This is a genomic window from Devosia honganensis (genome assembly GCF_042648785.1).
GTDB lineage: Bacteria > Pseudomonadota > Alphaproteobacteria > Rhizobiales > Devosiaceae > Devosia > Devosia honganensis.
In genome coordinates, this window is the sequence record NZ_JBHRYD010000005.1 from 1 (window position 1) to 57,671 (window position 57,671).

Annotated in this window: 45 protein-coding genes (1 of these 45 running past the window's edge); 25 read left to right on the plus strand and 20 right to left on the minus strand. The window is 66.1% G+C overall.

The annotated features are described in order from the left end of the window. Window positions 1–379 precede the first annotated feature (379 nt). Window positions 380–1,402 (minus strand): LacI family DNA-binding transcriptional regulator, encoded by a 1,023-nt coding sequence (locus ACFOOL_RS07000; protein WP_380096157.1) that lies wholly within the window; start codon window positions 1,400–1,402, stop codon window positions 380–382. Window positions 1,403–1,592: 190 nt separating this feature from the next. On the opposite strand from ACFOOL_RS07000, the gene ACFOOL_RS07005 reads away from it, so the two are divergent. The 5 genes from ACFOOL_RS07005 to ACFOOL_RS07025 all read left to right on the plus strand — a co-directional run bounded on the left by ACFOOL_RS07005 (window position 1,593) and on the right by ACFOOL_RS07025 (window position 8,727). Continuing rightward, window positions 1,593–4,376: a glycoside hydrolase family 2 protein gene (locus ACFOOL_RS07005; RefSeq protein WP_380096159.1), complete on the plus strand. Its 2,784-nt coding sequence runs from the start codon at window positions 1,593–1,595 to the stop codon at window positions 4,374–4,376. Between the two features lie 56 nt (window positions 4,377–4,432). Continuing rightward, on the plus strand, window positions 4,433–5,515 hold the full coding sequence (locus ACFOOL_RS07010) for an ABC transporter ATP-binding protein (protein WP_380096161.1): 1,083 nt from the start codon (window positions 4,433–4,435) through the stop codon (window positions 5,513–5,515). Window positions 5,516–5,598: 83 nt separating this feature from the next. Continuing rightward, on the plus strand, window positions 5,599–6,873 hold the full coding sequence (locus tag ACFOOL_RS07015; protein WP_380096163.1) for an extracellular solute-binding protein: 1,275 nt from the start codon (window positions 5,599–5,601) through the stop codon (window positions 6,871–6,873). 91 nt (window positions 6,874–6,964) lie between these two features. Continuing rightward, complete coding sequence (locus ACFOOL_RS07020) at window positions 6,965–7,846, plus strand: carbohydrate ABC transporter permease (protein ID WP_380096165.1); 882 nt, start codon at window positions 6,965–6,967, stop codon at window positions 7,844–7,846. After that, the gene (locus tag ACFOOL_RS07025; protein WP_380096167.1) at window positions 7,843–8,727 is read left to right on the plus strand and encodes a carbohydrate ABC transporter permease; all 885 of its coding nucleotides are present in this window, start codon (window positions 7,843–7,845) and stop codon (window positions 8,725–8,727) included. The genes ACFOOL_RS07020 and ACFOOL_RS07025 overlap by 4 nt, the downstream gene beginning before the upstream one ends. A 541-nt stretch (window positions 8,728–9,268) precedes the next feature. Here ACFOOL_RS07025 and ACFOOL_RS07030 read toward each other — a convergent pair. The 5 genes from ACFOOL_RS07030 to ACFOOL_RS07050 form a co-directional block, all read right to left on the minus strand. Further along, window positions 9,269–9,772, minus strand: coding sequence for a GAF domain-containing protein (locus ACFOOL_RS07030; RefSeq protein WP_380096169.1), 504 nt, complete (start codon window positions 9,770–9,772; stop codon window positions 9,269–9,271). 148 nt (window positions 9,773–9,920) lie between these two features. After that, window positions 9,921–10,655 carry an ABC transporter ATP-binding protein gene (locus tag ACFOOL_RS07035; RefSeq protein ID WP_380096171.1) on the minus strand — a complete coding sequence of 245 codons (735 nt, stop codon included), beginning with the start codon at window positions 10,653–10,655 and terminating at the stop codon, window positions 9,921–9,923. Continuing rightward, window positions 10,652–11,488 (minus strand): ABC transporter ATP-binding protein, encoded by an 837-nt coding sequence (locus ACFOOL_RS07040; protein ID WP_380096173.1) that lies wholly within the window; start codon window positions 11,486–11,488, stop codon window positions 10,652–10,654. Before ACFOOL_RS07040 ends, ACFOOL_RS07035 begins: the two co-directional genes overlap by 4 nt. Next, window positions 11,485–12,387, minus strand: coding sequence for an ABC transporter permease (locus ACFOOL_RS07045; RefSeq protein ID WP_380096175.1), 903 nt, complete (start codon window positions 12,385–12,387; stop codon window positions 11,485–11,487). Before ACFOOL_RS07045 ends, ACFOOL_RS07040 begins: the two co-directional genes overlap by 4 nt. Then, window positions 12,387–13,439 carry an ABC transporter permease gene (locus ACFOOL_RS07050; protein ID WP_380096588.1) on the minus strand — a complete coding sequence of 351 codons (1,053 nt, stop codon included), beginning with the start codon at window positions 13,437–13,439 and terminating at the stop codon, window positions 12,387–12,389. The genes ACFOOL_RS07045 and ACFOOL_RS07050 overlap by 1 nt, the downstream gene beginning before the upstream one ends. 163 nt (window positions 13,440–13,602) lie before the next feature. Between ACFOOL_RS07050 and ACFOOL_RS07055 the strand changes: the two genes are divergently transcribed. From ACFOOL_RS07055 to ACFOOL_RS07065, 3 genes are all read left to right on the plus strand, one after another. Next, window positions 13,603–14,259, plus strand: a complete 657-nt coding sequence (locus ACFOOL_RS07055; RefSeq protein ID WP_380096589.1) for a helix-turn-helix domain-containing protein — start codon at window positions 13,603–13,605, stop codon at window positions 14,257–14,259. Continuing rightward, window positions 14,256–15,842, plus strand: a complete 1,587-nt coding sequence (locus ACFOOL_RS07060; RefSeq protein WP_380096177.1) for an ABC transporter substrate-binding protein — start codon at window positions 14,256–14,258, stop codon at window positions 15,840–15,842. The genes ACFOOL_RS07055 and ACFOOL_RS07060 overlap by 4 nt, the downstream gene beginning before the upstream one ends. Window positions 15,843–15,948: 106 nt before the next feature. Further along, window positions 15,949–17,049, plus strand: coding sequence for a M24 family metallopeptidase (locus ACFOOL_RS07065; protein ID WP_380096179.1), 1,101 nt, complete (start codon window positions 15,949–15,951; stop codon window positions 17,047–17,049). 88 nt (window positions 17,050–17,137) lie between these two features. Here the strand turns inward: ACFOOL_RS07065 and ACFOOL_RS07070 are convergent, their stop codons facing one another. After that, a complete protein-coding gene (locus ACFOOL_RS07070; RefSeq protein WP_380096181.1) occupies window positions 17,138–17,809 on the minus strand; it encodes a GntR family transcriptional regulator in 672 nt (223 codons plus the stop codon). A gap of 230 nt (window positions 17,810–18,039) precedes the next feature. Here ACFOOL_RS07070 and ACFOOL_RS07075 point away from each other — a divergent pair, with 230 nt between their 5' ends. The 7 genes from ACFOOL_RS07075 (at window position 18,040) to dgoD (ending at window position 27,432) form a co-directional block, all read left to right on the plus strand. Continuing rightward, window positions 18,040–19,959 carry an ABC transporter substrate-binding protein gene (locus ACFOOL_RS07075; RefSeq protein WP_380096183.1) on the plus strand — a complete coding sequence of 640 codons (1,920 nt, stop codon included), beginning with the start codon at window positions 18,040–18,042 and terminating at the stop codon, window positions 19,957–19,959. 83 nt (window positions 19,960–20,042) lie between these two features. Next, window positions 20,043–21,029: an ABC transporter permease gene (locus ACFOOL_RS07080; RefSeq protein ID WP_380096185.1), complete on the plus strand. Its 987-nt coding sequence runs from the start codon at window positions 20,043–20,045 to the stop codon at window positions 21,027–21,029. Then, window positions 21,026–22,174, plus strand: a complete 1,149-nt coding sequence (locus tag ACFOOL_RS07085; RefSeq protein WP_380096187.1) for an ABC transporter permease — start codon at window positions 21,026–21,028, stop codon at window positions 22,172–22,174. The genes ACFOOL_RS07080 and ACFOOL_RS07085 overlap by 4 nt, the downstream gene beginning before the upstream one ends. Beyond that, complete coding sequence (locus tag ACFOOL_RS07090; protein ID WP_380096189.1) at window positions 22,174–23,868, plus strand: ABC transporter ATP-binding protein; 1,695 nt, start codon at window positions 22,174–22,176, stop codon at window positions 23,866–23,868. Before ACFOOL_RS07085 ends, ACFOOL_RS07090 begins: the two co-directional genes overlap by 1 nt. Further along, complete coding sequence (gene manD, locus ACFOOL_RS07095; protein ID WP_380096191.1) at window positions 23,865–25,073, plus strand: D-mannonate dehydratase ManD; 1,209 nt, start codon at window positions 23,865–23,867, stop codon at window positions 25,071–25,073. Before ACFOOL_RS07090 ends, manD begins: the two co-directional genes overlap by 4 nt. A gap of 28 nt (window positions 25,074–25,101) precedes the next feature. Further along, the gene (locus tag ACFOOL_RS07100; RefSeq protein ID WP_380096193.1) at window positions 25,102–26,256 is read left to right on the plus strand and encodes a mandelate racemase/muconate lactonizing enzyme family protein; all 1,155 of its coding nucleotides are present in this window, start codon (window positions 25,102–25,104) and stop codon (window positions 26,254–26,256) included. 42 nt (window positions 26,257–26,298) lie between these two features. Continuing rightward, entirely contained in the window at window positions 26,299–27,432 is a 1,134-nt protein-coding gene (gene dgoD / locus ACFOOL_RS07105; protein ID WP_380096195.1) for a galactonate dehydratase, read from the plus strand. A 9-nt stretch (window positions 27,433–27,441) separates the two neighbouring features. Here the strand turns inward: dgoD and ACFOOL_RS07110 are convergent, their stop codons facing one another. Next, on the minus strand, window positions 27,442–28,311 hold the full coding sequence (locus ACFOOL_RS07110; protein WP_380096197.1) for an AraC family transcriptional regulator: 870 nt from the start codon (window positions 28,309–28,311) through the stop codon (window positions 27,442–27,444). Window positions 28,312–28,454: 143 nt separating this feature from the next. On the opposite strand from ACFOOL_RS07110, the gene melA reads away from it, so the two are divergent. Next, window positions 28,455–29,909, plus strand: coding sequence for an alpha-glucosidase/alpha-galactosidase (gene melA, locus ACFOOL_RS07115; protein WP_380096199.1), 1,455 nt, complete (start codon window positions 28,455–28,457; stop codon window positions 29,907–29,909). A 187-nt stretch (window positions 29,910–30,096) separates the two neighbouring features. On the opposite strand, the gene ACFOOL_RS07120 is transcribed toward melA, so the two are convergent. Then, complete coding sequence (locus tag ACFOOL_RS07120; protein ID WP_380096201.1) at window positions 30,097–31,017, minus strand: helix-turn-helix domain-containing protein; 921 nt, start codon at window positions 31,015–31,017, stop codon at window positions 30,097–30,099. Window positions 31,018–31,231: 214 nt separating this feature from the next. Here ACFOOL_RS07120 and ACFOOL_RS07125 point away from each other — a divergent pair, with 214 nt between their 5' ends. From ACFOOL_RS07125 to ACFOOL_RS07140, 4 genes are all read left to right on the plus strand, one after another. Further along, the gene (locus ACFOOL_RS07125) at window positions 31,232–33,256 is read left to right on the plus strand and encodes an ABC transporter substrate-binding protein (protein WP_380096590.1); all 2,025 of its coding nucleotides are present in this window, start codon (window positions 31,232–31,234) and stop codon (window positions 33,254–33,256) included. Window positions 33,257–33,470: 214 nt separating this feature from the next. After that, the gene (locus ACFOOL_RS07130; RefSeq protein ID WP_380096203.1) at window positions 33,471–34,481 is read left to right on the plus strand and encodes an ABC transporter permease; all 1,011 of its coding nucleotides are present in this window, start codon (window positions 33,471–33,473) and stop codon (window positions 34,479–34,481) included. Continuing rightward, complete coding sequence (locus ACFOOL_RS07135) at window positions 34,478–35,665, plus strand: ABC transporter permease (protein WP_380096205.1); 1,188 nt, start codon at window positions 34,478–34,480, stop codon at window positions 35,663–35,665. Before ACFOOL_RS07130 ends, ACFOOL_RS07135 begins: the two co-directional genes overlap by 4 nt. Before the next feature lie 10 nt (window positions 35,666–35,675). Continuing rightward, window positions 35,676–37,340: an ABC transporter ATP-binding protein gene (locus tag ACFOOL_RS07140; RefSeq protein WP_380096207.1), complete on the plus strand. Its 1,665-nt coding sequence runs from the start codon at window positions 35,676–35,678 to the stop codon at window positions 37,338–37,340. A 9-nt stretch (window positions 37,341–37,349) separates the two neighbouring features. Here ACFOOL_RS07140 and ACFOOL_RS07145 read toward each other — a convergent pair whose 3' ends face one another. The 5 genes from ACFOOL_RS07145 to ACFOOL_RS07165 all read right to left on the minus strand — a co-directional run bounded on the left by ACFOOL_RS07145 (window position 37,350) and on the right by ACFOOL_RS07165 (window position 44,855). Next, window positions 37,350–38,405 carry an ABC transporter ATP-binding protein gene (locus tag ACFOOL_RS07145; RefSeq protein WP_380096209.1) on the minus strand — a complete coding sequence of 352 codons (1,056 nt, stop codon included), beginning with the start codon at window positions 38,403–38,405 and terminating at the stop codon, window positions 37,350–37,352. Window positions 38,406–38,415: 10 nt separating this feature from the next. Beyond that, the gene (locus tag ACFOOL_RS07150) at window positions 38,416–41,613 is read right to left on the minus strand and encodes an alpha-mannosidase (protein ID WP_380096211.1); all 3,198 of its coding nucleotides are present in this window, start codon (window positions 41,611–41,613) and stop codon (window positions 38,416–38,418) included. Continuing rightward, window positions 41,610–42,425, minus strand: a complete 816-nt coding sequence (locus ACFOOL_RS07155; protein ID WP_380096213.1) for a carbohydrate ABC transporter permease — start codon at window positions 42,423–42,425, stop codon at window positions 41,610–41,612. Before ACFOOL_RS07155 ends, ACFOOL_RS07150 begins: the two co-directional genes overlap by 4 nt. Further along, window positions 42,425–43,315, minus strand: a complete 891-nt coding sequence (locus tag ACFOOL_RS07160) for a carbohydrate ABC transporter permease (RefSeq protein ID WP_380096215.1) — start codon at window positions 43,313–43,315, stop codon at window positions 42,425–42,427. Before ACFOOL_RS07160 ends, ACFOOL_RS07155 begins: the two co-directional genes overlap by 1 nt. A 223-nt stretch (window positions 43,316–43,538) precedes the next feature. Beyond that, window positions 43,539–44,855: an extracellular solute-binding protein gene (locus tag ACFOOL_RS07165; protein ID WP_380096217.1), complete on the minus strand. Its 1,317-nt coding sequence runs from the start codon at window positions 44,853–44,855 to the stop codon at window positions 43,539–43,541. A 319-nt stretch (window positions 44,856–45,174) separates the two neighbouring features. Here ACFOOL_RS07165 and ACFOOL_RS07170 point away from each other — a divergent pair, with 319 nt between their 5' ends. Then, on the plus strand, window positions 45,175–46,149 hold the full coding sequence (locus ACFOOL_RS07170) for a LacI family transcriptional regulator (protein WP_380096219.1): 975 nt from the start codon (window positions 45,175–45,177) through the stop codon (window positions 46,147–46,149). A gap of 616 nt (window positions 46,150–46,765) precedes the next feature. Here the strand turns inward: ACFOOL_RS07170 and ACFOOL_RS07175 are convergent. Beyond that, window positions 46,766–47,791 (minus strand): LacI family DNA-binding transcriptional regulator, encoded by a 1,026-nt coding sequence (locus ACFOOL_RS07175; RefSeq protein WP_380096221.1) that lies wholly within the window; start codon window positions 47,789–47,791, stop codon window positions 46,766–46,768. Between the two features lie 198 nt (window positions 47,792–47,989). Here ACFOOL_RS07175 and ACFOOL_RS07180 point away from each other — a divergent pair, with 198 nt between their 5' ends. The 3 genes from ACFOOL_RS07180 to ACFOOL_RS07190 all read left to right on the plus strand — a co-directional run bounded on the left by ACFOOL_RS07180 (window position 47,990) and on the right by ACFOOL_RS07190 (window position 51,568). Then, window positions 47,990–49,537, plus strand: coding sequence for a sugar ABC transporter ATP-binding protein (locus tag ACFOOL_RS07180; protein WP_380096223.1), 1,548 nt, complete (start codon window positions 47,990–47,992; stop codon window positions 49,535–49,537). Further along, window positions 49,518–50,546: an ABC transporter permease gene (locus ACFOOL_RS07185; protein ID WP_380096225.1), complete on the plus strand. Its 1,029-nt coding sequence runs from the start codon at window positions 49,518–49,520 to the stop codon at window positions 50,544–50,546. Before ACFOOL_RS07180 ends, ACFOOL_RS07185 begins: the two co-directional genes overlap by 20 nt. 80 nt (window positions 50,547–50,626) lie before the next feature. Further along, entirely contained in the window at window positions 50,627–51,568 is a 942-nt protein-coding gene (locus ACFOOL_RS07190) for a substrate-binding domain-containing protein (protein ID WP_380096591.1), read from the plus strand. Window positions 51,569–51,834: 266 nt separating this feature from the next. Here ACFOOL_RS07190 and ACFOOL_RS07195 read toward each other — a convergent pair whose 3' ends face one another. From ACFOOL_RS07195 to ACFOOL_RS07205, 3 genes are read right to left on the minus strand one after another with little or no spacing between them, the layout of a single operon-like run. Further along, window positions 51,835–52,035 (minus strand): heavy-metal-associated domain-containing protein, encoded by a 201-nt coding sequence (locus ACFOOL_RS07195; RefSeq protein WP_380096227.1) that lies wholly within the window; start codon window positions 52,033–52,035, stop codon window positions 51,835–51,837. Window position 52,036: 1 nt separating this feature from the next. Beyond that, the gene (gene cueR / locus ACFOOL_RS07200; protein WP_380096229.1) at window positions 52,037–52,444 is read right to left on the minus strand and encodes a Cu(I)-responsive transcriptional regulator; all 408 of its coding nucleotides are present in this window, start codon (window positions 52,442–52,444) and stop codon (window positions 52,037–52,039) included. Next, entirely contained in the window at window positions 52,441–54,705 is a 2,265-nt protein-coding gene (locus ACFOOL_RS07205) for a heavy metal translocating P-type ATPase (RefSeq protein ID WP_380096231.1), read from the minus strand. Before ACFOOL_RS07205 ends, cueR begins: the two co-directional genes overlap by 4 nt. Window positions 54,706–54,863: 158 nt before the next feature. Between ACFOOL_RS07205 and ACFOOL_RS07210 the strand changes: the two genes are divergently transcribed. Next, window positions 54,864–55,580 (plus strand): Crp/Fnr family transcriptional regulator, encoded by a 717-nt coding sequence (locus tag ACFOOL_RS07210; protein ID WP_380096233.1) that lies wholly within the window; start codon window positions 54,864–54,866, stop codon window positions 55,578–55,580. A 113-nt stretch (window positions 55,581–55,693) separates the two neighbouring features. On the opposite strand, the gene cydC is transcribed toward ACFOOL_RS07210, so the two are convergent. Beyond that, window positions 55,694–57,346, minus strand: coding sequence for a thiol reductant ABC exporter subunit CydC (gene cydC, locus ACFOOL_RS07215; RefSeq protein WP_380096235.1), 1,653 nt, complete (start codon window positions 57,344–57,346; stop codon window positions 55,694–55,696). Further along, window positions 57,343–57,671 carry the end of a thiol reductant ABC exporter subunit CydD gene (cydD, locus tag ACFOOL_RS07220; RefSeq protein WP_380096237.1) on the minus strand. It continues 1,387 nt past the right edge of the window, so 329 of the gene's 1,716 nt are visible here — the last part of the coding sequence; its start codon lies off the right edge, out of view — the gene reads right to left on this strand; the stop codon is at window positions 57,343–57,345. Before cydD ends, cydC begins: the two co-directional genes overlap by 4 nt.

The following is a 57,671-nucleotide window of genomic DNA, read 5'->3' on the forward strand; positions in this document are numbered from 1 at the left end:
CCGCGATACCCGCCAAATGACCCTCCAGTTCTCACCAGATTAAACCGGACAGCAGTGGGCGTGACCCGAGGGCCGGGCTTCGCGGGTGCGGCGGTTCGGGGTGGGGCGCAGGGAGTGTCGCGAGAGGCCCTCGGGTCGGAGCCCGAGGGCAGCGGTGGGTGCTTTTCACAATTTCCTCTCTCTCGTCCAACCCTCCCCCGTCCTTCGTCATTGCCGGGTTTATCCCGGCAATCCAGCGCTGAACGAGTCCGGTGGTGACGACGGGGCAGGGGACGGAGGGGGTGGGTTTGTGAGCCATTGAAGAGGACCCCCACCCTCGATCCCTCCCCACAAGGGGGAGGGAGGCGAAGGCACCGATTCCGCCGGACGATGAAAGGCTTTAGCGGCGGGGGGCGGTGATGGAGCCTCGGTCCATGAGCTGGCATTCGATTTTGAGGCGTTGCAGGCGCATGTCGGCGTCGATGGTGCCGTATTCGTCCAGCAACTGGCCGACCGCCCAGCGCGCCATTTCGTCGTGGGGCAGGACCATGGTGGTCAGCGGCGGGGCCATGTTGGCGGCGATGTCCTCGTCGTCGAAGCCGACGATGGAGAGGTCCTGCGGGATGGCGAGGCCAAGGCTGCGGGCGACTTCGTAGCAGCCGATGGCCATGCGGTCGTTGAAGCAGAAGATCGCCGTGGGCGGATCGGGGCGCGAGAGCAGGGCAAGGGCGTGCTCGCGGCCGGCGCGGATGGTCCAGCCGCCCAGCACGACCAGGGTTTCATCCACCGGAACGTTCCATTTGGCCATGGCCTGCCGGAACCCCTTTTCCCGGTCCGGGCCCGCCTCGATCGTCTGCTCGCCGGCCAGATGGGCGATGCGGCGGTGGCCGGCGCGCAGCAGCGCCTCGGTGGCCATAAAGGCGCCGGCGACGTCGCCGGGAACGGCGGAGGGGTAGCGCGCCCGCTTTTCGTAGCAGTTGAGCAGCACCAGCGGCAGGGCGGAAAAGCCCTCGGCCACCGCCACCTCGCGGGTGATCAGCGTGCAATAGATGGCGCCGATGGCATTGCTGGCGGTGAGCAGGTCGAGGCCGGCCTGCTCCAGCGCCGGATTGTTGCCGGTGCAGAACGTGGCGACGGTGACGCCCTGCAAGGCCGCCTCGTCGCGCGCGCCTTCGATGAAGGGGGCCGCAAAGGGGGTGGTGGACACCTCGTCGATGAACAGGCCGATGACGCGGGTGCGGCCGACGGGGACCGCATGGGCGCGGCCGCGCCGGTATTCGAGCCGCTCGGCGGCGTCGAGCACGCGCTGGCGGGTGGTGCGGGAGATGCGCACATTGGGCACGCCGTTGAGAACCAGCGAAACCGTCGCCTGGGAAACCCCCGCCAGCTCGGCCACATCGTGCATGGTCGCGCGCTTTACCACTTGTCCTCCCATGGAGCCGCATCGCTCCTCCGCTTTTAGGGAAGCGGCCGGGGCAAGGCCAGCCCCGGCGGCGCTGAAAAACCGCGAGCTGCGCCATCCATCCTCGGTCCGCACACCCCCTCTTGCCACGGCCCTCGTTTCGAGCCTATGGTGATAATAATATAACTAATACAAATATGGGGTGGAGATGATGAATCCGGGTCGTGCCCTTGCCGCCGAGGCGGAAGACGCGCCGCGCAAGAGCCTGTCGCTGGACGGGGCCTGGCAGTTCCGGCACGAGGACGGACCCTGGCGCCAGGCGCAGGTGCCCCAACCCTGGCAGGCCGAATTCTCCGACCTGGTCGATACGTTCGGACGGGCGGTGTACAAGCGCAGCTTCACCCTGCCGCCGGGCTGGGAGGGGCGCGAGCTGGCGCTGCGCTTCGGCGCCGTCAGCTATCACTGCGAGGTGTTCTTCAACGGCGAAAGGCTGGGTGAGCACGAAGGCGCCTTCCTGCCGTTCGAATTCGCCGTGGATGCGGCGCTGCTGCGCCCGAGCAACGAGATCGAGGTGCGCGTCACCGTGCCCTCGGCCGACCAGCGCGCCTTCCCCGAATTCCCGTTTTCCGAAGTGCCGCACGGCAAGATCTCCTGGTATGGCCGCATCGGCGGGCTCTGGCAGTCGGTCTCGCTCCTGGCGCGCGATGCGCGGCGGCTCGACCGAGTGACCATCACGGCGGGCATGGATGGCCAGGTGAAGGCGGACCTCGCCTTCACCGCCGCCGCCGCCGGGCTGCCGGCACGGGTCGAGGTGCGCGACGGGGAGGGCGAAGTCGTCGCCCAGACCGAGATCGCCGCCGCCGGGGCGGTGGCGGTGGAACTGGCGGTCGCCGGCGCGAAGCTCTGGGATATCCTCCAGCCCAATCTCTATACGCTGGCGGTGACGCTGGACGACGGCATCGACGTGGTGGAGGAGAGCTTCGGCTTCCGCACCGTCGCCGCCGCGGACGGAAAGATCCTGCTCAACGGCAGGCCGGTCTATATGCGCGGTGCGCTCGACCAGGATTATTATCCGGACGGCATCTATACCCCGCCCTCGCTGGAATTCCTCGAGGACCAGGCGAGAAAGGCCATCGAGCTGGGGCTCAACACGCTGCGCTGCCACATCAAGGTGCCCGATCCGCGCTATTACGAGGTGGCGGACCGCTTCGGCCTGCTGGTGTGGACGGAAGTGCCCAATGTGGCCAGTTTCACCGCCGCCGCCGCCCGCCGCATGCGCCAGACCATGGAAGGCATTCTCGAGCGCGACCGCAACCATCCCTCGATCATCGCCTGGACGCTGATCAACGAGGACTGGGGCACGCGGCTGGTGGAGAATGCCGAGCACCGGCAATGGCTCAAGGACAGCTATGACTGGCTCAAGGCCGAGGACCCCACGCGCCTCGTCGTGGACAATTCGGCCTGCTTTCCCAATTTCCACGTCAAGACCGACATCAACGACTTCCATTATTACCGCTCGGTGCCGGAGCGGCGGCAGGAATGGGACGACCTCACCGCCCAGTTCGCCGCCGGGGCCGACTGGACCTTCTCGCCGCTGGGCGACGCCGAAAGGCGGGGCGACGAGCCGCTGATCGTCTCCGAATTCGGGGTCTGGGGCCTGCCTGACCCGAAAAAACTGCGGCGCGAGGACGGCAGCGAGCCAGACTGGTTCGAGACCGGCGCGCTCTGGGGCGACGGGGTGGCGCTGCCGCACGGCATCGAGGAGCGCTTCGCCGCGCTCGACCTCGACCGCAGCTTCGGCAGCTTCGAGGGGTTCATCGAGCAGGTGCAATGGTACCAGTTCATGAACCTGCGCTACCAGATCGAGGAAATGCGCCGCTACGACTCGATCGTGGGCTATGTCATCACCGAATTGACCGATGTGCACTGGGAGGCCAATGGCCTGCTCGACATCGAGCGCAATCCGCGCGTCTTCCACGACGTCTTCCACACCATCAACGCCGATATCGTCATCGTGCTGCGCCCGGAGCGGTACGCCGCGCAGGTCGGGAAGGCGCTGGAGGTCGAATTGCGCATCGCCACCGGCGGGCTCTCGATCCCCGATGGGGCGGTGCTGCGCTGGAGCGGCGCGGCCGAGGGCGCGCTGGCGGTTCCGGCCACCGGGCCGGTCTCGGTCGCCGATCTGGGCCGCCACGCCATCGCCATGCCGGAGGCGGCGGACAATGCCATGGTGCGGCTCGACTTCACGCTCGAGGCGGGCGGGACGGTGCTGGCGCGCAATAGCTGCGAGATCGCGCTGTTCGCCCCGCGCGGAACAAAGGGGCGGCCCTCCATCGCCGCCGCCGATGCGGACCTGGCCGACTATGCCAGGGGGCTGGGCTATGCGGTGGTGCCGGCGGACAAGGCCGATATCGTCCTCTGCCACGCCGTCGACGGCGACGACGTCGAGGCGATCAAGGCCGGCGCGCGCTATCTGATCCTTGCCGATGGCAGCGTCGAGACCAACCGCAATCTGCGCACCGACATGCCGCCGGGCGAGCTGCCGCACCGTTCCATCGTCGCGGACGGGAAGCAGTTCCGCCCCAGCCTCGACCAGCACCTGCCGGGCATTGGCCTCGTGGAGCGCGACGGCACCATCTGGCGCGGCGACTGGATCGCCGGCTTTTCCTGGCTGCGGCGCGAGGGGGCGTTCGCGGACATTCCGGGCGGGCCGATCTTCGACCTCGGTTTTTCCGGCGTGGTGCCGCATCACCTGCTCACCGGCTTCCGGCCCTGGGAATTCGGCAGCAACGTCATCGCCGGCATGGTCTGCGGCTGGGTGCACAAGCCGGCAGCGATCATCGGCCAGAAACGGGTCGGGCGCGGCGGGGTGGTGGCCACCACCTTGCGGTTGACGCGCGAGGCGCCGGGTGCCGATCCGCTGGCGGCGGCGCTGTTCGACGCCCTCGCCCGGACGACGGCGGACCTGCCGGTGGACGAGGGGGAATTTGGCTGAGGAGGCTTCCTTCTCCCCACAAGGGGAGAGGGGTGGGAAGAGGAAGGAGGAGCAGGATGGCCGATATCGTGCTGCGGGACGTCAGCAAGTCCTATGGCGCCGTGCAGGTGCTGGACGGCGTCAACATGCATATAAGATCGGGCGAGTTCATCGTCTTCCTCGGGCCCTCTGGCTGCGGGAAATCGACGCTGCTGCGCATGATCGCGGGGCTGGAGGCGGTCAATTCCGGCGAGATCCATATCGGCGAGCGCCGGGTCGACCAATTGCCGCCCAACCAGCGCGGCGTGGCCATGGTGTTCCAGAACTACGCGCTCTACCCGCATATGAGCGTAAGGCAGAACATGAGCTTCGGGCTCGAGAACGTGGGCACCGACAAGGCCGAGATCGCCCGGCGGGTGGAGGATGCGGCGCGCATGCTCGAGATCGGGCCCCTGCTCGACCGCCGCCCGGCCCAGCTTTCGGGCGGCCAGCGCCAGCGCGTCGCCATCGGCCGGGCCATCGTGCGCGAGCCCGAGGCGTTCCTGCTCGACGAGCCGCTGAGCAATCTCGATGCCGGGCTGCGCGTGCGCACCCGGGTGGAACTGGCGCAACTGCACCAGCGCATCGGCACCACCATGATCTTCGTGACCCATGACCAGACCGAGGCGATGACGCTGGCCAGCCGCATCGTGGTGCTCAACAATCGCCGGGTCGAGCAGATCGGCACGCCCATGGAGGTCTATTCACGGCCCGCCAGCCGGTTCGTCGCCGCCTTTGTCGGCTCGCCGGCGATGAATTTCCTGCCGGTGACCGGACTGAGCGAGGAAGGCGGGCTGGTGCGGGTCGAGGCGGGCGGGGGCAGCATCGCCACCACCATTCCCGCCGCCACTGCGCCGCTCATGGCGGAAGGGCTGACGCTGGGCGTCCGCCCCCAGGCGCTGCGGGTGGACGGAAACGGCACGCTCAAGGGCCGCATCGCGCTGGTGGAGCGGCTGGGAGACCGCACCCTGGTGCATGCGACGCTGGCCGACGGCACGCTGGCCATCGGCGAGGACGCGGACAAGAGCACGCTGGAGGCCGGGCAGGATATCGCCTTCGCGGTCGACGGCGCGGCCGCCCATCTCTTCGACGCCGAAGGCGCGGCCTATCACGGAGAGTGACGAATTCGGCCCGGCGGAAAAGCTCAATGCGCCGCCCCTGCCGATCGGATCAAGCATTGGGCATGTTTTGGGAGGAATACCAAATGAAGACGACCCTAAGGCGCCTGGCACTGGTGTCCACGGCCATTCTGAGCCTGACCGGAGCCGCTGCCGCCCAGCAGACCGTGGTCTGGTGGGATTTCCTGGCGGGCGGCGACGGCGTGCGCATGAAGGCCCTGATCGACGCCTTCAACCAGGAGCATCAAGGCGAGATCGCCATCGAGGGCACGACGCTGGAATGGGGCACCCCGTTCTACACCAAGCTGCAGACCTCCGCCGCCATCGGCGAAGGGCCCGATATCGCCACCTATCACCTCTCGCGCATGCCGCTGGCGGTCCAGAGCGGCACGCTGGCCGAAATCACCGATGAGGACCTCGCCGGGGTGGGCCTGTCGGACGACAGCTTCACCGCCGCCGCCGCCGAAGCCGCCAAGGTGGACGGCGTCCGCTACGGCGTGCCCTTCGACCAGCACGGGCTGATCCTCTACTACAACAAGGAACTGCTCGGCGATGCCGGCATGCTCGACGACAACGGCCTGCCCACCGGCCTCGACGGCATGGAGAATTTCGAGGCGGCGCTGGCCCAGTTCACCGGGGACGGCAGCTATGGCCTGTCCATGCCCACGGGCGACCGCTACCGCGCCGTCTATTCCTTCTTCGGCCAGCAGGGCGGCACCATGTTCGACGCGGCGGCCGGGGGCTTCTTCCCCACCGATGCGGACGTGGAAAAGCTCACCACCGCCACCGAGACGATGAAGCGCTGGGTCGACAATGGCTGGACCCCGGCCCAGATCGAGAGCCCGGCGGCGCTGGCGCTGTTCACCTCGGGACAGGCGGCGTTCTTCATCATGGGCAATTGGGAAGTGCCCACCTTCACCGACCTCGCCGCCAAGGGCGAGATGTTCGAGTGGGGCGCGGTGGAACTGCCGGTACTGTTCGATCATCAGGCCGCATGGTCGGATTCCCACGCCTTCGTGATCCCGGCCAATGCCGGCAAGGAAGCCGATCCGGCCAAGCGCGAAGCGGTGATGACGGTCATCGCCTGGATGGACGAGCACAGCCTCGACTGGGCCGGCGCCGGCCATATCCCGGCCTTCAACGCCGTGCGCGAGAGCGCCGAGTTCCAGGCCCTCAAGCCGCAGTCGGACTATGCCGGCTTCGCCGCCACGGCGGTCTTCGATCCTCGCACCGTGCTGGCCGGACCGGCGGCGCCGCTGGGCGATGCCTGGACCAACTATATCGTGCCCGCGACCACCGGCGAAATCGACCCGGCTGACGCCGCCGTCGAAATGCGCGACGATCTCAACGACCAGCTCTGAGCCGACGCGACCAAACGCCTGACCGTCCCCCTCCGCCGGAGGGGGGCGGCCCAGGGGCCTCAGGCAGGCAAACGCAAGGAGGGACACGGACATGATCCGCGACAAGCGCTCGGAATATCTGGCGGCCCTGATCCTGGTGGGCCCGTTCCTCGTGATCTATGGGCTGCTCTTCGTCTGGCCGACCATTCAGATGGTGATGCTCAGCTTCACCGACGCGCCGCTGATCGGGCCGGGCGAATGGGTCGGCTTCGACAATTACTTCAAGATCCTCAACCACCGCCTGTTCCGCGCCGCCTCCTGGAACACGGTCTATTTCGTGCTCCTCACCGTCATCCCCAACACGCTGGTCTCGCTGGCCATCGCCATGGCCGTCAACCGCCTGCGGGGCTGGCAGCAGGGCTTCGTCATGGCCTGCTTCTTCCTGCCCTATATCCTGCCGGTCTCGGTGGTCTATCTGATCTGGAACTGGATCATCGACGTGCAATACGGGCTGATCCAGTACTTCGTGCGCCCCTTCAACGGCGGCGAGCCGATGTCTCTGACCCGCACCATCCCCTTCTTCATGCCCACCGTGGCCGTGGTCACCATCTGGTGGACGCTGGGCTTCAACGTATTGCTGTTCATCGCCGGCCTGCGGAACATCTCGCCGGAAATCTACGAGGCCGCCTCGCTCGACAGCGCCGGGCGCTGGCGCCAGTTTACCCGCATCACCTGGCCGCTGATCTGGCCGGTGACGGCGCTGGTGCTGACCATCCAGCTCATCGCCCAGCTCAAGATCTTCGACCAGGTCTATCTGTTCTCGATCGGCGGGCGGCAGGACCCCACCATCGTGCTGGTGCAATATGTCTACAAGCTGGCCTTCCAGCAGAACAAGGGCGGGGAGGGCGCGGCGGCGGCTACCATCCTGTTCGCCATCATCATCATCCTCTCCGTCCTGCAATATCAGGCGCTGCGCGCCAGGGGGCAGAAATGAGCTCGGACGCGATATCCCGCCCGGCGGAACACCTCGCCGAGCGCGCCCGGGGCGACCGGCTGATCGACCTGGGCGGGCTGGCGCTCACCGCCATCACCTTCGCCTTCGCGCTGGCGGCGATCTTTCCCATCTACTGGGCGGTGGTCACCTCGTTCAAATCGGAAACCGAGGTCATCGCCTCGGGCGTCTCGCTCTGGCCGCAACGGCTCAATACCGACGCCTACGAGCATATCTGGCGCAACACCAATATCGGCTATTGGTATATCAACTCGCTGGTCACCTCGAGCCTGATCACCATCGGGGTGATCGTCAGCTCGGCCGGCTGCGCCTATGCGCTGAGCCAGCTCGATTTCCCCGGACGGCGGGTGATCTACGTGCTGATCCTGGCCTGTTTCATGATCCCCATGCAGGCGCTGATCATCAACCATTTCGTGCTGATGGCGCAGTTCCGGCTGCTCAACACCTGGGCCGGCATCATCCTGCCGCAGCTCATCGTGCCGGTGACCATTATCGTCTACAAGCAGTTCTTCGACCAGGTGCCGCGCGAGTTCCGCGAGGCGGCGCAGATGGACGGGGCCGGACACTTCAAGACCCTGTTCCGCATCTATTTGCCGATGAACTGGGGCGTGACCAGCGCGCTGGCCATCATCACCTTCATCGGTGCCTGGAACAGCTTCCTCTGGCCCTTCCTCGCCGCGACGGGCGAGGCCACCATGACCGTGCCGGTGGGCATCACCCAGGTCAAGGACGCCTATGGCATCGTCTATGCGCGGCTGATGGCCTCGGCGGTGATGGCGGGCCTGCCCGTGGCCATCATCTACCTGATCTTCCAGCGCCGCGTGACCCAGGCGATCATGCTCTCGGCGGGGGTGAAGGGGTAGGGGGCTTGCGGGCTTTCCACCTTCAATCGCTCCACCGGAGCGATTGACCCTAGCGGCTTTCATGTTTTGACGGAATCGGCGACCGGCGCTCCCTCCCCCTTGAGGGGGAGTGTTTACTTTGGACGCTTCTGGTTCGATCGTTATTGCCCACACCAACGCTGTGCTGCCCTCGGGCTCGACCCGAGGGCCGGCCTGGGAGCCCCGAAACCCGAGTTTCTTGCACGTGGACAAAGGCCCTCGGGTCACGCCCGAGGGCAGCCCGGTGTGGGGGATAAATTGTGCCAGCAGCCCATTGTAAACACTCCCCCCTTGAGGGGAGGGTTGGGGAGGGGGTGGGTTTGGCGGATCACCGAAGGACCCCCACCCCCGACCCCTCCCCTCAAGGGGGAGGGGAGCAAGAAGGCGCTGATCCGCTTGACAGTGAAAGGCTCCAGGGGTGGGGGGGCGCTCCATCGATATTCTCGATGAAGCAAGCGGACTCCCGGACAATCCCCAACCCCCACCCTCGATCCCTACCCGCAAGGGGGAGAGGGGTAGGGCTTCAGAGCCGGGCGGCCAGCACGGCCAGCTTGGCGGGGATGGTGAGGGTGGTGCGGATGGTTTCGAGACGCTCGGGGGTGTAGTGGCCCGCCACGTCGAGCAGGTTCATGGTGGCGACCAGCTCGTCCCCCAGGATCAGCGGCACGTTGACCACCGACTGGCACCCCAGCGCGTCGATCAGCTCGTGGTCGAACAGCACCTTGGCGATGTCCTCGATGGTGTTGGCGACGAAGAACTGGCGCTGCTTGTGCACGATGTCGAACCAGGGGCCGTAATTGATCGGCTTGGTGCCCGAGGCCGGGTAGTTTTCCGGGTCGCTGGTATAGGCGCGGCGGGCGACGTCGTTGGGCATGTCCACCAGCATGACGGTGAACAGCTTCGCCCCCACCGTGGCGCGGGCGAGGTCCTGCAGAGCCTTGAAGGCCGCATCCGCGCCCCTGGCCACGGAAATGGCGGCGTCGAAATCGGCGAGGGCGGCGGAATGGTCGGTGGAATGATCGGTCATGGGGGGAGGGTCCTTGTCTTCCAAGATCGTGTCCGCCTCTCGATCGCGTGGACCATCCGGACAAGCCGGATGACGACGGCGGGGAGGGGGCGGACGTCCCCCGCAGCCGTCATTGCCGGGCTGGTCCCGGCAATCCATGCCCCGGGGCTTATCCGCCGCCGGTCGCGGCGAGCAGTTCGCGCGAATAGGGCGCTTCGAGCGCGCCGGCGCGGAGCCGGGCGACATCGGCGATCTCGACGATCCGCCCCTGGCGCATGACGGCGAGCCGGTCGCAGAGGAAGCTGACCACCGGCAGATTGTGGGTGACCAGCAGATAGGTGAGCCCCTGCTCGCGCCGCAGGCCTTTCAGCAGGTTGAGGATTTCGGCCTGCACCGAGACGTCGAGCGCCGAGGTGGGCTCGTCCAGCAGCAGCACCTTGGGCTCCAGCATCAGCGCCCGGGCGATGGCGACGCGCTGGCGCTGGCCGCCCGAAAGCTGGTGGGGGAAACGGAAGCGGAAGCGCCGGTCGAGCCCCACCGCCTCGAGCATGGCCTCCACCCGCTCGCCGCGATTGCCGATGCCGTGGATGACCAGCGGCTCGGACAGCACCGCGTCGATGGTCTTGCGCGGATGCAGCGAGCCGTAGGGGTCCTGGAACACCATCTGCACCTGCCGCGACACGGCACGGTCGACGCCATGGCTGCGCGGCGCGCCCATGATGGAGATGGAGCCGGTCCAGTCCGGGGCGAGCCCGGCAATGGCGCGCAATATGGTGGATTTGCCCGAGCCCGATTCCCCCACCAGCGCAAAGCTCTCGCCTTCGGGAATGGCCAGGTCGATGCCGAACACCACCTTGGTGTCGCCATAGGAGATGTCGAGGTCGGAAAGGTCGATGGCGTTCATGTGCCGGCCCATTGCGTGCGGTCGAGCACGGGAAGTTCGTCGCGCGTCTCGTCGATGGTCGGCATGGCGGCGAGCAGGCCCCGCGTATAGGGATGTTGCGCCCGGTCGAGCTGGCCGGCGGCGCATTCCTCCACCACCCGTCCCGCATTCATCACCAGGATGCGGTCGCAATAGCGGCTGACCAGGTTGAGGTCGTGGCTGATGAGGATGAGGCCCATGCCCTTGCCGGTGACCAGATCGTCGATGATGTCGAGCACCTGCGCCTGCACCGAGACGTCGAGCGCCGAGGTCGGCTCGTCGGCGATCAGCAGCTCGGGCTCGGGGATCAGCATCATGGCGATCATGATGCGCTGGCCCATGCCGCCGGACACCTCGTGCGGATAGAGGCCGGCGACGCGCTCGGGATCGTTGATGCGCACGGCCTCCAGCATGTCGAGAATGCGCCGCCGCACGTCCCTTCGCGCCAGCTTCTCGTGCGTCACCAGCGCCTCGGCGATCTGCTCGCCGACCGTCATCACCGGATTGAGCGAGAATTTGGGGTCCTGCATGACCATGGAGATGCGGGCGCCGCGAATGGCGCGCATCTGTCTTTCGGACTGCTCGAGAATGTCGATGCCGTCGAACCGCAGCCTGTCGGCGGTGACCAGGCCCGGCTTGCGGATGAGCTTGAGGATGGAGCGGCCGGTCATCGACTTGCCCGAGCCGCTTTCGCCCACAATGCCGAGGCGCTCGCGCCCCAGCGTGAAGGAAATGCCCTTCACCACCTCGACGCGGCCCGAATGGGTGGGGAAGCTGACCCGGAGATTTTCGACCTCGAGCAGGGGAGCCGTCATGACTTGCCCTCGCTCTTGGGGTCGAGCACGTCGCGCAGCCCGTCGCCGAGGAAGCAGAAGCCCAGCGAGACGATGATGATGGCGAAGCCCGGCATGGTGGCGACCCACCACTGGTCGAGGATGAAGGTGCGGCCGCGCGAGATCATCGCGCCCCACTCGGGCAAGGGCGGCTGGGCGCCCAGCCCCAGAAAGCCAAGGCCCGCCGCGGTGAGGATGACCCCGGCCATGTCGAGCGTGACGCGCACGATCATCGAGGAGGTGCACAGCGGCAATATGTGCCGGACGATGATGCGCACCGGGCCGCCGCCGGCCAGTTGCACCGCCGAGATATATTCGGCATTGCGGATGGTCAGCGTCTCGGCGCGGGCGATGCGCGCATAGGCCGGCCAGGAGGTGATGGCGATGGCGATGATGGCGTTGTTGATGCCCGGCCCCAGCGCCGCGACGAAGGCCAGCGCCAGCACCAGCTTGGGCAGGGACAGGAAAATGTCGGTGAACCCCATCAGCACCCGGTCCACCCAGCCGCCGAAATAGCCCGAGACGGCGCCGATGACGAGGCCCAGAGGCGCCGAGATCAGCGCCACCAGAAGCACGATGGTGAGGGTGATCTGCGAGCCCCAGATGACGCGCGAATAGATGTCGCGGCCCAATTCGTCCGTGCCCATCCAGTGCTCGCCCGAGGGCGGCAGCAGCCGCTGGCCCAGATTCTGCCCGGTGGGCGAATAGGGCGCGATCCACGGCGCGAAGGCGGCGGTGACCAAGAGCGCCAGGATGATCAGCGCGCCCAGCACCGAGAGCGGATTGCGCAACAGCGCCGCCAGCACGCGATAGGCGCGCCCGGCGCCGGCCTGGAAACGCGAGGCGGGGGAATCGGCCAGAAGCCAGTCGCGGGTGCGCATCAGCGGGCCCTCGGGTCAAGGACGCGGTAGAGCACGTCCGACACCTTGTTGATGACGATGAAGACCGCCCCGATGACGAGGGTGGAGCCCAGAACCGCGTTCATGTCGGCATTGAGCAGGGCGGTGGTGAGGTAATTGCCGATGCCGGGCCAGGAGAACACCGTCTCGATCATCACCGAACCCTCGAGCAGGCCGGCATAGGACAGGCCGATGACGGTGATGAGCGGCACGCGGATGGGCTTGAAGGCATGGCGCCAGACGACGACCCGCTCGGGCACGCCCTTGACCCTTGCGGTGGTGACGAATTCCTGGCTGAGCTGGTCGAGCATGAAGCTTCGGGTCATGCGGGCGATATAGGCGAGGCTGAAAAAGCCCAGCACCGAGGCCGGCAGCACCAGATGGGACACCGCGTTCCAGAAAATGTCGATCTCGCCCTGCAACAGGCTGTCGATGAGGATGACCCCGGTGACGGGCGAGACCAGCCCGTCATAGAAGATGTCGAGCCGGCCCGGCCCGCCCACCCAGCGCAGCCGGGCGTAGAACACCGCCAGCCCCACGAGCCCGAGCCAGAAGGCGGGAACCGAATAGCCCAGAAGGCCCACGACCCGGATGATCTGATCGAGCCAGCTACCCTGCCGGGCGGCGGCGGTGACCCCCAGCGGCACGCCCAGCGCTATTCCGATCAATATGCCCAGCGTGGCCATTTCGAAGGTGGCGGGGAAGAAGCGGCTGAGATCGTCCACCACGGCGCGACCGGTCGAGACCGACATGCCCAGATCCCCGGTCAGCACCTTGCCCACATAGGTGACGAACTGCATCCAGAGCGGCTGGTCGAGCCCCATGGCGATCCGGGCGGTCTCGTATTGCGCCTGGGTCGCCCGGTCGCCCACCACCGCCAGCACCGGATCGATGGGAATCACCCGGCCGATGAAGAAGGTGATGGCCAAAAGCCCCAGAAAGGTGAGGAAGAGGGTGGCGACGAAGCCCGCCGCGCCGGCGAGGTCGCGGCCCAGGCGCCGGTTGCGAGCCCTCGGCGCCGGAGGCACCGCCATGGATTGCTGCTCGATCGCCACGGAAAATCCCTTTGGAACAAAAGCCTCCACGCGGATGGTACACACCGTCCACGGGAGACAGAAGCTGCATATTTCACTTCCACCATACAAGAAACTTTGCTTATATCAAAAAAATTTTGGTGAGGTCGACTTGTCCCAAGCGATGGCGAAGCAGGCGGAAGGCTATCCCCGTGTGGGGTCGCTGATCCGTGCGCGCCGCCGCCAGCAGCACATGACGCTGATGGCGCTGGGCGAGGCCGCCGAAGTGTCGGTGGGCTATCTCAGCCAGGTGGAGCGCGACCACGCCACCCCCTCGCTGGGGACGCTGGCGCAGATCGCGCGGGCGCTGGGCGTCACCATCGATTATTTCGTCGCCGCGCCCGCGACCCATACCGCCCTCTCCCGGGCCGGGGAGCGCAGCCGCTTCTCGCTGGACGGCTCTTCCATCATCTATGAGCGGCTGGGCGCCGATTTCCCCGGCAACCAGCTTTCCAGCTTCCTGATGACGGTGCCGCCCGGCTACAGTTCCGAAACCGTGGCGCATGAGGGCGAGGAAATCCTCTATGTGCTGGAGGGCGCCATCACCCAGCGCCTCGACGGCGAGGAGATGGTGATGCAGGCCGGCGACAGCCTGCATTTCCGCGGCAACCGCCCCCATTCCTGGTCCAACCACACCGACCAGCCCGCCCGGCTCCTCTGGACCGGCACGCTGGCGCTGTTTCGCTCCACGGCGCGGCCGCGTCCCGCCGTGGCGAAGTCCAAGGCCGGCGCCCACAAGCCGGCCACGAAGAAAACCAATCCCAAGGAGAAACAGACATGAAGCTCTTCCGCGCTGCCCTTCTGGCATCCGCGCTCACCCTGCCGCTGGCAGCGGGCGCGGCCCATGCCGCCACCCCCGCCGATGCGCTGGTCATCGCCCAGAACATCGACGACATCGTCGCGCTGGACCCGGCCCAGGCCTATGAATTCTCGGCCGGCGAGATCAACGCCAATCTCTACGACCATCTGGTCCAGTACGCCGCCGAGGACACCACCGTGCTGGCGCCGGGCCTGGCCACGGAGTGGGCCGCCGACGAAGCGGCCAAGACTCTCACCTTCACCATGCGCGAGGGCGCCAGCTTCGCCTCGGGCAATCCGGTGCGCGCCGAGGACGTGCATTATTCGTTCAAGCGCGTGGTGACCCTCAACCTCACCCCCGCCTTCATCCTGACCCAGCTCGGCTGGACCCCGGAAAACATCGACGAGATGGTGACCGTGGACGGCAACACCGTCACCGTGCGCTGGGACGGCGATTTCGCCTCGGCCTTCGTGCTCAACGTCCTGGCCTCGCGCCCGGGCGCCATCGTCGACGAGGTGCTGGTGCGCGAGCATGAGGTGGACGGGGACTGGGGCAATGCCTGGCTCAACACCAATTCGGCCGGCTCCGGCCCGTTCGTGCTGACCGATTACCGCCCCGCCGAACTGGTCCGCCTGACCGCCAACGAAAACTATTTCGAGGGCGCGCCGGCCATGAAGCAGGTGCTCATCCGCCACGTCGCCGAAGCCGCCACCCAGCAGTTGCTGCTGACCTCGGGCGACGTCGACATGGCCAAGAACCTCACCCCGGACCAGATCGCCGGGCTGGGCGACGACGTCAAGGTCGAGGCCTATCCGCAGGCCACGGTGCACTTCCTCTCGTTCAACCAGAAGACCGAGAGCCTGACCCCGCCGGCGGTGTGGGAAGCCTCGCGCTACCTGGTCGACTATGACGGGATGGTCGGCAGCTTCCTCAACGGGCAGATGGAAAAGCACCAGGCCTTCTGGCCCAAGGGCTTCCCCGGCTCCTATGACGAGACGCCCTACAGCTACGACGTGGACAAGGCCAAGCAGATCCTGGCCGATGCGGGCATCCAGACCCCGATCAACGTCACGCTCGACGTGATCAATTCGGCGCCCTTCACCGATATCGCCCAGTCGCTGCAGGCCGGCTTTGCCGAAGCGGGGATCAATTTCGACATCCTGCCCGGCACCGGCGCCCAGGTGATCACGAAATATCGCGACCGGACCCACGAAGCCATGCTGCTCTATTGGGGCCCGGACTTCATGGACCCCCATTCCAACGCCAAGGCCTTCGCCTATAACGCGGACAATTCGGACGACAACTACACCGCGACCACGACCTGGCGGAACGCCTGGGCCGTGCCGCAGGAGCTCAACGACGAAGTGACCGCGGCCCTGGCCGAAGCCGACCAGGACAAGCGCAACGAGATGTATGTCGACCTGCAGAAGAAGGTGCAGGAAGACAGCCCGATCATCATCATGTTCCAGGCCGAGCTGCAGATCGCCATGGCCCAGAACGTCGAGGGCTATGTCAACGGCTCCAACTCGGACTTCGTCTATTACCGCCTCGTGACCAAGCAGTAGGCTTGCGTTCACCATTGCGGCGGCCCGGCGGGCCGCCGCTCGCGGAGCCGGGCACTCCTCCTCCTCAGCCCGGCTCCGCCACTCTTTCTTTCGGGGACAAGCATTCATGAAACCCATTCTCGCCACCCGCATGGACAAGCTGCGCGCCCGCATGGAAGCGACCGGCACCGACCTCGTCGCCATCGGTCCCTCGAGCCATATGCGCTATCTGGCCGATCTCTCGCCCCATGGCGACGAGCGCCCGGTCATGCTGCTGGTGAGCAGGGATTTCGCCGGCCTGCTGATGCCGGCGCTCAATGTCGACAGCGCCCGCCAGCACACCGACCTGCCGTTCTTCGCCTGGGCCGATGCCGATGGCCCCGACGCGGCGCTGGCGGAACTGCTCGACGCGACCGGCATCGACCGGGCGGCGCCCTCCATCGTCCTCGACGAGACCATGCGCGCCGACTTCGCGCTGCTGGTGCTCGACGCGCTGCCCGGCGCGCGCCGGCGCTTCACCGCCGACACGGTGGGCTATCTGCGCTCGCGCAAGGATGCAGCGGAATATGAGCTGCTCAAGGCCTCGGCCCGGCTCAACGACCGCGCCATGCAGGCGGGTTTCGCCGCGCTGCGCCCCGGCGTCACCGAATTGGAGGTGGCGCAGGCCATCCGCGATTTCTACAAGGCCAATGGCGCCACCACCGAATTCTGCTCGGTCTGCTTCGGCCCCAATGGCGCCTTCCCGCACCACCATACCGGCACGACCCGGCTCAAGCCGGGCGACGCCGTGCTGATCGATACCGGCGGGCGCATCGGCGGCTATCCCTCCGACATGACGCGGGTGGGCTATTACGGCAGCGCTCCCGAGGGGTTTGCGGAGATCCACGCCATTCTCGACCGCGCCGTCGCGGCGGCCATCGAAGCTGCCGTTCCCGGGGCGAGGGCCAGCGCAGTGGACAAGGCCGCCCGCGACGTCATCGCGGCGGCCGGCTACGGGCCCAATTTCCTCCACCGCACCGGCCACGGGCTGGGCATCGACATCCACGAAGCGCCCTATATCACCGCCAGCAGCGACACGGTGCTGGACGAGGGCATGGTGTTCTCCATCGAGCCGGGCATCTATCTCGCCGGCCGCTTCGGCCTGCGGCTGGAGGAAATCGTCATCCTGCGCGACGGCAAGGCCGAAGTGCTGTCCGGCATGAAACGCGACGCGGTGGCGGCAGGATAGGGGCCTGCGGATCTATGCGCCCAGCGCTCCCTCCCCTCAAGGGGGGAGGGGAGCAAGAAGGCGCTGATCCGCTTGACAGTGAAAGCCTCTAGCTGCTGCGGCGGAGGGCGCGCATGTGTCCCACGATGTGGCGGCCCGAGCCCCGGACGTGATTGCCGATGATCTCGGCGGCACCGTCGGCGTCGCCCGCCTTCACCTTGTCGATGAGCAGGCGGTGCTCGGCGATGATGTCCTTGCGGCGGGGCCCCGAGAAGGGGAAGCGCCGGCCGATGGCGCGCAGAATCTCGCGGTGCTTCCACCACATTTCGACGGCATGGCGGTTGTAGTGCTTTTCGTACATGACCTCGTGGAAACGCGTGTCCAGCTCCGAATGCAGCGTCTGGTCACGGAAATTCAGCTCCTCGATCTCGTCCTGCACCGCTACGAGCCGGGCGATGTCCGCCTCATTGGCCATGGTCACGAACCAGGCGGTCAGATAGGGCTCGATCAGCGCTTCCATCTCGTAGATGTCGCGGGCGAAATCCTCGTCGATGGGCCGGACGCGCGCGCCCTTGTTGGGGGAGAACAGCACATAGCCCTCGCCCCGGAGCTGCTGCAGCGCCTCCCGGATCGGATTGGTGCTGGTGTTGTAATATTCGGCCAGAACCGAGGCCTTGAGGCGCTCATTGGCCTTGAGGCGCCCCTCGAGGATGTCGTCGCGGATCAGCTCGTAAAGACTGGCTTCGGCGCCCGGCGCGGGTTTCTCGGTCGATATCTGCATGTTTCGCAATGGGATAACCAATGAAGGGTCACATCTCGCATATTTTCCGAAACACGCCAAGCTGTGAAGAATGTGCCCTGTTGTTGACAGATAATGTATGATCTGTGACAGATAGTGTGTCGATGATATGGCGAAGCGCCAGCGTCGGCAAGCGGGCACATATTTCGCCCACCCGAATCTTGGGAGAAGTCCAGGCGCCTCAGGGTGCCGAAAGAGGAGGTCCTATGGACATGTTCAAACCAGGTCGCAGCCTTGCGGCCGGCGCCATCGCGCTCGCGCTGATGGCCACCACCACCCTGAGCTGGGCGCAGGAATACGGCCAGGCGCCGACGCTCGACGCGCGCGTGGAAGCCGGGGAACTGCCCCCGGTGGACGAGCGCCTGCCCGCCAATCCCTATGTGGAGACCATGGTGGACGGCGTGGGCAAATATGGCGGCACGCTGCGCACCACCATCCTGGCCAATGGCGACCACTACAATCTCACCCGCACCATCGCCAACGAGCTGCTGGTGCGCTGGAACCCCGAATGGACCGAAGTGGTCCCGTCGCTGGCCGAGGAAGTGATCGCCTCGGACGACGCCACCACCTTCACCTTCAAGCTCCGCGAGGGGCTGAAGTGGTCGGACGGCGAGCCGTTCACCGTCGACGACATCATGTTCTGGTATGAGGACGTCTTCCTCAACACCGCCCTGACGCCCGACAAGAACCCGATCTTCGTCGTCGGCGGCGAGCCGGTGGTGGTGACCAAGATCGACGAGGACACGGTCGAGTTCAAGTTCAACTCGCCCTATGGCCTGTTCCTGCAGCAACTGGCCTATGGACAGGGGCACCTGCCCGTCATCTATCCCAAGCATTATCTCAGCCAGTTCCACGAGAAGTACAATGCCGAGGGGATTCCGGACCTGCTGGCCCAGGACAGCACCGCCGCCGACTGGGTGGCGCTGTTCAACTCCAAGGTCTCGGTGACCTTCCAGCCGCCCTATTGGCAGAATCTCGACCTGCCCACGCTCAACCCCTATGTGCTGACCGTGCCCTATGCGGATTCGGACCGGGTCGAGGCGGTGCGCAACCCCTATTACTGGAAGGTCGACAGCGAGGGGAACCAGCTTCCCTATATCGATCGCGTCACCTGGGCCAAGCTCGACGATCCGCAGCTCATGCTGCTGCGCATGACCGGCGGCGAGCTCGACTTCGCCTTCCGCCACATCAACAACTCGACCTACAAGTCGGTGCTGTTCGATGGCCAGGAGACCGGCAATTACCGCTTCGTCGACGTCAAGGACCTGCCGGCCAACGACGCCACGCTGCTGCTGAACCTCAATGTTGAGGATCCGATCAAGAACGAGATCTTCAACAACAAGGACTTCCGCATCGCGCTCAGCCATGCGATCGACCGCCAGGAGATCATCGACCTGGTCTATGTCGGCCAGGGCGCGCCCTCGCAGGTGGCCCCGCAGCCCGAGCACGAACTCTACAACGAGGAAATGTCCACCCAGTACACGGAATACGATCCGGACCTGGCCAACAGCATGCTCGACGAGATCATGCCGGAAAAGGACGGCCAGGGCTTCCGCCTCGGACCCGACGGGCAGCGCTTCACCATCAACTTCATGGTGGCCGACGTGTTCGGCCTGTCCTACCCGGACATCATGCAGATGGTGCAGCAATATGCGGCCGATGTCGGCATCGACATCCAGATCCGCACCACGGATCGCGCGCGCCTCAACACCATGTGGTACGCCAACGAGCAGGACGCCTATATCTGGAACTGCGTCGGCGGTCTCTCGGAAGCCTATACCGACGTGCGCTGCTACATCCCGTTCCAGAAGGCCGACATCTTCATGGCCTCGAAATGGTCCGAATGGTACTCCGACCCCAATACGGGCGAAGAGCCGCCGCAGCGGGTCAAGGACGCCTATGACGCCTACGACGCCGTCAAGGCCGCCGTGACCGACGAGGACCGCCTGGCCAAGATGAAGGAATTCCTCGCCATCAGCGCGGATAACCTGTTCACCATCGGCATCTCGCGCCCCATGCCCAAATACATGCTGGTCAACAACGATATCAGGAATGTCGTCGAGGGCATCCCGATCACCGGCAATCTGTGGCACCCGGCGCCCACGCTCACCCAGTGGTATTTCGACCGCTGACGGGTTCCTCCCGGACGGGGGCGGCGCTCCGGCGCCGCTCCTCCTGACCGAATTCCTCCCCCCGAAACGCTGGAGACACCAGCTTGCTCAGCTTCATCGCCAAACGCATGCTGCTCGCCATCCCGACACTGATCGCAGTGTCGATCGTGGCCTTCATCATCATCCAGTTGCCGCCCGGCGACTATCTCACCACGCTGATGGCGGACTGGGCCAGCCAGGGCGGTGCGGTCGAGATGGGCACGGTCGCCGCCCTGCGCGAGCGCTACGGCCTCGACCAGCCCATGTATGTCCAATACTGGAAATGGGTGTCGGGCATCGTGCTGCGGGGCGATTTCGGCATCTCCTTCGAGCTCAACCGCCCGGTCACCGACATCATCTGGGGGCGTCTCGGCTTCTCGTTCCTGCTGGCCTTCCTGACCCTGTGCTTCGTCTGGGCGCTGGCCATCCCCATCGGCATCATCTCGGCGGTCCGCCAGTATTCGATCACCGATTACGGCGTCACCTTCATCGCCTTTTTCATGCTCGCCGTGCCCGATTTCCTCATGGCGCTGGTGGCCATGTACGTGCTCTCGACCTTTTTCGGCCAGAGCGTGGGCGGGCTGTTCTCGCCCGATTTCGTCGATGCGGCCTGGAGTTGGCCGCGCCTGCTCGATTTCGCCGCCCATGTCTGGCTGCCGGTCGTGGTGATCGGGCTGGGCAGCCTGGCGGCGCTGGTGCGGATCATGCGCGCCAATCTGCTCGACGAGCTGCACAAGCCCTATGTGACCACCGCCCGCGCCAAGGGCATGTCCGAGCTCGAACTGCTGCTGCGCTATCCGGTGCGCATGGCGCTCAACCCGCTGATCTCCACCCTGGGCTGGATCCTGCCGGCGGTGGTTTCGGGGGAAATCATCGTCTCGGTGGTGATGAGCCTGCCCACCGCCGGTCCGCTGCTGCTGCGCGCCCTGCTGGCCCAGGACATGTATCTGGCCGGCTCGCTCATCCTGCTCATCTCCGTTCTGACCATTATCGGCACGCTGATCTCCGACATGCTGCTGGCTCTCGCCGATCCCAGGATTCGCCTGCAATGACCGACACCACCCAATTGCCCGAAACCGATCCGGCGGCGCTCAACCCGCAAAGCGCGGAAATGGCCGTCGCCGGCCAGTGGAAGCTGTTCTGGCTGAAATTCGTCAAGCACCGCATCGCCGTGCTCAGCCTGTTCGTCGTGCTGTTCCTCTATCTGGTGGCGGCACTGGCCGATTTCATCGCCCCCTATGATCCCAACCAGACCAATTCGCGCTACACCTATGCTCCGCCGCAGGCGCTGGGCCTGTTCATCGACGGCAGCTTTTCGCCCCACGTCACCGGGCTCGACATGGAACTCAACACCGAGTCCATGCGGCGCGAATTCTTCCCCAATCCCGACGCGCCGGTGAAGGTGGGCTTCTTCGTGCCCTCCGAGCCCTATGCGCTGCTGGGCTTCATCCCCATGCAGCACAAGCTGATCGGCACCATCGACGCCCGGCCCACCGATTCCATGTATCTGTTCGGAGCCGACCGGCTGGGGCGGGACATCTTCTCGCGCGTCGTGCACGGCGCCCGCGTCTCGCTCTCGATCGGCCTGGTCGGGGTGTTCCTCAGCCTGATCCTGGGCGTGACCATCGGCGGCATCTCGGGCTTTTTCGGCGGCGTGGTGGATACGGTCATCCAGCGCATCATCGAATTCCTGCGCTCCATCCCCACCATCCCGCTGTGGATGGGCCTCGCCGCGGCCATTCCGCTGTCCTGGCCCCCGATCCAGACCTATTTCGTCATCACGCTGATCGTTTCGCTGATCGGCTGGACCTCGCTGGCCCGCGAGGTGCGCGGACGCTTCCTGTCGCTGCGCAACGAGGATTTCGTCATCGCCGCGCGTCTCGACGGGATGAGCGAGATCGGGATCATCTTCCACCATCTCGTCCCCTCCTTCATGAGCCACATCATCGCCACGCTGACGCTGGCCATCCCCACCATGATCCTTGCGGAGACGGCACTGTCCTTCCTCGGCATCGGCCTGCAACCGCCCATCGTCTCCTGGGGCGTGCTGTTGCAGGAGGCGCAGAACATCCGCGCCGTGTCGCAGGCGCCCTGGCTGCTGTTCACGCCCGCCGCCGCCATCGTCATCTCGGTCCTGTCGCTGAACTTCCTGGGCGACGGGCTGCGCGATGCCGCCGACCCCTACGAGGCCCATTGATGAGCGCCCCCCTTTCCACCGAACCGCTGCTCAGCGTGCGCAATCTCGCCGTGCAGTTTCCCACCCGCACCGGCCTCGTGAAGGCGGTGGACGATATCTCCTTCGACCTCTATCGCGGCCGCACCCTGTGCGTGGTGGGCGAGAGCGGCTCGGGCAAGTCGGTGACGGCGCGCTCGATCCTGCAGATCGTCGACCGGCCGGGAAGAATCGTCGGCGGCTCGATGGAATTCGCCCGCGCCGACGGCAGCACGGTCGATCTCGCCCGGCTCGACCCGCGCGGCCGGCAGATCCGCGCCATTCGCGGCGGCGAGATCGCCATGATCTTCCAGGAGCCGATGTCCTCGCTCTCGCCCATCCACCGGGTGGGCGAGCAGATCGGGGAAATGCTGCGCATCCATTTCGGCACGCCCAAGACGGAGCGGCGCGAGCGGGTGATCGACCTGCTCAAGCAGGTGGAAATCCCCCGGCCCGAGGAAGCGGTCGACCGCTATACGTTCGAATTTTCCGGCGGCATGCGCCAGCGCGTTATGATCGCCATGGCGCTGGCGTGCAATCCTTCCATGCTGATCGCCGACGAGCCGACCACGGCGCTCGACGTGACCACCCAGGCCGAGATCCTGGCGCTGATCAAGCGCCTGCAGGTGCAGCACGGCATGGCGGTGATGTTCATCACCCACGACATGGGCGTGGTGGCCGAGATCGCCGACGAAGTGCTGGTGATGTATCGCGGCAAGGTGATGGAGCGCGGGCCGGTCGACCAGATCTTCCATACGCCGGAAAACGACTACACCAAGATGCTCATCGGCTCGGTGCTCAAGCTGGAGAGCAAGTCGGAACTGCGCCTCAACCGCAGCGCTCCGGAGATGGCGCCCGAGACGCTGCTGGAGGTCAGGGATCTCAGCCTGACCTTCCCCACCGGCCTCAAGGCGCTGGATGGCGTGTCGCTGTCGGTGGTGCCGGGAGAAACGCTGGGCATCGTGGGCGAGAGCGGCTCGGGCAAGACCACGATGGGGCGGTGCCTCCTGCGCGTTTACGATCCCCAGAGCGGAGTGATGAATTTCCGCCGCGCCGACGGCTCCACCGTCGATCTGCGCATGGCGGGCGGCGAGACGCTGCGCGCCGCGCGGCGCGATATCCGCATGATCTTCCAGGACCCGGTGGGCTCGCTCAATCCGCGCAAGACCGTGGCCGACATCATCGGCGAGCCCCTGCGCCTCGCGCGCCTGGCCCGCGGCAAGGAGCTGGACGATCGCGTCGCCGCGCTGATGCAGCAGGTGGGGCTCGACCCGGCCTGGCGCGAGCGCTATCCGCACGCCTTTTCCGGCGGCCAGCGCCAGCGCATCGGCATCGCCCGGGCCATCGCCGTCAAGCCGCGCCTGATCGTGGCGGACGAAGCCACCTCGGCACTCGACGTGTCGCTGCGCAGCCAGATGCTCGACCTGATGATGCAGTTGCAGGACGAGATGAGCCTGTCCTTCATCTTCATCTCCCACGACATGTCGGTTATCCGCTACATGTGCGACCGGGTCGCGGTGATGTATCGCGGCCAGATCGTGGAGACCGGCACCACCGAGGCCGTCACCCAGAACCCGCAGCACGCCTATACCCAGGCGCTGCTGTCGGCGATCCCGCATCCCGATCCGCGCGACCGGCGCCTGCAGGACCGTTTCCGCTACCAAGAGACCTCCCCGTGAAGATCACCGATATCAAAGTCATCGTCTGCTCGCCCGGACGCAATTTCGTCACCGTCAAGATCATGACGGACCAGGGGCTCTACGGCGTGGGCGACGCCACCCTCAACGGCCGCGAGAAGGCCGTGGTGGCCTATCTCGAGGAGCATGTCATTCCGTGCCTGATCGGCCGGGACGCCAGCCGCATCGAGGAAATCTGGAACTATCTCTATCGCGGCGCCTATTGGCGGCGGGGCCCGGTGACCATGTGCGCCATTGCCGGCATCGACACGGCGCTGTGGGACATCAAGGCCAAGGCGGCCAATATGCCGCTCTACCAACTGCTCGGCGGCGCCTCGCGCGAGCACGTGCTGGCCTATACCCACGCCCAGGGCACCGACATCGCCGAATGCGTCGACGCAGTGGGGGCGCGGCTCGGTGAAGGCTTCAAGGCGGTGCGCTGCCAGACCGGCATTCCCGGCCTGCGCGACGTCTATGGCACCGGCAAATATTCGGTGACCACCAATGCCGCGCAGGACGCCATGCCGCGCGAGGAAAGCTGGTCCACCCCCAAATATCTCTCTTACGTGCCGGGCCTGTTCGATCGCGTCCGCGCCGAATTCGGCGAGGACGTGCACCTGCTGCACGACACCCATCACCGTCTCACCCCCATCGAGGCAGCGCGGCTCGGCAAGGACCTCGAGCCCTATCGCCTGTTCTGGCTCGAGGACAGTGTGGCGGCCGAGCATCAGGAAGGCTTCCGCCTTATCCGTCAGCACACCACCACTCCCCTGGCGGTGGGCGAGGTGTTCAACACCATCTGGGACGCCAGGCTGCTGATCGAGGAGCAGCTCATCGACTATATCCGCATGACCGTGGTGCATGCCGGGGGCGTTTCGGCGATGCGCCGGGTGATGGATTTCGCCGCCGTCTACAATGTGCGCACCGGCTGCCACGGCGCCATGGACATGTCGCCCATCTGCCTTGGGGCGAACCTGCATCTCGACCTGTGGGCGCCCAATTTCGGCATCCAGGAGTATTCCGGCTACCTGCCCGAGATCGAGGAAGTGTTCCCCCATGCCTGGAGCCTCAGCGAGGGCATGCTGCATCCGGGCGACGCCATCGGCCATGGCGTCGATATCGACGAGAAGCTGGCCAAAAAATATCCCTATCAGCGCGCCTATCTGCCGGTGAACCGTCTCGAAGACGGCACGCCCTGGCACTGGTGAGACCATTTTACTTTTTGCAGGCACAACGATGAAAATCACCGCCATTCGCTGCTATCCGGCCTGGATCGGCATCCGCAACCAGCTTCTCGTCAAGATCGAGACCGATGAAGGCGTTTTCGGCTGGGGCGAAAGCGGCCTGTCGGGCCGGGAAAAGGCCGTGGTCGGCGCCATCGAGCATTTCGCCCAGTTCCTCGTGGGGGCAGACCCCTTCCGCATCGGCGCGCTCTGGCAGGACATGTATCGCAGCCAGTATTTCGAGGGCGGGCGCGTCCTCCAGGCGGCGATCTCGGCCATCGACATCGCGCTTTACGACATCAAGGGCAAGGCGCTGGGCGTGCCGGTCTACGAACTGCTCGGCGGCAAGCAGCGCGATTTCATCCCCACCTTCGCCTCGACCTCCGCCGCGCCCGGCCCGGAAATGATCGAACAGGCGCAGATGCTGGTGGAGGCCGGCTGGACGGCGATGCGCCTTTCGCCATCGGGGCACGAGGCCACCGAAATCTACGAGCCGCGCGAACATCTGGCCACCACCGCCAAATGGTGCGTCAAGGCGCGCGAGGCGCTGGGCGAGGACGTCGTGCTGGGCATCGACTACCACCATCGGCTCAGCGTCGCCGAGACCGCCTCCTTCTGCCAGAAAATGCCCAGCGGCACGCTGGATTTCCTCGAGGAGCCGATCCGCGACGAGACGCCCGAGGCCTATGAGGCGCTGCGGCGCATGACCGACGTGCCCTTCGCCATCGGCGAGGAATTCGCCTCCAAATGGCAGTTTCTGCCCTTCATCGAGCGCGACATCCACCAGTACAACCGGCTCGACGTGTGCAATGTGGGGGGTCTCACCGAAGCCATGAAGGTCGCCGGCTGGAGCGAGGCGCATTATGTGGACATGATGCCCCACAATCCGCTGGGGCCCATCTGCACCGCCGCCACCGTGCATTTCGCCGCCGCCGTCGCCAATTTCTCCTGGCTCGAAACGCGGTCCTCCCCGGCCGAAACCCATCTGGGCTTCGACAGTTCGGAATTCTTCCCGGTGCAGCCGCGCCTCGAGGGCGCGCGCTATCCGGTGTCGGATGCCCCGGGCCTGGGCGTCGAGGTCAACGAGGAGCTGCTGGCCAAGCAGGAATTCCGCTATTGGCAGGCGCCGCGCCTTAAGCGCCGCGACGGCTCCGTGACCAATTGGTAGCCGGCTCCCGCCGGCTCCGTCCCTTTCTGTGAGACCCTAGAAATGAAGATCGTTTCCGTGACGCCCTACCTGGTCAAGGAGTGGCGCACCATGCTGTTCGTCAAGGTCGAGACCGACGAGGGCATCGTCGGCATCGGCGAAGGCGGGCTGACCTCGCGCGAGCAGGGCGTCGCCGGCATCGTCGAGGCGCTGGCGCCGCTGCTGGTCGGGGCCGACCCGATGCGCACCGAACATCTCTGGCAATTGATGTGGCGCAGCGGCTTCCACCCCTCCAACCAGGTGCTGACCGCCGCCATCGCCGCCATCGACATCGCCCTGTGGGACATCAAGGGCAAGGCGCTGGGCGTGCCGGTCTATCAATTGCTCGGCGGCAAGGTGCGCGACAAGGTGGATACCTATTGCCACATGGCGGCGTCCTCGCCCGAGGAACTGCTCGACATCGCCCGGCAGCGGGTGGCGGAGGGCTGGAACTGCCTGCGCTGGGACAGCGGCCCCTTCGGCGGCTCGCTCTACGAGCCGGTCAAGGCCGTGGACTGGACCATCGAGGCCTTCCGCCTGCTGCGCACCGAACTGGGGCCCGAGATCGAGCTGGCCTTCGACGCCCATACCCGCACCAGCGTGCCCGATGCGGTGCGGCTGTGCCGGGGCGTCGAGCCCTATCGGCCGATGTTCATCGAGGACCCGCTGCGCATCGAAAATCCCGAATCCTATCGAAGGCTGCGCGACCAGACCGCCGTTCCCATCGCGGCGGGCGAGCAGCTCGGCACCAAGTGGCAGTTCCGCGCGCTGATCGAGGAGGAACTGATGGACTATGCGCGCATCGACATGTGCATCGCCGCCGGCTTCACCGAATCCCGCAAGATCGCCGGCTGGTGCGAGACCCATTATATCGATATCGCCGTGCACAACCCCATCGGCCCCGTATCGACCGCAGCCTGCCTGCATCTCAACCTGGCGACGCCCAACATGCTGGTGCAGGAATTGCCGCGCCGGCCGGGCGAAAGCCTTGCCGACGTCATCGTCAGCAAGCACCGCTGGGAAGATGGCTGGCTCTATGCCTCCGACGAGCCCGGGCTGGGGCTGGAGGTGGATTGGGACGGGCTGGCCCGCTATCCCTTCCAGCACGAAAGCCTGCCGATTTTCTACCGTGAGGACGGCGCACTCACCAATTGGTGAGCGACACTTTTATTCCCCCGCCTCGAAGCGGGTGGCGCGGTAGGCGAGGGGGGTGGTGCCGCGGTGGCGGCGGAACACCTTGGCGAAATAATTGCCGTCGGCGAAGCCGGTGAGGGCGGCGATGTCGCCCACGGTCATCTCCGTCGCCAGCAGCAGGCGCTCCGCCCGGGCCAGGCGCCGGGCGAGCACGAAGCCGGAGGGCGGCTGGCCGGTGGCCGCGGTGAAGCTGCGCACGAAATGGGCCCGGCTCATCTCGGCGATCGCGGCGAGCCGCTCTACCTGCAGGGGGGCGGCCAGATCGTCCTCGATATGGGCGACCACCCGCCCGATGGAGCGGGGCAGGGCGTGCTCCGGCGGAGGACGGGAGCCGAAGACGCCGTCATGCAATGCCGCCATCGCCTCATAGGCGATGGTGGAGACCTGCCCCGGCGTCGGATCGCCAAGGGTCAGTGCCTTGAGCGCGGCTCCGGCGAGGCGATCGATCTGGCCCGCTTCCAGGCCCAGCACCGGGCCGGAGCGGTCGAGGATCTCCCGGGCCAGCCGCAAGGCCTCGCGCCCGTTGAGCAGCAGCCAGAAATACTCCCAATGCCCGCCGCGCTCGAGAAAATAGCGATGCGCATGCGGCATGGCGACCAGCATGGTTTTTCCCGGCGTCAGCCGGTACTGCGCCCCGGCGTGGTCGAGCCTTCCCTCGCCCAGCAGCGTGTGCTGGATGACCAGGAAGGGCGCGGTGCCGCGCTTGAGCCCGTCCCAGGAATAGACCTCGTTGCGGCGCTGCTCATAGCCGGCCGCAGCCAGCATGCAATGCAGCGGCGCGGCACTGCGCGGCAGCGCCGGGCGGACGATGTCGAAGCCATGGTCGAGAAGCAAGGAAAGCACAGAATTACCCGCTTTGGCACAAGCTTTCTCTACACGGACGGCGCCCGGGGCGCTAGCACTCTTATGGGGCAGGCCCGCGTCGCCGTGCCGCCCGGAAGGTTTGGAACGGGGCCGGCGCGCCTGCCGGACGGGGGAGGGAAACCATGGCATTCAAGGTAGCGGTCATCGGCGCCGGCTCGGTCGGCTTCACCAAGACGCTGATTTCGGACCTGCTCAAGGTGCCCGAATTCGCCGAATGCGAATTCGCCCTCACCGACATCAACCCGCACAATCTCGACATGGTGCGGCAGATCATCGAGACCATCGTTTCGGTCAACAGGCTGCCCGCCAGGGTGACCGCCACCACCGACCGCCGCGAGGCGCTGGCGGGCGCGCGCTACATCATGAGCTGCGTGCGGGTGGGCGGGCTTGAAGCCTTCGCCACCGATGTCAACATTCCGCTCAAATACGGCGTCGACCAGTGCGTGGGCGACACCATCTGCGCCGGCGGCATTCTCTACGGCCAGCGCAACATCCCGGTGATCCTCGATTTCTGCAAGGATATTAGGGAAGTGGCCGAGCCGGGCGCGCTGTTCCTCAACTATGCCAACCCCATGGCCATGAACACCTGGGCCGCCGACCTCTATGGCGGGGTCAATGTGGTGGGGCTGTGCCACGGCGTGCAGCACGGCGCCCACCAGATCGCCCAGGTGCTGGGCGTCGAGGACGGCGAGCTCGATTATGTCTGCTCGGGCATCAACCACCAGACCTGGTATATCGATATCCGCGCCAAGGGGCGGAAAATCGAAAAGGACGAGCTGATCGCCGCTTTCGAGCGCCACCCCGTCTATTCCAGGCAGGAAAAGGTGCGTATCGACGTGCTCAAGCGCTTCGGGGTCTATTCCACCGAAAGCAACGGACATCTGAGCGAATATCTGCCCTGGTATCGCAAGCGCCCCGAGGAGATCGGCCGCTGGATCGACATGAGCGACTGGATCCACGGCGAGACCGGCGGCTATCTGCGCTACTCGACCGAGCGCCGCAACTGGTTCGAAACCGATTTCCCGATGTTCAAGGAACAGGCCGGCAAGCCGCTCTCGGAATATAAGCGCACCAGCGAGCACGCCAGCTACATCATCGAGGCGATGGAAACCGGCCGCGTCTATCGCGGGCATTTCAACCGCCGCAACAATGGCATCATCACCAATCTGCCCGATGACGCCATCATCGAGAGCCCGGGCTATGTCGACCGCTTCGGCATCAACATGATCGAGGGCATCACCCTGCCCACGGCCTGCGCCGCCACCTGCTCGGTCTCGGTCTCGGTGCAGCGCCTGTCGGTGGAGGCGGCCATGAGCGGCGATATCGACACGCTCAAGCTCGCCGTGCTGCACGATCCGCTGGTCGGGGCCATCTGCACCCCGGACGAGGTCTGGGCCATGGTCGACGAAATGGTCGTGGCGCAGGCGCAATGGCTCCCCCAATATGCCCATGCCGTCCCGGCGGCGAAGGAGCGCATGGCCAAATCCACGGTGCGGACCCGCGACTGGGAAGGCGCCGCCCGCAAGCGCGTCCGCTCGGTGGAGGAATTGCGCGAGATGAGCGGGGCGCATCACTGAGCATGCTATCGCCTTGCGAAAGCAATCGCGCCGAGTTTGAATGGGTGGATTATCATTAGATCATTTCACCGTTTCTACTAAACGGTGAAATGATCTATGTAGCCCGCTATGGCTACGCCTCCGAACGGGGCGAGGTCTTCATCCTGCGCATCTGGCATCAGCGCGAGGCAGGCCTGCCATAGCCCCTTCAGCCGATTTCGTTGCGGCGCATCTGGCTGGGGGTCATGCCATAGGCCTTGCGGAAATGCTCGTAGAACTGGGTCTGGCTAGAAAAACCGGCATGGAAGGCGATGTTGGCGACGGCCAGATTGCTGTCGAACAGCAGGCTGCGGGCGCGGATGAGGCGCATGCGGGTGACGAATTTGCGGATGGAGATATGCATCACCTTGGTGAACAGATTGGTGGCGTAATTGGGATGCAGGCCCACCACCGCGGCGATCTCCTCCACCGATAATGGATCGGTGATGTTCTCGACGATGTGGCGCACCATGCGCACCACATAGCGCACCGGGCTGGCGGTGCGGCTGCGCAGGCCGGATTTCTCGACCCAGGCGGGCAGCAGCGTATCCCAGCCGGTGATGGCGGCGCGGCGGAACATGGTGCCGATCTCGGCCCGCACCAGATCGGAACGCAGCGAATTGCCGCTGCGGTAATCCATGTGCCAGCGCTCCAGCGTTTCGAGCCCGATGCATTCGGGCGCGAGCTGGATGACGCCGCCGCCCATCAGCGTCTCGGTGAGCCGGCCGAGCTGCGGCATTTCCAGAAACGCGTCCATGGGCAGGTAGATATTGAGCTGGCGCGCCGTTTCATCGGCGTCGAGCCGCACCGTCTGGTGCGGAATGCCGGCCCAGAAGGCGACGAGGCGGTGGGGACCGACGCGCACCGGCCCGCCATCGAACGCGTAATCCATGGAGCCGGCGGTCAGCCAGTTGAACTCGATATGGCCGTGGCTGTGGGGATGCGGCATGAGCTGGGGCGGGAACATCCTGATGCCGAACCGGCCGAACGCCTTGCCCGAGGCGTAAAAGCTCCGGTCGGGGCGGGGGGTGGGCCGAGGGGCCTTTTCACGCGGGCGCGCGGGGCGGGACGCGGTGGCCTCGAGGGTCATGGTTTTCGCTCGCACTTCTTAGAGAACCGGAAACAGTCACTATCATTCCGGATTGAAACACTATTCGCAAGGCGTAGGCTTGACCCATGCAGGAGGGGGCCGGGCAGGAGAGCCGGCCCGGGCGAAACTCGCCCATGCCTCGATGCGATGGGAGGTTCTATTGAGAAAGCATATTTATGCCCTTGGAGGGGCAGGACTTTTCCTGTCCGTGTCCATGCTGGCGCTGCCGGCGCAGGAATTGACGGGCGAGCTGCCCGATCCGCCCGAATTCGCCGCGCAGAGCGAGCCGATCTTCGTCAGCGTGACCGACATTCTCGAATACAAGGCGCTGCCCGAATATCACGAGCCGGAATGGGTCACCTCGAAATATGTCGATGCCGGCACCCTGCCGCCCGTAGCCGAGCGCCTGCCCAAGGAGCCGCTGGTCTACAAGGCCGCCAATATGCCCGACGGCATCGGCGTCTATGGCGACACCATGCGCCACGTCATCGGCGGCCGGCCCGAAGGCTGGAACTATGTCGGCGGCCAGAGCCAGGGCTGGGGCGGCATCGATATCGGCCTTTCCGAATGCCTGACGCGCACCGGGCCGCTGTTCACGGTCAAGGCCGACGAGATCGAGCCGCTGCCCAACCTGGCCAAGAGCTGGGAATGGTCCGAGGACGGCCATGAACTGACCATGCACCTCATCGAGGGCGCCAAATGGTCCGACGGCGATCCGTTCGACGCCGACGACATCATGTTCTACTGGGAGGACAACGTCCTCGATCCCAACGTCTCCCCGCTCAACGGCGCGACGCCCGAATCCTTCGGCGTGGGCACGACGCTGGAGGCCGTCGACGCCTATACGATCAAGTGGACCTTCCAGGAAGCGTTCCCCACGCAATATCTCTATACCATGGCCTATGGCACCTTCTGCCCCGGCCCCAGCCATATCCTCAAGCCCGAGCACCCGAACTATTCGGACAACACCTACGAGCAGTACAAGAACGCCTTCCCGCCCGAATATATGAACATTCCGGTGATGGGCGCCTGGGTGCCGGTCGAATATCGCCCCGACGACATCATCGTCATGCGGCGCAATCCCTATTACTGGAAGGTCGACGAGGCCGGAAACCAACTGCCCTATCTCAACGAGATGCATTACCGGCTCTCGACCTGGGCGGACCGCGACGTGCAGGCCGTGGCCGGCTCGGGCGACTTCTCCAACCTCGAACAGGCCGAAAGCTATGTCGAGGCGCTGCGCCGCTCGGCGGACGACACCGCTCCCGCCCGCCTGCAATTCGGCGCCCGCACCATCGGCTACGCCTTGCAGGTCAACATGTCCGGCAATGGCTGGGGCGAGCCCGATGCCCGTGCCCAGGCCATCCGCGAGCTGAACCGCGATCTCGATTTCCGCAAGGCCATCACCGTCGCCATCGACCGGCAGCGCCTGGGTGAATCGCTGGTGCGCGGTCCGTTCACCGCCATCTATCCGGGCGGCCTCTATGCCGGCACCGCCTATTACGACAAGGAGTCCACGGTCTATTACCCCTATGATCTGGAGGCGGCCAACGCGTTGCTCGACGGGCTGGGGCTGGTGGATACGGACGGCAATGGCGTGCGCAACTTCCCCGAAGGCACCGCCGGCGGCGCCGATGTGGAAATCACCCTGCTCGCCAATACCGACTACGCCACCGATACCAACCTGGCCGAGGGCGTGATGGCGATGATGGAGCCGCTGGGCCTGCGCGTCATCGCCAATTTCCAGCAGGGCAACTCCCGCGACGACATGGCCGCTTCGGGCCAGTTCGACTGGCAGGTGGTGCGCCAGGGGGCCGAAATGGTCTCTATCGTCCAGAACACGGCGGCGCTCGCCCCCACCGGCCCGCGCATCCACAGCTTCCACCGCGGCGGCTCGGACGGCACGCTCGACCTGCTGCCCTTCGAGGAGGAACTGGTGGCCCTGGTGAACAAGTTCGTCACCACCAGCGACAATGCCGAGCGCGCGGAGATCATGAAGGACTACCAGCGCGTCTTCACCGAGAACGTCTATTCGGTGGGGCTGACCCAGTATCCGGGCGCGCTGATCATCAACAAGCGCTTCGCCAACATCCCGGCCGGCGCCCCGATCTTCATGTTCAACTGGGCCGAGGACAACATCATCCGCGAGCGGGTCTATGTGCCCGCGGACGCCCAGGGCGATTACGAGCTGCACCCCGAAACCCTGCCGGGCGAGCCCGGCGGCGCCGGTGCGGTGTGACCACCAGCGCTTGAGCTCCTGCCTCCCTCCCCCTTGTGGGGAGGGAGAGCGAGATAGGACTTAGCCCTTCGCTAAGTCCGGGATCGAGCAGGGTGGGGGTATGGTTCCGCAAACGCGGTGCGCGTGGCCCGCCCCCACCCTTAATCCCTCCCCACAAGGGGGAGGGAGACGACTGAGACCCCGGTGCAAGTGCCGGACAGGTTAAGAGGCCCCGATGCTTCGTTTTCTGATCCTGCGCGTATTGGGCGCGATCCCGCTGCTGTTCCTGCTCAGCGTGGTGACCTTCGCCATCATCCAGGCGCCCCCCGGCGACTATGCCGACTATATCCGCTCCATGCTGATCAATCAGGGCGGCGTGCGGCCCGACCTCGCCGAAATCCAGGCCGAGGCCTACCGGCAGGCCAACGGGCTCAACGATCCGCTGATCGTGCAATATTTCCGCTGGCTGGTCGGCATCGTCACCCGCTTCGATTTCGGGCATTCGCTCTATTACAACAAGCCGGTGGGCAATGTGATCGCCGAGCGCCTGCCGCCCACCATCGCGCTGGCGCTGGTGTGCCATCTGCTGGCCTCGATCCTGGGCATCGGGCTCGGCATCGTCGCGGCCACCCGGCAATATTCCTGGACCGACACCATTCTGGGCATCATCTCCTTCATGGGCATGACCATCCCGCGCTTCCTGCTGGCCATCATCATCCTCTACGTGCTGGTGTTCCGCCTCAATGTGGGGGAGGTGGGCATGTTCTTCTCGGCCCGCTATGGCGGCGCGCCCTGGAGCTGGGACAAGTTCGTCAACCTCGTCCAGCATGTCTGGCCGGTGGTGTTCATCGCCACCTTCGGCGGGCTGGCCTACAATATGCGCGTCATGCGCGCCAACCTGCTCGACGTGCTCAATTCCCAATATGTCGAGACCGCCCGCGCCAAGGGCCTGCCCGAGGGCGCAGTGATCATGAAGCACGCCGTGCCCAATGCGCTGCACCCGCTGGTCGCCTATCAGGGCGTGGTGCTGCCCTATATGCTGACCGGCGAAATCGAGGTGGCCATCGTCTTCGGCCTCGCCACGGTCGGTCCGGCCATCGTCGGCTCCATGGCGGTCGGCGACGTCTTCGTCACCGCCAGCTTCATGCTGGTGCTCGCCACGACGCTCATCATCGGCAATATCATCGCCGACCTGCTGCTGGTCGCCCTCGATCCGCGCATCCGTCTGGGAGGGGGCCAGGAATGAGCCGCGACGACACCCAATCCTCCATTCCGCTGCCCGTCGAGCCGGGCGCCGGCCCGGCGCCGACCCCTGCCGAAGAAGCGGATACCCAGCCCGCGCTGTCCCGCTACGGCTCGGGCAACGAGACCTATGCCGCCCTGGTCTGGCGTCGCTTCCGCCGCTCGACCATGGGCATGATCGGGCTGGTGCTGGTCGTGCTGCTGCTGGTGGTGACGGTCTTTGCCGATTTCTTCGCGCCCATGGACCCCAAGGCCACCAACCTGCCCTTCGCGCCGCCGGACCTGGTCGCCTTCGAGGACCCGGAGGGCAATTTCAGCCTCATTCCCCATGTCTATCCCATCGGGGACACGGGCGAATTCGACCCCATCACCTTCCAGCCCCTGACCGGCGCGGTGAAGGACGATCCGACCCCCACCGGCTTCTTCGTCCGCGGCTACAGCTATCAGATCTTCTGGGTCATCCCCTCCGACATCCATTTCTTCGGCTCGACGGACGGCCGGCCGATCCAACTGCTGGGCACCGACAAGTTCGGGCGCGACATCCTTTCGCGCGGCATCATCGGCTCGCGCATCAGCCTGATGATCGCGCTGGCGGTGGTGACCATGACCACCGTGGTGGGCACCATGGTGGGCATCACCTCGGGCTATATCGGGGGCGCCTTCGACGCCTGGGTGCAGCGTTTCGTCGAATTCGTGCTCGCCTTCCCGCAATTGCCGCTCTATCTGGCGCTGACCTCGCTGATCCCGGTGACGGCGCCCTCCAATGTCTTCCTCACCTTCGTGATCTTCGTCATGGCGGCGCTGGGCTGGGCCCAGCTCAGCCGCGAGGTGCGCTCGAAAACCCTGTCGCTGGCGCGCATCGAATATGTGCGGGCGGCCATTGCCGTGGGCGCCTCGGACGGGCGCATCATCACCCGCCATATCCTGCCCAATGTGATGAGCCACATCATCGTGGCGGTGACCCTGGCCATTCCCACCGTGGTGCTGCTGGAAAGTTTTCTCGGCTTCCTGGGCTTTGCGGTGAAGCCGCCGCTGATTTCCTGGGGGCTGATGCTGCAGGATACCGGCACCTTCTCGGTGATCGGCTCCTATCCCTGGATCCTGTCGCCGGTCGCCTTCGTGCTGATCACCGTCTTCGCCTTCAACGCGCTGGGCGATGGCCTGCGCGATGCGGTCGACCCCTATTGAGGAACGCCGGATGACCCCGAACGACTTCGCCCCCGCCGAACGGCTCGATCTGGGCACCCATGGCCGGGAACTCATCCTCGACGCCCGCAATGTCGGCGTCGACTTCAAGGTGGAGGGCGGCGTGGTGCATGCGGTGCGCGACGTCTCCTTCCAGTTGCACAAGGGCGAGACCATCGCGCTGGTGGGCGAGAGCGGCTCGGGCAAGTCGGTCACCGCCCGCACGCTGATGAAGCTGCTGACCAAGCGGGCGCGCATCCTGCCCGAAACCCGCATCACGCTTTCGGGCAAGGACGTGGTGGCCATGGGCGACCGCGAGATGCGCAAGCTGCGCGGCAACGACATCGCCATGATCTTCCAGGAGCCGATGAGCTCGCTCAACCCGGTCTATACGATCGGCCAGCAGATCTGCGAGATCATCCACCTGCACAATCGCGTCTCGGCGCGCGAGGCCATGAGCCGCGCCGAAAAACTGCTCGAAGAAGTGCAGATCCCCGATCCGGGGGCGCGCCTCAAGCAATATCCCCACCAGCTCTCGGGCGGGCAGCGCCAGCGGGTGATGATCGCCATGGCCCTGGCCAACCGCCCCGACGTCCTCATCGCCGACGAGCCCACCACGGCGCTCGACGTGACGGTGCAGGCGCAGATCCTCAACCTGATCAAGGACCTCAAGGACAAATACGGCATGGCGGTGATCCTCATCACCCATGACCTCACCATCGTCCGGCAGTTCTCGGACTATGTCTATGTGATGCAGAACGGGCGGGTGCAGGAACACAATGCCACCGAGGCGCTGTTTTCGGAGCCCCGGCACCCCTACACCAGGCATCTTCTGGCCTCCGAGCCGCGCGGCACGGCGCTGCCACTGCCCGAGGGCAAGCATGAAACCGTGCTCGAGGGCCGGGAGGTCAGGGTCACCTACACGCTGCGGCGCGGCGGTTTCTTCCGCCCCGATTTCTTCGATCTCAAGGCCGTCGACAATCTCGATATCGAGCTGATGCGGCACGAAACGCTGGGGATCGTGGGGGAAAGCGGCTCGGGCAAGACCACGTTCGGCCAGGCGCTGATCCGGCTCATCGGCAATCAGGGCGGGCAGATCTGGTTCGATGGCGAGCGCATCGACACCAAGGACCGCGCCGCCATGCGACCGCTGCGCTCGCGCATGCAGATCGTCTTTCAGGACCCCTTTGCCAGCCTCAACCCGCGCATGTCGATCCGCCAGATCATCGAGGAGGGGCTGATCGTCAACGGGATCGGCGCCAATGCGCGGGAACGGGGCGACCGGGTCCGCCAGGCGCTGCGCGATTCCGGCCTGCCCGACACCATCCTGCAGCGCTTCCCGCACGAATTCTCCGGCGGCCAGCGCCAGCGCATCGCCATCGCCCGGGCCATTGCGCTCGAACCCGAGTTCATCCTGCTCGACGAGCCGACCTCGGCGCTGGACCTCTCCGTGCAGGCCCAGATCATCGACCTGTTGCGCAAGCTCCAGGACGAGCGGGGCCTGTCCTATCTGTTCATCTCCCACGATCTCAAAGTGGTGCGGGCCCTGTGCCACCGCGTCATGGTGATGCAGAACGGCCGCATCGTCGAAGAGGGACCGGTCAGCGAGGTGCTGACCAATCCCGGCACCGACTATACCGCCCGCCTGGTGCGCGCCGCCTTCGAAATCGCCGCCTGAGCCGGCGGGTCAGCGCAGCGCCCGTCCCTCCGCGTCGAACAGGTGAATGGCCTCCACCGGCACCCCGATATGGATGGTGTCGTGCAATTGCAGGTCCGGCGCGCCGTCGAGCTTGACGGTGACCGTCTCCCCGCCGGGCAGCTCCACATAGGCCAGCGCATATTCGCCGAACTGCTCGATCACCGCCAGCTTGCCGCTGAACTGCGCCGTTTCCGCGCTTGCCAGCTCCAGATGCTCGGGACGGACGCCCATGGTCGCGACCCTGGGCAATTGCGGATGGGCGAGGGGCAGGCGCCGGCCACCCGGCAGCAGCAGGCCGCCATCCTCCGGCTGCGCATCGATGAAATTCATGCGCTGGCTGGCGATGAAGCCGGCAACGAACGTGTTGACCGGCTCGCGATAGAGCTCGAGCGGGGTGCCGACCTGCTCGATGCGCCCGGCATTGAGCACCACGATGCGGTCGGCCAGCGTCATCGCCTCGACCTGGTCATGGGTGACGTAGATCATGGTGGCGTCGAGCGTGTCGTGCAGCTTGGCGATCTCCACCCGGGTCTGCGCCCGCAAGGCCGCGTCGAGATTGGACAGCGGCTCGTCGAACAGGAACACCTGCGGATTGCGCACGATGGCGCGGCCGATGGCGACGCGCTGGCGCTGGCCGCCCGACAGCGCCTTGGGCATGCGGTCGAGATAGGGCTCGATCTGCAAGATCCGCGCCGCCTCCCTGACCCTTTGCTCCACCTCGGCTTTCGGCGTCCGGGCGAGCTTGAGCCCGAAGGCCATGTTCTCGAAGACGCTCATATGCGGATAGAGCGCATAGGACTGGAACACCATGGCGATGCCGCGCTGGGGGGAGGGGATGTCGTTGACCACCCTGCCGCCGATGCTGACCTCGCCGGCGGTGATGGGTTCGAGCCCCGCGATCATGCGCAGCAGGGTCGATTTCCCGCAGCCCGAAGGCCCCACGAAGACGACGAACTCGCCCGAGCTTATGTCGAGATCGACCCCGTGCACCACCTCCAGCGCCCCATAGGATTTGCGGACTCCCCGCAGCGTGACATCGGCCATAGGCGTCTCCTCAGGTCTCGATCATCAGCGTGGCGATTTCGAAGGGGCGCAGCTCGAGCGTGACGGCATTGTCACGGATATCGAGGGGCCGGGCCTCGCCTTCTTCCATCAGGTTGACGATGCGCGCCGCTTTCACCGGCACGCCGAAGCCGATCCTGGCCGCGGCGCGGATATTGGCGTGCTCGAAGATGCGCAGCACCAGGGCATCGGATTTCTCCGCCTTCTTCACCGTCTCGATGGTGACATTGTCCACATCGACCGTGGCGAAGCTGAACCGACCCAATTCCCCCGCAGCGGCGGCGGCAGGCGAAAGATTGCCGATGACCGCGACGGGATTGTTGAAGCGCTCGGCGGCGCGATGCACCTGGGCGAGGTCCGCCACCCCCTCATGCACGAACAGGGCATAGCGGATGCGATGCTCGCTCAGATCGGCCTCGGGGTCGGGATGGGTGGAGCCGCGCACCAGGGTCAGGCGCACCGACTGCTCGTGGCAGTCATAGCCGTATTTGCAGTCATTGAGCAGGGCGACGCCGAAATCGGCCTCGCTGAGATCGACCCAGCGATGCATGGAGGCCTCGAAGCGGGCGCGGTCCCAACTGGTGTTGCGATGGGTCGGGCGCTTGACATGGCCGAACTGGATTTCCGAGCGGATTTCGGAGGTGTTGAGATCGAAGGGGAATTGCGCCTTGATGACCTGCGCCCGCTCCTGCCAGTCGATGAAAGTGTCGAACTCGAGCTGCCGCGCGCCGGCGGCAAGGGAGATGACCTGCACCACTTTCGATTTGCGATAGTTCCGCTCGACGCGGATGGCGGCGCGATGCGGCCCGGTCTCGACCACCGAAATGGCGGCCTTGCCGTCGGCAAGCGGCCAGAACTGCTCCTCGAAATAGCGGTCGATGTCCCAGGCGTCCCAGCTCATCGGCTTGTCTTCATAGGCGATGAGCCGATTGGCGGTGGCGCCTGGCGCCAGCGTCTCGCGGTTGCGGGTCTTGTCGAAGATCGAGGTGATCTCGCCCTCCGCGTCGAAGGCGACGCGCAGGAGGGCGTTTTCGAGCTGGGACGGAGAGACCGACAGCTCGGATTGTCCGGCATCGGCGGCGGCGACGAGCTGCGCCCCGGTCCAGCCCAAGGCGGCGATATCGGCGACCGGGGCCACGGTGTCGGCCGAACCATCGGCGCGCACGATCTTCTGCACGCTTCCCGTGCCGGAAGCGGTGGCAAGGCCCGTCCCCTCGGCGACGTCCGGACCCAGATGAACGAGGCCGGACCGCGCCTGGCTGGTGAAATTGATCAGCCGCAACTGGTCGGCGCCCGGATCGGTGGCGGCCCTGGCGGCGGCGTGCCAGGGGCCATTGGCCGAATTCAGCGTCGAGAAGATGCGGGCATAATCGTCGTCGCTGTCGACATAGACTTCCGGGATCGAGGTGCCCGGCAGGATGTCGTGGAACTGGTTGATCAGCAGCAATTCCCAGAATTCGGCCAGCGTCTCGGCGGGATAGGCATGGCCGGCCCCGGCCAGCGCCAGCGCGCCGAGGAATTCCAGCTCGCGCAGCCGCCGCTCGGCCATGCGGTTATTGGCCTTGTTCTTGGCCACCGAGGTCAGGGTGCCGCGGTGATATTCGAGATAGAGCTCGCCGTTCCACACCGGGAAACGGCCCGGATCGGCGTCCATGGCCCGGCCCAGCCGGTCGAGGAAGGGGACGATGCCCTCGAGCCTGACCTTGGGGGCGCCGGGAATGCCGCGCTCGAGGCGGGTGCCGCGCTCGATCATGGCGCGGGTCGGGCCGCCCCCGCCATCGCCATAGCCATAGGACATGACCAGCTCGTCATAGGCCGCCTTGGGCTCGTAGCGCTTCCAGGCGCCCATGGTCTCGGAGACGGAGAGATCGCCATTATAGGTGGTGTAGATCTGCTCGCTGCCATATTTCTGCGCGGTGATGAGCTGCGCCCTGGTCACGGTGCCGTCGATGCCGCGCCAGAAGAAGGTGTCGTAGGGGTGCCGGTCGGTATCGTTCCAGCTCAGCTTGCTGGTGACGAAATAGCAGAGCCCCGACTTGTCCATGATCTGGGGCAGATTGGCCGAATAGCCGAAGGTGTCGGGCAGCCAGACGGTCTTGGGATCGACGCCGAAATGCTCGAGATGGAAACGGCGGCCGCGCATGATCTGGCGCACCAGCGCCTCGCCCGAGGCGATGTTGACATCCGGCTCCACCCACATGGCGCCTTCGATCTCGAACTGGCCGGACCTGACCCGCTCCAGCATCCGCTCCCAGAGCTCGGGATAATCCTGCTTCAGGAAGTCGAACAGCACCGACTGGTTATACATGAAGACGAATTGCGGATATTCCTCCATCAGATTGAGCACGGTGGCGAAGCTGCGTCCGGTCTTGTCGCGCGTATGCATGACGCGCCAGAGCCAGGCCACGTCCAGATGGGTCGAGCCCACGGCGGTGATCTGCGGCTGCACCTCGGTATCGGCGAGCTCGTAAATCTCCCGCGCGATCTTTTCCGCCTCGGGCAGGCCGGCCTCGAACTCGGGGGTATGGCCGTCGCGCCGGTCGAGCGCGCGCAGGGCCCGCTCGACGATATTGAGCACGGCATGGCGGCGCGGGTCGTTCTGCGGCAGCAGCAGGGCGACCTCCAGCGGCGTCTGCACATCGTAATAGAGCTTTTCGGCGCGCTCGTTGCGCACGAAGAAGTCCACCCCGAAGCCGACCAGCGGCCGGTCGTAAAAGGTGAAGGCGTTGACCAGCAGCACATGGGTATTGCCCGGCACGGCATCGCGCTCGATGACCAGTTCGGTATGGTTGCCGTCGAGCGCCTGGGCGATGCGCCCGTCGAGATAGGCCAGGCATTGCGGATCGGTGGTGCCCGGGCGGTCCTGCCACTGGCTGGTGAAGCGGGCGACGAAGACCTTGCCGCGCGCCGCCTCGGGAACGGTGATCTCGGCGGCGAACCAGGTGTGCTCCTGATGCTTGGCCCAGACGGAATGCGGGCCGAACTTTTCCCAGCTCCGCCAATCGGCCGCGAGCGCCTCGGCGGCGGAATAATCGTCGGCACGCTGCACGTGCCACTGGAACGGCACATCCGCGATCGGGGTGCGGATTTTCTGTTCCAGGTCGGCGCAAAGGCGCAGCAGCTTGCCCTCCTGCTTGAGGTCGTCGTCCAGCAGCCCCAGTTTCGATGCGAGGGGATTGGAATAGGTCATCCTTTAACTCCGACACCGGCGAAACCCGTGTTCATGTTCCGCCGCAATAGAAAATAGACGCCGACCGCCGGCGCAGCGTAGATGATGGAAAAGGCCGTCAGGAACCCGTAATTGATGGCACCCTGCTGGCCGAAGGCCGCATAAAGTCCCACCGACATGGGGAAGGCATCCTGCACCCGCGCGAAGATCAGCGGCAGAAGGAACTCGTTCCAGGCGCCGGTGAAGCTGAAGAACCACACCACCGCGATCCCCGCCCGCGACATGGGCAGGACGATCCGCGACACGATCTGGAACAGGCTCGCCCCCTCCACATAGGCGGCCTCCTCCAGCTCGATCGGCACGGTATCGAAGAAATTCTTCAGCAGCAGCAGGGTGAAGGGCAGGTTGAGGATGGTCAGCGCGATGATGACGCCGAACTGGTTGAGCAGGCCGGTGCGCTGCGCGGTGAAATAGAGCGGCACCAGCACGCCCGCCGAGGGCAGCATGCGCAGCAGCACCAGCGTCCACAAAAAGGCGTTGCGCCCCGGAATTTTCAGGCGCGACAGCGGATAGGCGGCGGAAATGCCCACGATGACGCTGAGCGTGGCCGTGCCCGCCGCGATCAGCATGGAATTGACGAATTGCCGCCCCGCCTGCCCGCTGATCGCCTGGCCGAAATTGTCGAGCCCGATGGCGCGGGGAATCTCCAGTTGCCCGGTCGAGAGCGGGTTGAAGGCATTGAGGACCAGCCATGAAAACGGGCTGATCCAGATCACCGCCATGAAGGCCAGGGCAATGGCGGTGAGGCGCGAGTGGGAGGTGTCGGCGTCCATCACTTGGGCTCCCGCAGCATGCGCAGATAGACCAGCGACAGGCAGCCCACGATGACCAGCATGGCCACCGAGATCGCCGAGCCGAAGCCCAGATTGCCGCGCGAAAAACTCTGATTGTAGAGGAACACCGCCAGCGTTTCGGTCTGCCGGCCCGGCCCGCCCCCGGTCATGGCGTAGATCAGCGGGAAATAGGTGAAGGTCCAGATGGTGATGAACAGCATATTGGTGGCGATATGCGGCCGGATGATCGGCAATTGCACCAGCCAGATGCGCTGGAAGGGCGTGGCCCCGTCGACCTTGGCGGCCTCGACCACTTCACGGCTCACCGAATCCAGCGCCGCCGAGAACAGCAGGTAGGACCAGGCCGTGCCCTTCCAGATATTGGCGATGGTGACCACGGGCAGTGCGTAGTCGTTGATGAAATTGACCGGCGGCAGGCCCAGCGGGCGGATGATGAGCTGGTTGATCAGCCCGGTCTGCGCCGTGGTGGCGGACCACAGGAACGCCGCCACGATATCGGGCAGCAGCCAGCCAAGCATGATGCAGACCTCCACCACGCTGCGCAGCATAGAGCGCGACCCCCGCAGCGCCGCGGCCAGCAGGAAGCCGAGCACCGACTGGCCGACAATGGCCGAGAAGAAGACGAAGATCACCGTGGTCCAGAGCGATTCCAGAAAGCCCCGCCGGGTGAACAGACGCTGGAAATTATCGAGGCCCACCCAGCTCCATTCGACGCTCTTGCGCCCCACCAGCGCCAGGTCGGTGAAGCTGAAGGCGAAGGCCCAGGCGGTGAAGTAGAGCAGCATGCCGATCAGCACGATGGCCGGCAGCATGCCCAGCCCCAGCACCCAAAGATTGCTGGTCAGCCAAGGATTGGCCTGGTTCTTCATCGGCGCTCTCTCATACCCCGGTTCTCTCGACATCCATGCCCGGCACGGCGTTCCAACCCTGTCCGCGAAGGGGCGGTGTTCATTCGGAACTCTTGGCTCGATTTATCCCCCGCACCGGCCTGCCCTTGGGCTTGACCCGAGGGGAGGGGGCGGAAAGCCGGCCGGCAAGGAAGTCCGGCGACGCCCCGGGAGGACGCGGGGCGTCGCCGGTCAGTGGTTCAGGTCACTCATAGGTGATGACGTTTTCCTCGCCGAACTCGTCGACCAGGGCGTCATGATATTCCTGCACCACCTCGTTGGGAGTGGCCCCGTCGAGAATGTCGGCAGTGGCCTGCTGGATCAGCGCCGAAACGGTCTGATAGCCGGGCACGGTGTCGCGGCCGGTAGTGTCGGCGGCGAGCTTGGTGGCCTCTGCCAGGAAGGGATCGGCGGTGTATTCGGAAGATTCCGAAATATCGGTCCGCACCGCCATGCGGTGGTTCTCCAGCGTCCACTGCTTGAAATTGCCTTCATCGAAAATGGACGTCACCAGCTTGAAGGCGAGATCCTTGTCGGCGGCATTGGCATTGATGCCGATGGTCCAGCCGCCCGAAATATTGGTGGTCGCCTTGGCGCCCTCCACGCCCGAGCCGGGCCAGGGCGTCCAGGCCACGGTGGCGTCGCGCTCCTCGCGGCTGGGCGGATTGTTGCAATCCCACAGGCACGCGTCTTCCCACGATCCCGAAGCGAGAATGCCCAGCTCGTCCGCCGCCAGCGCCGCGCGCACCGCCGCCCCGATATCGGTGGCGTAGTTGAGCTCCGCCGTGTTCAGCTCGCGCTCGACATAGACCTGATAGAACAGATCGAAAGTGCGCCTGAGGGCCGGGCTGTCGCCGATCCACTGATTGGTGTCGCGGTTGAGCAGGCGGTTGCGGTCGTCCTCGGGCACGTCCGCCCCGAGCAGCGCCATATAGACGCCCTGCATGGTGGTTGCCTCGCCCTGCTTGGTGCCGGCCGGAAGCTGGAAGGGATAGCGCACGCCAGCATCCTTGAGCTGCTGGGCGGCATCGAGAACGTCGTCCCAGGTCTTGGGCGCCCAGGGTGTCGCGATGCCGGCCTTCTCGAAATTGGAGAGGTCGTACCAGAGCATGCGCACGTCGGTGTCGGTGGGCAGGGCATAGACCTGGCCCTGATAGGAGGCCACTTCCAGAAGGCCCGGCAGGTAATACTGGAACTGATCCCAGCCCGCGAGCAGATCGTCCAGCGGGTGCAGATAGCCGGCCGAGGCCAGCTCGGAGACCATGAAGCTGTCCATCAGATTGACATCGGCGGCGGTGCCGGCCGACAGGTCGAGCGCGATGCGCTGGTCATAGCCCTGGCCGGGCAGCTTGATGGCGTTGACGGTTTCCCCGGTCTCGGCCTCGAAGGCGGCGATGCCCGGCTCGACCAGCGCGGCGATCCATTCGGCATACATGAACGAAACCTCGGCCCTGGCGGGCCCGGCAATGGCGGCCGTCATGGCAAGACCCGCCACGCCGCCCAGAAGAATTTTCTTAAGCATTCACACCTCCCTGTGATGTCCGCCGGTTTTTCGGCGGCGGCCAGCTCCTCTTCCGGCCGATGTCCTCAGCTAACCATAGGAGATACAACGTTGCAATTGAGAATTGGAGTAGGTGGTTCGCCAAGGGGATAAATCTTTTATCATCTTGATATATAATATTAAAATTATGACTGAGTTGATAGGTTTGTATGTTGAAACGATTGCATCGTTGCAGTTCTCGGGGCTACACTCCCGGGCCTTGCTCGTGATAAGAGAGGGCCGGGGGTAGCAGCACATGCAGAAAATCAGGCCCGGATCATCCGCAAGGGGCCGCGTGACGTTGAAAACCATTGCGGAAGCGACGGGGCTCAGCCTGTCCACGGTGTCGCTCTCCCTGCGCGGCGGCACGACGCTGAAACAGGAAACGCGCGACAAGGTGGCCGAGGCGGCGCGCAAGCTCGGCTATATCCCCGACCGGGCCGGGGTGCGCCTCCGGACCGGCAAGACCAACGTTCTGGCGCTGGTGCTGGACGGGGCCGAGGATTCCATCGACTTCGCCCGGCAGATGATCCAGGGCATCGGCCAGGCGATCCAGGGCACCGCCTATCATCTGACGGTGACGCCCGAATTCGAGCGGCAATCGACCGATACGATCCGCTATATCCTCGAGAACCGCAATGCCGACGGGGTGATCATCACCCATACCGGCCCGCGCGACCCGCGCGTACAACTGATGATCGAGGCCGATTTTCCCTTCGTCAGCCATGGGCGTACGGAATTCTATTCGCCGCACCCCTATCACGACTTCCACTCGGAAGTGTTCGCGACCATGGCGGTCGACCGGCTGGCGGAAAAGGGCTGCCGGCAGGCCATGCTGGTGATCGGCGACGACCGCACCACCAATTACCACAATATCGTCACCGCCTTCCACCGGCAGGCCGCCCGCAGGGGGCTGGAGGTGCGCCTGCTCGAAGGGGCGATGGGTATGTCGCCGGCCGAGTTGCGCGGCGTCGGCATGGAACTGGCGCGCTCGCCCGGCCGGCCGGACGGCCTCGTCTGCGACAGCGAGATGCGAACCATCGCCCTGGTCGGCGGCTTCAACGAGGCGGGCCTGGTGCCCGGCCGCGACCTGCATCTGGTCTACAAGCAGACCTCGGACATATTGCCCACGCTGTTCCCGACCATGGACAGCATCCGCGAGGACGTCTTCGCCGCCGGCATCGAACTCACCCGCCTGCTGCGCCGCCGCATCGAGGGCGCGCCGATCGCCGAGCTGCAAACCCTGGCCGAGCCGCTGCCGCAGTGGCGGAGCTGAGGGGGGGCCGTCGCCTGGGCCACCGGAGCAAGTCCGGTGGTGACGATGGGGGTGGCGAGGGCAGCGGTGTGGGAGGGTGATTTGGTGTTCTGCTGCGGGTTTTTGCGTTCCCGCTCTCTGGGCTCTCCCTTCCTTCGTCATTGCCGGGCTTGTCCCGGCAATCCAGCTTGCGGTGGTTTCGTATGGACCACCGGAACAAGTCCGGTGGTGACGATGGGGGAGGGGCGAGGGTGGACGAAACACCTTTAACCCCAGTCCCGATGCTGCCCTCGGGCTGCGGCGGGGAGGGGTGATTTAGGATTCTGCTGTGGGTTTTTTTGCGTTCCCGCTCTCTGGGCTCTTCCTTCCTTCGTCATTGCCGGGTTTATCCCGGCAATCCAGCTTGCGGCAGCTTCGTGTGGACCACCGGAACAAGTCCGGTGGTGACGATGGGGGGGATATCGGAGCAGGAGGCGGGAATGACGATGGGGAGGGGGACGGGCAGGGTTCGGGGTGAAAAAAACGGAAACGGAGACTCCCGCATGCGCGGGAGTGACCTGGTGGTGGGGCGTGGAGGGGTGGTGTTTTGCGGCAGGTTTCCGCATCCTCCGCGCATTCCCCCTGTCCCCGAAATCCCCTAAGACCCGCCGTGCCGGGCGACAGAGTTGCGGACGATGAGTTCGGCGCGCAGCAGGACTTCGGGGGATTTCGGCTTCTCGCCGGCCAGCAGCGCCAGCAGCAGTTCCATGGCCGCCTCGCCCATGCGGTGGCGGGGCTGCTTCATCGTCGTCAGCGAGGGGGTGAGGAAGCTGGCGAAGGAGATGTCGTCAAAACCCATCACCGAGAATTGCCGGGGCAGGTCATAGCGCCGCGCGTTGAGCGCGATGATCACGCCCATGGCGGTGGCGTCGTTGACGCACAGAAAGGCCGAGGGCAGGGCGTCGCGAACGAACATCAGCTCGGTGGCAGCGCGCCCGCTTTCGGTGGTGCCGTCGCCCTCGATGACGAGGCGGGGGTCGGGGGCGATGCCGGCGCCCTCGAGCGCGGCGCGATAGCCCGCCTCGCGCAGCCGGTTGATCTCGCGCCCCCGTGCGCGCCCGATAAAGGCGATGCGGCGATGGCCCTGCGACAGCAGATGCTCGGCCGCCACCCGCGCGCCCTCGAAATTGTCGACGCCCACAAAGGGCATCTCCCCGCCCGGAACCGGTTCGTTGACCGCCACCATGGGCGGCAATCGCATCGTCCCGGGCCCCTGCCGGAAGCCGAAGGGCAGATGGCCGGTGAACAGGATGAGCCCATCGGCCTGGTTGGAGCTGATGAAGCGCAGATAGTCGGCTTCGCGGGACGGATCGTTCTGGGTGTTGCCGATCAAGAGGCCATAGCCGCGCTTGCTGGCCTCGGTCTCGAGCCCCACCAGGATATTGGAGAAGTTCGGATCGCCCACGTCCGGCGCCAGGATCAGGATCATGTTGGACCGGCGCATGCGCAGCGAGCGGGCCATGGCATTGGTGGTGTAGCCGGTGCGGGCGATGGCCTCGTTGACGCGGCGGCGGGTGGCGTCCGCCACCTTGGTGGGCTCGTTGACGGCACGGCTGACCGTGGCGATGGACACCCCGGCCATGGCGGCAACGTCCTCGATAGTGGCCAGTTTACGCTGTTGCACCCTGGTGCTCCGCCCCCTGCGCCGGCCCGAAGATCCGGCACCCTGGCCGCTGGCGGACGCCGCGATCCAGGTCCCGCCCGTTGCACACAGGCATATACGGTTTGTGTCCTGTGTAAACCTTTACACCGATCATGAAAACCTTTACATCGATTGCAGGGCAAGAGCGCAGCGTCAAGCAGGCCGGCCCGGGGAGGGGATATGGACACAAAGGATGCGCCAGACGCGGACGTGCCGCCGATCCTGTCGGCGCACCGGATTTCCAAGTCCTTCGGGGAAATCCCGGTCCTGTTCTCCATCGATTTCGACGTCCGCCCCGGCGAGGTCCACGCCATCATCGGCGAGAACGGCGCGGGAAAATCCACGCTCATCAAGATTCTCTCGGGCATCGAGCAGCCCACCTCCGGCTCGATCACCTATGACGGCCGCACCGTCGTGCTGCCGCCCAATGGCGAAGCCGCTTCCATGGGCATCGTCGTCATCCATCAGGAATTGCTGCTGGCCGAGCACCTGAGCGTTTCGGACTCGATCTTTCTCGGACGCGAACTGCGCTCCGGCCCCTTCCTCCGGCTCGCCGAGATGCGGCGCCAGACCCGGGCCATTCTCGACCTCCTGCACGTGGATATCGATCCCGACGCGCGCATCAACACGCTTTCGGTGGCCGACAAGCAGATGGTCGAGATCGCCAAGGCCATCAGCCGCGACGCCCGCGTCATCATCATGGACGAGCCCACCTCGGTGCTTTCGGTGGCCGAGACGCAGACCCTGTTCGAGCAGATCCGGCGCCTGACCGCCAAGGGCGTGGCGGTGATCTTCATTTCCCACAAGCTCGACGAGATCATGGAACTGGCGGACCGGGTCACGGTGCTGCGCGACGGCCAGCTCATCGCCACGGTGGGCACGGAAAACCTCACCCCCGATTCCATCGCCCAGATGATGGTGGGGCGCGAACTCTCCAACCTCTACCCGCCCAAGCACGAGCCCGATGTCGATGCCGAAGTGGTGCTGTCGGTGCGCGACCTCGCGGCGCCGGGGATCTCGGGCATTTCCTTCGACCTGCGGCGCGGCGAGATCCTGGGCTTTGCCGGGCTGATCGGCTCCGGGCGTACGGCGGTGGCCGAGGCCATTGTCGGCCTTGCCCGCAAAAGCGGGGGAACGGTCGCCGCCTTCGGCGCCCCGGCCGACTTCCCGGACGTGTCGCAATCGGTCCGGGCCGGCCTTGCCTATATGACCAAGGACCGCAAGGGCAGGGGGCTGCTGCTCAATATGGGGCTGCAACCCAATCTGACCCTGCTGACGCTGCGCAAGCATCTGCGCCTCGGCTTCCTGGACGGCGGCAGCGAGGAGAAGGCGCTGGAGCGGGCGGTGCGGCGCTTCGATATCCGCGCCCGCGACCCCTCGGTGCGCGTCGGCCAGCTCTCGGGCGGCAACCAGCAGAAGCTGATGCTGGGCAAGACCATGGAGAGCGACCCGGAAATCGTCATCATGGACGAACCGACGCGCGGCATCGACGTGGGCACCAAGCAACAAATCTATCACATCATCGCGGCGCTGGCCGCCGAGGGAAAGTCGATCATCGTCATTTCCTCGGAAATGCAGGAAGTCATCGGCCTGTCGCACCGCGTGGTGGTCATGCGACAGGGGCGCATGGCGGGGGTGCTGGAAGGCGCCGAAATCACGGAAGCGGAAATCATGCGCTATGCGGCCGGCATCAAGCAGGGTGGGGAAAATGAGCGTCTCAGTGCCTGAAACCACGAGCAGGCCCGCCCGGGCCTTCGGCATCGACCTCAAGACCGCCGGGCCGCTCCTGGCGCTGGTGCTGCTGGTGATCCTGGGCTACAGCCTCAATCCCGCCTTCCTCAACGAGGGCAATATCACCAACCTGCTCACCCGCTCGGCCTTTATCGGCATCATCGCGGTGGGCGGCACCTTCGTCATCACCGCCGGCGGCATCGATTTGTCGGTGGGCTCCATGGCCGCCTTCATCGCGGGCATGATGATCATCGTCATGAACTGGGCCGTGGGCAGCATGGGCGCCTCGGTCTGGACGGTGCTGCTGGGCGTGGGCTGCTCGGTGATCCTGGGGATCGGCGCCGGCTTCATCAACGGCTTCCTCACCACCAAGGCCAAGATCGAGGCCTTCATCGTGACCCTGGGCACGATGGGCATCTACCGCTCGCTGATCACCTATTTCGCCGATGGCGGCACGCTCTCGCTCAACAATGCGGCGCGCGAGATCTACCGCCCGGTCTATTACGACAGCTTCCTGCGCATTCCCTATCCGGTCTGGGTTTTCATCATCGTCGCCATCATCGGCTGGGTGGTGATGAACCGCACCGCCTTCGGGCGCTATTGCATGGCGATCGGCTCCAACGAGCAGGTGGCGCGCTATTCGGCCATCAAGGTCGACCGGGTGCGCACCGTTACCTACATCCTGCAAGGGCTCTGCGTGTCGCTCGCCACCATCATCTACGTGCCGCGCCTGGGCTCGGCCTCCTCGGCCACCGGCGTGCTCTGGGAGCTGGAGGCCATCGCCGCGGTGATCATCGGCGGCACCATGCTCAAGGGCGGCTACGGGCGCATCGGCGGCACGGTCATCGGCGCGCTGATCCTCACCGCCATCGGCAATATCCTCAACCTCACCGACATCATCTCGAACTATCTCAACGGGGCGGTGCAGGGCGTGATCATCGTCGCGGCGGTCTATCTGCAGCGCGGCAGCCTCCGGGCCGGCCGGCGCGCGAAAAAGGCCGAGTGACGCATTCAGTTCCCGGCCCCGACGGGGCGGGCAAAACCGGCGCCAGAAGCGCCATATTCAAGGGAGGACTATCCATGTCTATGAAGGCATTGACCCTGGCGCTGGCGGCAACCACCGCCCTTGCCGGCGCCGCGCTGGCCCAGGACCAGGTCAAGATCGGCGTTTCCATTCCGGCCGCGACCCATGGCTGGGCCGGCGGCCTCAACTGGCACGCCCAGGAGGCCGAAAAGCGCCTCGAGGCGCTGCATTCCAATATCGACATCATCCTGGTCACCGCCGACAGCCCGGCCGACCAGGCCGGCGACATCGAGGACCTGATCTCGGTGCAGCAGATCGACGCCCTCGTCGTGCTGCCCTTCGAATCCGATCCGCTGGTCGAGCCGGTGCGCCAGGCCAAGGCCGCCGGCGCCTTCATCACCGTGGTCGATCGCGGCCTGCCCGACACCTCGATCCAGGACGTCTATGTCGCCGGCAACAACACCGCCATGGGCGAGGTCTCGGCCGAATATTTCAAGACCCGGCTGGGCGAGGGCGACAATATCGTCATCCTGCGCGGCATTCCCACCGTGATCGACACCGAGCGCTTCGACGCCTTCATGGCCGGCATCGAGGGGTCGGGCATCAACGTGCTCGACAACCAGTTCGCCAACTGGAACCGCGACGACGGTTTCGAGGTGATGCAGGACTTCCTCTCGCGCTTCCCCGATATCGACGGGGTCTGGGCCCAGGACGACGATATCGCCATGGGCGTGGTCGAGGCGGTCCGGCAGGCGGGCCGCGAGGGCGAGATGTTCATCGTCGGCGGCGCCGGCATGAAGGATGTCATCAAGGGCATCATGGACGGGGACGAACTTATCCCGGTCGACGTGCTCTATCCGCCCGCGATGATCGCCACCGCCATGGACGTGACGGTCGCCAACTTCACCTCCAACGGCCCGGTGCAGGGCGAATACATCCTGGGCGCCCCGCTGGTGACCCCCGACAACGCCGCCCAGTTCTACTTCCCCGACAGCCCGTTCTGATCCTCCTGGAACGGATGGGGAGAGGGGCGCCGTAAGGCGCCCCTTTTTTGTCGGGGGCGGTCGGGAGGGGACTTCGGGCTCCGACCGAGGGCCGTTCGTTGCAGGCAAATGCTTCAAGACAAGTACCGCGGCCGCCGCGACAGGCCCTCGGGTCGGAGCCCGAGGGCAGCGTCGGCGGGATTTATCCATAGTAGAAAATCCCAACCCCAGCGCGCCTTCTCCAACTCCCGGCAATGACGAAGGAGGAGGAGGCGGCAGGGCGATCGTCAGGCTGTTTCGGGCGTGTAGCCGGCGTCGCGGATGGCGGCTTCGCCTTTGGCCCGGTCGCCGGTGAAGCTGACGCGATGGCTGGCGAGGTCGATCTCGACGGCGGCGCCGGGCAGCGCTTTTTCGAGGGCGGCGCGGATCGTGCCGGCGCAATGGCCGCAGGTCATGTCGTTGACGGCGAAGACGGTTTTTTCGGTCATGTCAGTGTCCTTTCTCCGGCGCGTGGCCGGCGAGATCGTCGAGGATGGGGCAGTCGGGGCGGTCGTCGCCCTGGCAGCAATGGACCAGATGCCGGAGCGTGCGCACCATGCCCTCGAGTTCGGCGATCTTGGTTTCGAGCTCGGCAATGTGGCCGGAGGCGATGTCCTTGACCTCGGAACTGGCCCGCGACCGGTCCTGCCACAGGCCGAGCAGCGCCGAGGTCTCTTCGACCGAAAAGCCCAGCGTGCGCGCCCGCTTGATGAAGCGCAGCACATGGACCTCGTCGGGCCCGTAGACGCGGTAATTGCTGTCGGTGCGGCGCGGCGGGGCGATGAGGCCGATCTGCTCGTAATAGCGGATCATCTTGGCCGAGACGCCCGAACGTTCGGCAGCCTGTCCGATATTCACAATTGCACTCCTTTCACGGCGCGCAGGCGCTGCGCATTGGCCACCACGAAGACCGAGGACAGCGCCATGGCGCCGGCGCCGATCATCGGCGAGAGCAGGATGCCGAAGGCCGGATAGAGCACGCCCGCGGCGACGGGGATGAGCAGGACGTTGTAGCCGAAGGCCCAGAACAGGTTCTCCCAGATGTTGCGGAGCGTCGCCCGGCTGACCTTGATGGCATTGAGCACGCCCCTGAGGTCGCCGCCCAGCAGCACCACGTCGGCGCTTTCGATGGCCGCGTCGGTGCCGCTGCCCACCGCGATGCCGATATCGGCCTCGGCCAGGGCCGGCGCGTCGTTGATGCCGTCCCCGACATAGCCCACCACGCGGCCGCCGGCCCGCAGCGCCTTGATCGCCTCGACCTTGTCGGCGGGCAGGACTTCGGCCTGCACCTCGTCAATGCCGAGCTGGGCGGCGATGGCCTGGGCGGTGCGGCGGTTGTCCCCGGAGATCATCGCCGTCTTGAGGCCCATTTCATGCAGGGCATCGACGACCGCCTTGCTGGACGGCTTGATGACGTCGGCGACGACGATGGCGGCGGCGAGGCGGCCGTCCACCGCGGCGAAAACCGGCGTCTTGCCTTCGGAGGAGAGCCGTTCCACGGCGGTCCGGAAGGGGGAGAGGTCGAGGCCCGCCAGCAGGCGGGACGATCCCACCTCGACCTTGCGGCCACCGATGGTCGCGGTGACGCCATGGCCGGGAGAAGCCTCGAAGCCGTCGACCGCGGGCAGGGCGATCCCCGCCTTTTCGGCCGCCGCGACGATGGCGGTGGCGATGGGGTGCTCGGAACGGGACTCGGCGGCGGCGACCAGCGCCAGCACCTCGTCATGCCCGAACCCCTCGGCGGCGATGAGGTCGGTCAAGACCGGCCTGCCTTCGGTCAGGGTGCCGGTCTTGTCGAAGGCGACGATGCCGGCGTCGCGCAATTGCTGCAGGGCCTCGCCCCGGCGGAACAGCACGCCGAGCTGGGCGGCGCGGCCGGTGCCCACCATGATGGACATGGGCGTGGCCAGCCCCATCGCGCAGGGACAGGCGATGATCAGCACGGCCACGGCATTGACCAGCGCATAGGTGAGCCTGGGCTCGGGGCCGATCAGCATCCAGACGATGGCGGTGAGGATGGCAAGGCCGATGACGATGGGCACGAAGACGGCGGTGATGCGGTCGACCACCGCCTGGATGGGCAGCTTGCCGGCCTGCGCGTCCTCGACCATGCGGATGATCTGCGCCAGCATGGTGTCGGCGCCCACCTTGGTGGCGCGGAAGCGGAAGCTGCCCGAGGTGTTGAGCGTGCCGCCGATGACCTCGTCGCCGGCGGTGCGGGAGACGGGCAGCGGCTCGCCCGAAATCATCGATTCGTCGACATGGCTGGCGCCATCGAGGATTTCGCCGTCCACCGCGATCTTCTCGCCGGGGCGCACCAGCACGATGTCGCCCACATGCACCTGTTCGATCGGTACTTCGATCTGGTCGCCGTTCCGCTCCACCCGGGCCGAGCGGGCCTGCTGGTGCATCAATTGCCTGATGGCCTCGCCGGTGCGGCCCTTGGCGAGCGCCTCGAGCCAGCGCCCCACCAGGATGAGGGTGACGATGACGGCGGCCGCCTCGAAATAGACGTGGCGCGTCTCGGCCGGCACCAGTTGCGGGGCGAAGGTGACGAGGCTGGAATAGAGCCAGGCGGCGCCCGCCCCCAGCGCCACCAGCGAATTCATCTCCGGCGCGCCGCGCAGCAGGGCGGGAATGCCGATGCGGAAGAACCGCAGGCCGGGCACGAACAGCACCAGCGTCGCCAGCACGAAGTAGAGGACGTGCAGAACCTGGAGCGGAACCATATCCAGCAGCCAGTGATGGAAGGGCGGATAGACATGCCCGCCCATTTCGAGCACGAAAAGCGGCAGCGTCAGCACGCCTGAGACGATGACGTCCCGCTTGAGGATGGCGGCGTCCTCGTCGTGATGATGGCCATGGTCGTGCGCCGGAGCGTCGGCCCGGCGCAGCGTGCCCTGATAGCCGGCCTTCTGGACGGCCGCGAGCAGGGCGTCGACCTCGCCCCCTGCAATGGTGGCGCGCTCGGTCGCCAGATTGACCGAGGCGGTCTCGACGCCGGGCACCTTGAGCAGTGCCTTCTCCACCCGCGATACGCAGGAGGCGCAGCTCATGCCGGCTATGTCGAGCGTCACGGGCGTTGTGGAAGCGGAATGATGATGGGCGTGCTGGGTCATGGTTTCACCTCTTCCCGCTCCATATAGACCTTCCCACCATTGGAAGGTCAAGGGATGGATTCCGCAATGCCATGTGCGACGGGTTGGCACAGCGACAATCCTGCGACTTAAACCGGTCCGGCCGCGGGGCTATGTCTGGGCGCGTCAGGAGCCAAGCCATGCAGACGGTTCGTCAGACAGTCCCCGATTCCAATGTTCCGGCGCTGTGCCAGCGCTGCCCGGCGCGTCACCAGGGCATATGCGGCGTGCTCGACGGCGCCCAGCTTGCCCAGTTGCTCAAGCTGTCGCGCCGCGTGCGGCGCCCGGCGGGCGAGGAACTGATGGCCGACGCCATGCCCATTTCCACCTATGCGAATGTGCGGCGCGGCGTCGTCAAGCTTTCGAAAATCCTCGAGGACGGCCGGCAGCAGGTGGTGGGCCTGCAATTCGCGCCCGACCTGCTCGGCCGGCCCTTCGCCACCGAAAGCCGGGTCAGCGCCGCGGCGGCGTCGGACGTGGATTTGTGCCTCATCCCCAAGAATGTGCTCGAAACGGCGATGGCGCAGAGCGCGCGCCTCGAACGCCGGATCATGCTGCAGGCGCTGCGCGAGCTCGATGAGGCCCGCGAATGGATGGTGACATTGGGCCGCAAGACCGCCGTCGAAAAGGTGGCGAGCTTCCTCTATCTCATCGCCACCCACGAGGATGCCAATGAGGAGCGGGCCGATTTCGACCTGCCGCTCAGCCGCGCCGACATCGCCGATTTCCTCGGTCTGACCATCGAAACGGTCAGCCGCCAGCTCAGCAGGCTCAAGGCCGACGGCGTCATCGGAATCGCCAGCCACCGGCGCATCACCGTGCCCGACCTGGCGCGGCTGCGGCTCCGCTGCGGATAGGGGCAGGGTTGAAAAACTTCCACCCGTCATTGCCCGGACAAGTCGGGTGGTGACGCTGGTGGCGGGCATGCGGCCAAACGAGAGCGGACTGCTTCAGCACAATCCCGAACCGTTTAGACCAGCTTTCCGTCGCGCAGGGTGAGGATGCGGTCGACCGTGCCTTCGGGGATGGCGGCGTGGGTGACCATGATGACGGTCCGGCCCGTGGCGGCGGCGGCGAGGACGCGGAAGAAGGCGATCTCGGTGTCGCGGTCGAGGGCGTGGGTGGGCTCGTCCAGCAGCAGGACGGGCGCCTTCGAGAGCAGGGCGCGGGCCAGGCAGAGCCGGCGCGCCTGTCCGGCGGACAGCGTGCGCCCGGCTTCGCCCACCACCGTATCGAGGCCCTGCGGCAGGCTGGCGACGTGGCCGGCGAGCTGGGCGTCGGCGAGCGCCGCCCACAGGTCGTCCTCGGCGGCGCCGGCACGGCCGATGAGCAGGTTGTTGCGGATGGTATCGATGAAGACGGGACTGTCCTGGCTGAGCAGCGCCATATGGGCATGGATGTCGGCACTGCGCAGCGCGGTCAGCGCGACGCCGCCAATGCCGATCCGGCCCGCCTGCGGGTCGGCCAGCCGCAGCAGCAGGCGCAGCAGGGTCGATTTGCCGATGCCGCTGGGACCGGCGATGGCCACCCGTTCGCTCGGCGCGACGGTGAGCGACAGCTCTTCGAGCACCGGCGGCAGGCCGGGATAGGCGAAGGTGACCTCCTCGAAGGCGATGGCGCCGGCCCGGGGGAGGGGCTGAGGAGAGGCCGGCTCCTGGACCGGCGCGGGCAGCTCGGCCAGCGCGGTGAGCCGCTCGGCGGCCGCCATGGCGGCGGTGGCCTTGCCGACGCTGCGCACGATGGTGCCGGTGACCTCGAAACTGCCCAGCACCGCCAGCAGCAGCCCCGCCATGACCGGCCCCTCGAGGGCGCCGGCCTCGACCGCGACGAGGCCGGCCCAGAGCGTGCCCACAAGGGCGACGGCGCCCAGGCCCTGCACGGCGAGGCCGCCCAGCGCCGCCTGGCGGCCGAGACGGCGGCGCTGCCCGGAGGCAAAGGCGGTGGTTGCATCGAACCGCCGCGCCGCCGAACCCAGGGCCCCCAGCACCACGAGATCGGCATGGCCGGCCACGCCGTCGAGAACCGCCATGCGCATCTCGGCCCCCGCCTCGACGCTGGCGCGGCCGGCGCCGCGGCCGCACAGGACCATGGCGGCCGGCACCGCGACCAGCGCCCCGCCCATGGCCAGGCCATAGGCAAGGGCGGCGCCGGGCAGCAGCACGGCCAGCAAGGCGGTCATGCCGGCGCCGACCAGCAAGGCCGACAGCCAGGGGCCGATGGCGACGAGAAAGGCGGTGTCGAGCGCATCGATATCGGCGGTGAGGCGGCTGACCAGATCGCCATGGCGTATCGAGCGGTCGGGCAGGGGCAGGCGCGGAAACAGCCGCGCGAACAGCCAGCCGCGCAAATCCGACAACAGGCGCAGCGTGGCGTCGTGCCCCACCAGCCGCTCGCCATAGCGGGCGACGATGCGGATGAAGGAAAAGCCCCGCACCAGCGAGGAAGGCACGAAGAGATTGAAGGCGAGGCCCGCCGTGGTCAGCGCCGTGGCGGTGATGAACCAGCCCGAGGTGCCCAGCAGCGCCGTGCCGGCCAAAAGGGTGATGAGCGACAGCAGCAGCGCCAGGAGCCAGGCGCGGCTGCGGCGGAGAAAGAGCGGAGCGAAGGCGAGCAGCGCTTTCATGCCTGCCTCCGGCGCCGGCCGGCGGGCGCGGCCCGGCCTTCCGCCGCGATCCGCACTGCCCTGCCGAGGCGCCCGGCGACCGCCTCGGAATGGGTGGCGACGATCAGGGTGCGGCCGGCGGCGAAGTCGACAATGGCGGAGACGATGTCGTCCTCCAGCGCCGCGTCGAGATGGGCGGTGGGCTCGTCGAGCAGGATGAGCCCGGCATCGCGCAGGAAGAGCCGGGCCAGGGCGACGCGCTGGGCCTGCCCGCCCGAAAGGCCCGCCCCGTCCTCGCCGATGACGGTATCGAGGCCCTGCGGCAGCGCCGCAGCGAACCCGTCCA

Coding starts and splice junctions, on each gene's coding strand:
- ACFOOL_RS07005 (WP_380096159.1), top strand. CDS start 1,593: ATGAATCCGGGTCGTGCCCTTGCCGCCGAGGCGGAAGACGCGCCGCGC.
- ACFOOL_RS07150 (WP_380096211.1), bottom strand. CDS start 41,613: ATGACCTATTCCAATCCCCTCGCATCGAAACTGGGGCTGCTGGACGAC.
- ACFOOL_RS07085 (WP_380096187.1), top strand. CDS start 21,026: ATGACCGACACCACCCAATTGCCCGAAACCGATCCGGCGGCGCTCAAC.
- ACFOOL_RS07060 (WP_380096177.1), top strand. CDS start 14,256: ATGAAGCTCTTCCGCGCTGCCCTTCTGGCATCCGCGCTCACCCTGCCG.
- ACFOOL_RS07120 (WP_380096201.1), bottom strand. CDS start 31,017: ATGACCCTCGAGGCCACCGCGTCCCGCCCCGCGCGCCCGCGTGAAAAG.
- ACFOOL_RS07135 (WP_380096205.1), top strand. CDS start 34,478: ATGAGCCGCGACGACACCCAATCCTCCATTCCGCTGCCCGTCGAGCCG.
- ACFOOL_RS07045 (WP_380096175.1), bottom strand. CDS start 12,387: ATGCGCACCCGCGACTGGCTTCTGGCCGATTCCCCCGCCTCGCGTTTC.
- ACFOOL_RS07030 (WP_380096169.1), bottom strand. CDS start 9,772: ATGACCGATCATTCCACCGACCATTCCGCCGCCCTCGCCGATTTCGAC.
- ACFOOL_RS07145 (WP_380096209.1), bottom strand. CDS start 38,405: ATGGCCGATGTCACGCTGCGGGGAGTCCGCAAATCCTATGGGGCGCTG.
- ACFOOL_RS07020 (WP_380096165.1), top strand. CDS start 6,965: ATGATCCGCGACAAGCGCTCGGAATATCTGGCGGCCCTGATCCTGGTG.
- ACFOOL_RS07010 (WP_380096161.1), top strand. CDS start 4,433: ATGGCCGATATCGTGCTGCGGGACGTCAGCAAGTCCTATGGCGCCGTG.
- ACFOOL_RS07180 (WP_380096223.1), top strand. CDS start 47,990: ATGGACACAAAGGATGCGCCAGACGCGGACGTGCCGCCGATCCTGTCG.
- ACFOOL_RS07210 (WP_380096233.1), top strand. CDS start 54,864: ATGCAGACGGTTCGTCAGACAGTCCCCGATTCCAATGTTCCGGCGCTG.
- ACFOOL_RS07015 (WP_380096163.1), top strand. CDS start 5,599: ATGAAGACGACCCTAAGGCGCCTGGCACTGGTGTCCACGGCCATTCTG.
- melA (WP_380096199.1), top strand. CDS start 28,455: ATGGCATTCAAGGTAGCGGTCATCGGCGCCGGCTCGGTCGGCTTCACC.
- ACFOOL_RS07125 (WP_380096590.1), top strand. CDS start 31,232: ATGCTGGCGCTGCCGGCGCAGGAATTGACGGGCGAGCTGCCCGATCCG.
- ACFOOL_RS07140 (WP_380096207.1), top strand. CDS start 35,676: ATGACCCCGAACGACTTCGCCCCCGCCGAACGGCTCGATCTGGGCACC.
- ACFOOL_RS07130 (WP_380096203.1), top strand. CDS start 33,471: ATGCTTCGTTTTCTGATCCTGCGCGTATTGGGCGCGATCCCGCTGCTG.
- ACFOOL_RS07205 (WP_380096231.1), bottom strand. CDS start 54,705: ATGACCCAGCACGCCCATCATCATTCCGCTTCCACAACGCCCGTGACG.
- dgoD (WP_380096195.1), top strand. CDS start 26,299: ATGAAGATCGTTTCCGTGACGCCCTACCTGGTCAAGGAGTGGCGCACC.
- ACFOOL_RS07160 (WP_380096215.1), bottom strand. CDS start 43,315: ATGAAGAACCAGGCCAATCCTTGGCTGACCAGCAATCTTTGGGTGCTG.
- ACFOOL_RS07075 (WP_380096183.1), top strand. CDS start 18,040: ATGTTCAAACCAGGTCGCAGCCTTGCGGCCGGCGCCATCGCGCTCGCG.
- cydC (WP_380096235.1), bottom strand. CDS start 57,346: ATGAAAGCGCTGCTCGCCTTCGCTCCGCTCTTTCTCCGCCGCAGCCGC.
- ACFOOL_RS07190 (WP_380096591.1), top strand. CDS start 50,627: ATGAAGGCATTGACCCTGGCGCTGGCGGCAACCACCGCCCTTGCCGGC.
- ACFOOL_RS07055 (WP_380096589.1), top strand. CDS start 13,603: ATGGCGAAGCAGGCGGAAGGCTATCCCCGTGTGGGGTCGCTGATCCGT.
- ACFOOL_RS07025 (WP_380096167.1), top strand. CDS start 7,843: ATGAGCTCGGACGCGATATCCCGCCCGGCGGAACACCTCGCCGAGCGC.
- ACFOOL_RS07065 (WP_380096179.1), top strand. CDS start 15,949: ATGAAACCCATTCTCGCCACCCGCATGGACAAGCTGCGCGCCCGCATG.
- ACFOOL_RS07155 (WP_380096213.1), bottom strand. CDS start 42,425: ATGGACGCCGACACCTCCCACTCGCGCCTCACCGCCATTGCCCTGGCC.
- ACFOOL_RS07070 (WP_380096181.1), bottom strand. CDS start 17,809: ATGCAGATATCGACCGAGAAACCCGCGCCGGGCGCCGAAGCCAGTCTT.
- ACFOOL_RS07035 (WP_380096171.1), bottom strand. CDS start 10,655: ATGAACGCCATCGACCTTTCCGACCTCGACATCTCCTATGGCGACACC.
- ACFOOL_RS07165 (WP_380096217.1), bottom strand. CDS start 44,855: ATGCTTAAGAAAATTCTTCTGGGCGGCGTGGCGGGTCTTGCCATGACG.
- ACFOOL_RS07040 (WP_380096173.1), bottom strand. CDS start 11,488: ATGACGGCTCCCCTGCTCGAGGTCGAAAATCTCCGGGTCAGCTTCCCC.
- ACFOOL_RS07100 (WP_380096193.1), top strand. CDS start 25,102: ATGAAAATCACCGCCATTCGCTGCTATCCGGCCTGGATCGGCATCCGC.
- ACFOOL_RS07185 (WP_380096225.1), top strand. CDS start 49,518: ATGAGCGTCTCAGTGCCTGAAACCACGAGCAGGCCCGCCCGGGCCTTC.
- ACFOOL_RS07050 (WP_380096588.1), bottom strand. CDS start 13,439: ATGGCGGTGCCTCCGGCGCCGAGGGCTCGCAACCGGCGCCTGGGCCGC.
- ACFOOL_RS07090 (WP_380096189.1), top strand. CDS start 22,174: ATGAGCGCCCCCCTTTCCACCGAACCGCTGCTCAGCGTGCGCAATCTC.
- ACFOOL_RS07195 (WP_380096227.1), bottom strand. CDS start 52,035: ATGACCGAAAAAACCGTCTTCGCCGTCAACGACATGACCTGCGGCCAT.